Source organism: Nocardioides sp. NPDC057577, assembly GCF_042801335.1.
Taxonomy (GTDB): domain Bacteria; phylum Actinomycetota; class Actinomycetes; order Propionibacteriales; family Nocardioidaceae; genus Nocardioides.
Map to the genome: position 1 here is coordinate 1 of NZ_JBHVGB010000024.1, position 50,049 is coordinate 50,049.

Consider the following 50,049-nt stretch of genomic DNA (forward strand, 5'->3'; position numbering starts at 1 on the left):
TGCCTGGTGCATGCGGGCCCCTCCGCGTGCGTCGTAAAGCGTTTGTAAATCCTCTGAGGGATTCCCGAGGGACCCGTTGACAGCGCCGAGATTCGCGCGGCAGAATCGTTTCACGCTACGCAGTAGTTGTGCAGAGTGAAACAACCGCCGCATGGCGGACCGTCGTATCTGAGCCCGGAATCTGCCCGGTTTGAGCGTGGGAGACATCAACGTGACGCGAATGAGCATCGAAACGACGCCGGTGGATCTGGCGTCCCTGGCGGACAGGCGAGCATCCGGCTACAGCCTGGAGGCGCCTTTCTACACCAGCTCGGAGATCTACGACCAGGATCTCGACGTCATCTTCGGCCAGCACTGGATCTTCGCTGTCGCCGAGGCGGAGATCCCGGATCCCGGTGACTACGTCACCATCGATGTGGGCGCCCACTCGGTCATCGTCGTTCGCGACGACGACGAGAACGTCCGCGCCTTCCGGAACGTCTGCCGGCACCGCGGGTCGCGACTGCTCGAGTCGGCCTGCGGCTCGATCGGCAACATCGTGTGTCCCTACCACCAGTGGACCTACCGGGTCGACGGCAGTCTCATCTTCGCCGAGTCGCAGGCGGACACGTTCGAGTACGACAGGTTCGGGCTCAAGCCGGTCAACGTCCGTGCTGTCGGCGGGCTGGTCTTCCTCTGCCTCTCCGACGAGCCGCCGGCCGACTTCGACGAGGTCAGCGAGTTCCTCGAGCCCTACCTCAAGCCCTACTCGCTCGCCTCGGCGAAGGTCGCCCATCAGACCGACATCGTCGAGGAGGGCAACTGGAAGCTGGTGATGGAGAACAACCGGGAGTGCCACCACTGCGACGCCTCCCATCCGGAGCTGGTGACGGCGTACTTCCCGATCAGCCGCTACGAGGCCAAGGATGTCCCACCTCGGATGCAGGCGACCTTCGAGCGCTACCAGGAGGCCCAGGTCGAGCTCGAGAAGGCCCGCGAGGCCATCGGCTTCCCCCACGAGGAACGCTGCGAGCTCGAGGGCCGGTCGACGGGGTTCCAGCTCTCCCACCTCCCGCTCGACGGCGCGGGCGCGTCGTTCGGACCGGATGGGCAGCAGCTCTGCGCGAAGCTGATGGGCTCCATCGAGGACCCGCGGTTCGGCGACCTGTCGCTGCACATGCAGCCCAACTCGTGGTTCCACTTCCTCGGTGACCACGCCGTCGTCTTCTCGGTGATCCCGCTCGCTGTCGACCGGACGCTGGTGCGGACGACCTGGCTGGTGAACCCGGAGGCCGTCGAGGGCGTCGACTACTCGGTCGAGTCGCTCACCTCCGTCTGGCGTGCCACCAACGACCAGGACCGCGTCCTGGTCGAGGGCACCCAGCGAGGAGTCGCGGACCCGGGCTACGTACCCGGTCCCTACTCGGCCGTCGAGGGTGAGGTCGATGCCTTCATCACCTGGTACGTCCAACGCGTCCGAGCCAACGCCTAGCCAGAGGTGGGAGGAGACATGACGATCTTGGAGACCGACATCCCCGCGGTGTCGGAGCCGAACTCGTTCGGCCTGCAGAACGGCCGCCCGGCCCCGGTCCGCAGCAAGCGGATGCTGGAGCCCTGCTGGGCCGAGAGCGACGTGATGGATCTGGTGTGCAGCCAGGTCCTGGCCGTCACCCATGACGTGAAGACCTTCGTCTTCACGACCCCCGAGCGACGTCCCTTCGACTTCGAGGCCGGACAGTTCATCACCATCCGGGTCGAGATCGACGGCGAGCTGATGACGCGCTGCTACACGATCGCCTCACCGCCGACCAGGCCCGACCGACTGGCGATCACGGTCAAGCGGGTCGCCGACGGCGTCGTGTCGAACTGGCTCCACGACAACCTCGAGCCCGGGGCGTGGATCTCGATGCACGCGCCGGCGGGTGCCTTCGTCCTGCCGGAGGAGGACGCACCGAAGTACCTGTTCCTCTCGGCGGGGAGCGGGATCACCCCGGTGCTCTCGATGACGCGGACGTTGTACGACCTCGGGTCCGAGGCGGACATCCTCTTCGTCCACAGCGCGCGTACGCCGGCAGACATCATCTACCGCGGTGAGCTGGAGGCGATGGCACGCCTGATGCCCAACCTGCGGGTGGTGGAGATCTGTGAGGGTGATGCCCCGACCGAGCGCTGGATGGGGCTGCAGGGACGCATCTCCAAGCCGGTGCTCGAGATCCTGGCCCCTGACCTCGGCGAGCGGGAGACGTTCATCTGCGGTCCCGCGGGCTACATGGCCGCGGCGAAGTCGCTGCTCGAAGAGCTCGACTACGACATGGGGAAGTATCACGAGGAGAGCTTCGACTTCGGCGCTCCCGAGGTGCCCGCCCCGACCGCCGCGCCGCCGATCGAGCAGGACTCCGAGGAGGAGGCCGCGGCCGGGTTCTCGGTCGAGTTCGCACGCAGCGGGCGGATGATCACGTGCGGTCCGGACGAGACCATCCTGGAGGCGGCGATGGCCGCCGGCATGCGGCCGATGGCCGCCTGTGGTCAGGGCATGTGCGGGACCTGCAAGGTGTCGATGCTCGCCGGAGAGGTCGATATGAAGCACAACGGCGGCATCCGGCCCAAGGAGATCGCCAACCAGAAGGTCCTGATCTGCTGCTCCAAGCCTCTGGGTGACATCCAGCTCGACTGCTGAGGAGGCGTACGCAGCACCGGTGGCTGTCAGGTCGCAGGCCTGGCAGCCACCCGGGCGTCAGAGGACCTGGCGGATCTCGCGCTCGAAGCCGCCGATGTGCGCGAGGGTGAGCTCCTCGGCCCGGTCGGCGTCGCCGTCGGCGACGGCGGTGAGGAGCTGGGCCTGCTCGACGACGTGGTGGGCCAGGTCGGGGAGCCGGTCGATCACCATCCACCAGATCCTGATGGCCAGGTTGTCGTACCTGATCAGGATGTCCTCCAGGTGGGCGTTACCGCTCGAGCGGTAGATCAGCCCGTGCGCGGCCTTGTCGACCTGCATCAGCGAGGTTCGGTCTCCGTCGCCGAGCTTGCCCTCGCCGATCTGGGCCGCGAGGGCGCGCATCTGCTCGCGTTGCTCGGCCGTCGCGCGCTCGGCGGCCGCGCGTGAGGCGTACGGCGCGAGCTGGCGGCGGATCTCGGCGATCGCGCTGAGCTCGGTCGCGTCGATCGTCGTGGCGAAGGTGCCGCGGCGAGGGAAGGAGTGGACCAGGTGGTCGGCCTCGAGGCGCTTGATCGCCTCGCGGACGGGCGTGCGGCCCATCCCGATGGCCGCGGCGATCTGGCCGTCGTTGATCGGCGCCCCCGGCCGGATGTCGAGCATCACCAGGCGCTCGCGGATGTACTGGTAGGCCTGCTCGGCGAGTGAGCCGGCGGGGGGACTCACCGTCGTTGCCAGGATCTCGTCAACCGTCATTGAGTCGTGCCCCACTTGTCCGTTCCGGCCTGAGCGCTTTTTACCATCTTAGACTGATACATCAGTCGCCGGGCAATGGCGTGCCGAACACCCGCAGCAGCCGCTCGGCCTTCCAGCCCGACTCGGCGTACTCCTCCTGCGCGGTCGAGTGGACGGTGATCCCGCCTCCCGTGCCGAGCTCCCAGGTGCCGTCGCCGGGAGTGGTGAGGCTTCTGATCACGACACCGAGATCCGCCCGGCCGTCGGGTGCGATCCATCCGAAGGCGCCGGAGTAGACGCCGCGCGGGCTGGTCTCGACGCTTCGGACGATCTCCATGGTCCGGAGCTTCGGTGCGCCGGTCATCGAGCCGGCGGGGAAGAGGGCGCGCAGGGCCTCGAGGCCGCTGACGCCGTCGCGCAACCGGCCGCGCACGGTCGTCACGAGCTGGTGGACCGATGCGTAGGACTCGACCGCCATCAACGACGGGACCGTCACCGACCCGGGCTCGCACACCATCGCCAGATCGTTGCGGAGGAGGTCGACGATCATCAGGTTCTCGGCGCGGAACCTCGGGTTCGACGCCAGCTGCCGGCGCAGCTCCTCGTCCTCGTCGGGGCACGTCGCGCGCGGGGTGGTGCCCTTGATCGGCCGGGTCTCGATCACCCGGTCCCGGTCGATCGTGGCGTACCGCTCGGGTGAGGAGCTGAGCAGTCGGACGTCGTGGTGCTGGATGAAGCCTGCGTACGGGGCGGGGTTGAGCTCGCGCAGGCGCAGGTAGGCGAGGGCCGGGTCGACGTCGTCCCGCACCTGGATCCGGTGGGTCAGGTTCGCCTCGTACGTGTTGCCGGCCCTCAGCTCTCGCTGCACCCGGTCGAAGGCTCGCGTGTAGGCGTCCGGGGTCTCGGCGACGGATCGCGTCGCCCGGTGTCCCACGGGACCCGTGGTCGGCGACCGGTCGAAGCCCGGCGTGCGCCGGGTGCGCATCCAGACCGCGTCGGGCATCGCGGGACCGTCCGTGCGGCTCTTCCGGGCCGGGAGGTCCGGGCGGCACGCGTAGCCGAAGTAGCCGACCCAGATCTCGTCCGGGGGCGTACGGGCGAGCTCGTCGCCGAGGACGGCGAAGATGTCGGCGCCGACCGGGCGGACGTCGTCACCGCGGTGTCGGAGGACCTCGCCGCGGGTGGCGTCGTAGGTGAGGGAGACGTCGTCGTCGCGCAGAGCGCCCATGATCGAGGCCCCCGTGATCGAGCCCCGGGTGGTCCCGGGGCCGGCGTCCAGCCAGAAGCAGCGCGGGTGGGTGCTCGCCATCTCGACGAACCGCTCCTCGGTCCTCATGCCGTCGCCGCGAGGAAGTTCGCGACCAGTGCGGCGCCGTGCTCGCTCAGGATCGACTCGGGATGGAACTGCACGCCCAGGTGTGGCAGCGATCGGTGACGTACGGCCATCACCACCGGCTCGCCGTCGCCGCCTTCGGTCTCGGCGATGACCTGGAGCTCGGGTGGGATGCTCGTCGCGGCGAGCGAGTGATAGCGAACCGCCGAGAACGAGGACGGTACGCCGGAGAACAGCGGGTCGCCGCGATGCCGGACCCGCGCGACGTCGCCGTGTGCGGGCGGGATCCGGTCGACGCGTCCTCCGTAGGTGGTCACGACGCCCTGCATGCCGAGACACACGCCGAGCACCGGGACCGTCCCGGCGCGGAGAACGTCGCCGCCGACGGCGAAGTCGCCGGGGTTCGCCGGGTGCCCGGGGCCGGGGGAGAGCACGACGTGGTCGAACCCGAGCACATGAGCCGCTGTCGTCGTGTCGTGCTGGACCACGGTCGGGAGCGCTCCGGTGACGCCGGCGATCAGGTGCACGAGGTTCCAGGTGTAGGAGTCGTGGTGGTCGACGACGACGATCCGCGGAAGAACGGCGTGGGTCACGGGCCACCTCCTGAAGACACTGTCGACAACTAGTATATCAGTGCTAGTGTCCCGCTATGCCGGAGCGTGCGAACCGAGTGGTGCGGCTGCTGAGTCAGCGCAGATCCAACACGGCCGTGCCGCCGTCGGATGCGGTGCTCGCCGAGCTCGGCCTGCCCGTCCGTGAGGTGGTGCCGCCGGCGACGGCGCACGTGCCTGCGGTTCGCGCGGGGGCGTTCGTCTTCACCTCGGGGCAGCTGCCGATCCGGGAGGGCGAGCTTCTCGCCACCGGCAGTGTCGGCGACACCCTCGGTATCGCCGACGGCCGGGTCTGTGCGCAGTGGTGCGTGCTCAACGCGCTCGCCGCGGTCAAGGGCGAGATCGGCGATCTCGGGCAGGTGAAGCGTGTCGTCAAGGTCGTGGTCTACGTCGCCTCGGGCGCGCTCTTCACCGACCAGGCTCTTGTCGCCAATGGCGCCTCGGAGCTCCTCGGCCGCTTGTTCGGCGACATCGGGCAGCACGCGCGCTCTGCGATCGGGGTCTCGGTGCTGCCGCTGGATGCGCCGGTCGAGCTCGATCTCGTCGTCGAGATCTGACCCTTGCTCGTGTGATGCATCACATATAAGGTGACTGGTATATCAGTGTCTGGCTGTGTAGCGCCCCACCGAAGTGCCGCCGCCCGGAGCCCTCTGTGGCACCGACAGATGCTGCTCATCCCAAGAGCCCTCGATCGGAGTGCGTCATGAGATCACCCACAGGTAGCGGAGACCTTTCACCGGTGGCGTCGCCACGCCACCGGTCCGTCAACCAGAGCCCGACCCATCCGGCCCTCGACTGCCCTCCCGATGAGACAGCCAAGAACAGCGGGGGTCTCGATCGCGTCGTCTTCGGGGTCACCGCGATCATCGCGGTCGGCTTCCTGGTCTGGGGATTCGTCAGCACGGATTCGCTGGCGTCGGTCTCGGGGAAGTCGCTGTCGTGGGTGATGGGCAACCTCGGGTGGCTCTTCGTCACTGCGGCGTCGACCTTCGTCGGCTTCGTGCTGTGGCTCGCCTTCGGCAGGTTCGGCAACATCCCGCTCGGCCGGGACGGTGAGGAGCCCGAGTTCCGCACGGTCTCGTGGATCACCATGATGTTCAGCGCCGGCATGGGGATCGGCCTCATCTTCTACGGTGTCAGCGAGCCGATCAGCCACTACATCTCACCCCCGCCGGGCTCTGTCGGCGACGGCCAGTCCGAGAAGATCCAGACGGCCATGGCCACGACCCTGTTCCACTGGGGGATCCACCCGTGGGCGATCTACGCCCTGGTCGGGCTCGCGATCGCGTACAGCGTCTTCCGCAAGGGCCGCGGTCTGCTGATCAGCTCGGTCTTCGAGCCGCTTCTCGGGCGTCACGCGCACGGCGCGGGCGGGAAGGTCATCGACATGCTCGCGATCTTCGCGACCCTGTTCGGGTCGGCGGCATCGCTGGGGCTGGGGGCGCTCCAGATCCGCAGCGGGCTCGAGATCGTCGGCGGGCTCGGCACGACCGGCAACGGCATCCTGGTGGCCATCATCGCCGTGCTCACCGTCGCCTTCGTCTTCTCGGCCGTCTCGGGGGTGGCCAAGGGGATCCAGTGGCTCTCGAACATCAACATGGTGCTCGCCGTCGGGCTGGCCCTGTTCGTCTTCGTGGCCGGACCGACCGTGTTCATCCTCAGCCTGGTCCCGACGACCGTCGGGTCCTACTTCCAAGAGGTCGCGATGATGTCGGCGCGCACCTCGGCCGAGGGGTCCGAGACCGCTTCCTGGCTGTCGAGCTGGACGGTCTTCTACTGGGCGTGGTGGCTCTCCTGGACCCCGTTCGTCGGCATGTTCATCGCCCGGATCTCGCGCGGGCGGACCATCCGCCAGTTCGTGACCGGGGTGCTGCTCGTGCCGTCGCTGGTGAGCCTGGCCTGGTTCGCCGTCTTCGGCGGCGCGGCCATCGACCTGCAGCTGGACGGGGTGGACATCGCCGGCGCGGGTGGCGTGGAGACCCAGCTGTTCACCACGCTGGAGTCCTTCCCGCTCGCGACGGTGGCGAGCGTGGTGGTCATGATCCTGGTCGCGCTCTTCTTCGTCTCGGGGGCGGACGCGGCCTCGATCGTGATGGCCACGCTCTCCGAGCGCGGCTCCATCGAGCCCAGCAAGCCGACCGTGATCTTCTGGGGTGTCGCCACGGGTGCGGTCGCTGCGGTCATGCTCCTGGTCGGCGGCTCCGACGCGCTGAGCGGGTTGCAGACGATCACCATCGTCGCGGCGGTTCCGTTCGTGCTGGTCATGGTCGCGCTGTGCGTCTCGCTGGTGAAGGACCTACGCGAGGACCCGCTGGTCGTCCGGGCCCAGTACGCTTCCAAGGCTGTCGAGCAGGCCGTCGTCTACGGGGTCTCGGAGCACGGTGACGACTTCGTCATCCGAGTCTCCCGCGATCCGGACGCGCCTGCTGACGAGTCGGCCGACGAGCTGGCTGAGGAAGAGGACGCGGAGCTGCCCAGGTCGGCCAGCTAGCTCGAGTCGCGAAAGGGAACGGGTGTGGTGAAGCGAGACGCGAACGGTGCGTACTCCGTGGAGGAACCGGTGGAGGCGCTCGGCGTCACCGAACCGAAGACCTGGGCGGCCGGTGTGCCGGCGGTGCGGAAGGCGCTCGAGTATTCGCTGACGCAGACGTCGGTGCGGCGTACGGCGCTCACGCTGTTGAACCTCAACCAGGCCGGCGGGATGGACTGTCCGGGGTGTGCCTGGCCGGAGCCGGGCCACCGGCACAAGAACGAGTACTGCGAGAACGGCGCGAAGCACATCGCCGACGAGGCCACCTCGCGCCGGGTGACGCGGGAGTTCTTCGCGCAGCACTCGGTCGCCGAGCTGGACGGGAAGTCGGACTACTGGCTCAACCAGCAGGGCCGGCTGACCGAGCCGATGGTCAAGCGGCCCGGCGCCACCCATTACGAGCCGATCAGCTGGGAGGACGCGTTCGCGACCATCGGCGAGGAGCTCAACGGCCTGGACTCTCCCGACGAGGCGATGTTCTACGTCTCGGGGCGGCTCAACAACGAAGCCGCGTTCCTGCTGCAGCTCTTCGCTCGCGCGTTCGGCACCAACAACCTGCCCGACTGCTCCAACATGTGTCACGAGTCGAGCGGCTCGGCGCTCAACGAGACCCTCGGGATCGGCAAGGGCAGCGTCCAGCTCGACGACATCTACAACGCGGACCTGGTGTTCGTGGTCGGCCAGAACCCGGGCACGAACCACCCGCGGATGCTGTCGGCGCTGGAGGAGACCAAGCAGCGCGGCGGCAGGGTGATCGCGGTCAACACGCTGCCCGAGGCGGGACTGATGCGGTTCAAGAACCCGCAGAAGGCCCGGGGCGTGGTGGGCCGCGGCACCCAGATCGCGGACCAGTTCCTGCAGATCCGCCCCGGCGGCGACCTGGCGCTGTTCCAGATGCTCAACCGTCGTCTGCTCGAGTCCGACCGGGACGCGGGCGGCGGCGTCCTGGACTGGGAGTACATCGCGGAGTACACCACCGGCTTCTACGCCTTCGCCGAGCAGGCCCGCGCGATCACCTGGGAGACGGCGCTCGAGGCGACCGGCCTGACCCGCGAGGAGATCGAGGCGGTCCACGAGCAGGTGCTGACCAGTCGCTCGGTCATCGTCTGCTGGGCGATGGGTCTGACCCAGCACAAGCACGGGGTGCCGACGATCCGCGAGGTGGTCAACTTCCTCATGCTGCGGGGCAACATCGGCAAGCCCGGGGCGGGGGTGTGCCCGGTCCGGGGCCACTCCAACGTGCAGGGCGACCGGACGATGGGCATCTGGGAGAAGATGCCCGACTCCTTCCTCGACGCGCTCGGTGCCGAGTTCGGGTTCGAGCCGCCGCGCAAGCACGGGTACGACTCGGTCGACGGTGTCCGGGCGATGCGGGATGGTCGCGCGAAGGTCTTCGTGGGTGTCGCCGGCAACTTCGTCCGGGCGATCTCCGACAGTGACGTCGCCGAGGCCGCGCTGAAGAGCTGCCGGCTGACGGTGCAGGTCTCCACCAAGCTCAACCGCTCTCACACGGTGGTCGGGGACACCGCGCTGATCCTGCCCACGCTGGGCCGCAGCGACGTCGACGTCCAGGCGAGCGGCGAGCAGTTCGTCACCGTCGAGGACTCGATGAGCTCGGTGCACGCCACCCGCGGCAAGCTGGCGCCCGCTTCACCGGACCTGCTCAGCGAGGTCGCGATCGTCTCCCGGCTCGCGCAGGCCACGATCGGTGAGCGCCACCGCATCCGGTGGGCCGACTTCGAGGCGGACTACGGCCGCGTCCGCGACCGGATCGCCCGGGTGGTGCCGGGGTTCGAGGACTTCAACGAGCGGATCAAGGAGCCGACCGGGTTCGTCCTGCCCAACCCGGTCAACTCCGGCGTCTACCGCACCCCGAGCGGCAAGGCCGTCTTCACGCGCAACGACCTGACCTGGCTGGAGGCCCCGCCGGGTCACCTGATCCTGCAGACGCTGCGCTCCCACGACCAGTGGAACACCATCCCGTACGCCATGGACGACCGTTACCGCGGTATCCATCACGCCCGGCGCATCGTGATGGTCAACCCGGCCGACATCGACGAGCTGGGGCTGGCCGACGGCGACCGCGTCGACATCATCGGGGTCTGGGAGGACGGCGTCGAGCGGCGCGCGCCCGGTTTCACCCTGGTCGCCTACCCGGCGAGCCGTGGGTCGGCGGCCGCGTACTATCCGGAGACCAACGTCCTGGTTCCGCTCGACAGCGTCGCCGAGGGCAGCAACACCCCGACGTCGAAGGGGGTCGTGGTTCGCCTGGCGCTCGCCGGAGCGGAGTCGGACTGACGCGGAGCCTGGCTGTAGATTCGTACCCGTGAAGAGGCCTCGAAGTTCCAACCGCTCCCCCTGGATCACAACGAAGGGTGGGCGGGCCTGATGGACAGTCAGACATTCCTCAGCATGGGGCTGGTGCTGGTCTTCGTGCTGGTCGGCGGGGTCTTCGCCGCGACCGAGCTGGCGCTGGTGTCGCTGCGGGAGAGCCAGCTGGCGGCGATGGCGCGGCAGGGGCCGCGCGGGGCGCGCGTGGCGGAGGTCGCGCGCAACCCCAACCGCTTCCTGGCGGCGGTGCAGATCGGCGTGACCGTCGCGGGGTTCCTCTCCGCGGCCTACGGCGGGTCGACGATCGCTCCCGACGTGGCGCCCTACCTCGAGCGCCTCGGCATGGGTGAGGCGCTCGCCCAGACCACGGCGCTGATCGTGCTGACCCTGTTCATCGCCTACCTCTCCCTGGTGCTGGGCGAGCTGGTGCCCAAGCGTCTGGCGCTGCAGAAGTCCGCCGGCATCTCCTTGGCCGTCGCGCCGGTGCTGGACAGGTTCGCCACCGTGATGCGGCCGGTGATCTGGTTGCTCTCGGTCTCCACCGATGCCGTGGTGAGGCTGCTCGGCGGCGACCCGAAGGCCTCGGCCGAGCAGGTCTCGGAGGAGGAGCTGCGCGAGATGGTCTCCACCAACCAGGACCTCGAGGAGGAGGAGCGGCGGATCCTCCGCGACGTCTTCGCCACCACCGAGACGACGCTCAAGGAGGTGATGCGCCCGCGCGGCGACGTCACCTTCATGCCCGCCTCGACGCCGCTTCCCATGGCCGCCGAGAAGGTGCGCGACCTGCCCTACTCCCGCTACCCGGTGACCGGCGCGGGCTTCGACGACATCCTCGGGTTCCTGCACGTACGCGACCTGCTCGGTGTCGCCCCGAGCGACCCGCGCACGGTTCGCGACGTCGCTCGTCCGGTGCTCGCCCTGCCGGGGAGCAAGCGGGTTATCCCGTCGGTCGCCACGATGCGCGAGGGCGGCACCCACCTGGCGATGGTCGTGGACGAGTACGGCGGCACCGACGGCATCGTGACCCTCGAGGACCTCGTCGAGGAGATGATCGGCGACATCCGCGACGAGTACGACCACGGCGAGGCCCGCATCCGCGACCACGATGACCTGTCCCGGATCGACGGTGCGATGACGATCGAGGACTTCGCGGACACCACCGGTATCGATCTCGAGGACGGCGGCTACGAGACCGTCGCGGGCTATCTCATCTCCCGGCTGGGCCACATCCCGCAGGTCGGGGAGGTGCTGGTCGTTCCGGGAGGCATCTTGGAGGTGGCCGCCCGGAACGGCAACCGGGTCACCGAGATCGCGCTGCGCCCCGAGGTGACACCTCCGGCACCGGAGTGAGGACGGTGCCGTCGGCGAGCCAGCGGTCCAGGTTGTCGAGAGTCAGCTGCTCCATGGCGGCCCGGGTCTCGACGGTGCCGCTGGCCAGGTGGGGGAGGAGGACCACGTTGTCGAGGTCCATCAGCTCGGCGGGCACCGCGGGCTCCTCGGCGTAGACGTCGAGCCCGGCGCCGGCGAGGCCGCCCTCGAGCAGCAGCTCGATCAGCGCCTCCTGGTCCACGACGGAGCCGCGCGCGATGTTGATCAGGTAGCCGTCGGGTCCCAGCGCCTCGAGCACCTTGCGGTCGACGAGGTGCTGCGTACCGCTGCCGCCGGAGGTGGCGAGGACCAGGATGTCGACGTCGGCGGCGAGCTGAGCGGGGGAGGCGGCGTAGGTGTAGGTGGAGCCGGTGACCTCGCTGCGGGAGTGGTAGGAGATCGGGCAGCCGAACGCCTCGAAGCGGGTCGCGATCGCCTGGCCGATGCGGCCCAGGCCCAGGATGCCGACCCGCTTGCCGGACACCTTGCGGGTCAGGGGGTAGGTGACGACCTCGGGCCAGTCGCCGCGGCGTACGAACCGATCGGCGGCGCTGAGGCCGCGCAGGGTGTCGATGGCGAGGCCGAGCGCGGTGTCGGCGACGCAGTCGGTCAGCACGTCGGGGGTGTTCGAGACCAGCACCCCACGCGCGGCTGCGCCCTCGACGTCGGTGGTGTCGTAGCCGACGCCGAAGTTGATGACGGCACCGAGCGCGGGCAGCTGCGCCATCAGCTCCGCCGGTACGCCGGTCCGGCCGGTGGTCACCACGGCACCGATCGAGGGACCGTGCTCGGCGAGGAACGCGGCCCGGGTGTCGTCGGCCGGCAGCACCAGGGAGTCGTAGCGGTCGGTGAGGGTGGCGGCCAGGGAGGGCTTGAGCGGTCCTACCTGGAGGATGCGGCGGGTCACGGTATCTCCTGTCGTTCGGGTGGCCGTCAGATGACGGTCTTGACGAGGGCGGTCAGCTCCGCCAGCTCCGGCTCGGTGAGGTCGGCCAGCGGGGGACGTACGGGACCGGCCGGACGGCCGGCCGCGGTGAGCCCGGCCTTGACGATCGAGACGCCGTAGCCGGCCCCGCGGTCGCGGATCGCGATGTAGGGGACGACGAAGTCACGGAGCCGGGCGAGCACCTCGTCGCGGTCGCGCTTGCGTACGGCCTGGTAGAACTCGACCGCCCACTGCGGCGCGAAGTTGAAGATCGCCGAGGAGTAGGTGCTGACGCCGAGCTCCAGATAGGGGAGGGCGTACGTCTCGGCGGTGGGCAGGCCGCCGACGTAGAGCAGGCGGTCGCCGAGACGGGCGTTGAGCGTGGCCAGCAGGTCGATGTCGCAGACGCCGTCCTTGAAGCCGATGAGGTTCGGGAACTCCTCGGCGAGACGGACGACGGTGTCGGCGTCGTAGCGGGCGTTGGCGCGGTGGTAGACGATCACGCCGAGCGAGGTGGCGGAGCAGACGCGGGCGACGTGCTCGTAGAGGCCACGACCCGGCAGCTCGGTGAGATAGGGAGGCAGCAGCAGGATGCCGTCGGCGCCGTCCGCCTCGGCACGCTGCGCCATCGCGACGGCCTGGGAGGTGCCGTAGCCGGCCGCGCCCATCACCGGGGTGCCGTCACCGGCCTCCTCGACGGTGGCCCGCAGGACCCGGGACACCTCGTCGTGGGTGAGCGAGAAGAACTCGCCGGTGCCGCCGGCGGCGAAGAGGCCGGCGACGTCGAAGCCGTCGAGGTGCTGCAGGTGCGCGCGGTAGCCGTCCTCGTCGAAGGCGTAGTCGGCGGTCGCGTGCGTCACCGGGAACGACAGCAGGCCGGCGCCGAGGGCGTCACGAATCTCGGTGGGGGAGTAGCGGCCCATGGGGTCTCCTCAAGGGGTTCGGCGACGTCGGAGATCCCGAGGCTAGGTAGCGATCGTGATACGCGTCCAACATCGTGACTGCATCGCTCGATGCCCTATGAGCATTGCCTGACGTGCTTGACGTCACACAAAACTCGCTCGTACGGTTCATCCACGAATGACAACGACGTCCACATATGCAGACGTCGCCGATCGACTGGAGGAACAGTCGCATGAACTTTCGTCCCTCGCTGCGGTCCCGTTTCGGTCTCGCAAGCGCCTCGCTCATGGCTGCCTCGCTCACCCTCTCGGCGTGCGGTGTCGCCAACTCCGACAGTGCCGGCGCCGCCGGCGACACGGTCCGGATCGTGCTCCCGCAGGAGCCGCCGACCCTCGAACCGTGTGATGCCAACCTGACCTCGACGGGCGTCGTCGTGCGCTCCAACATCACCGAGCCGCTGGTCGAGCGCGACCCCGCCTCCGGTGAGCTCCAGCCGCTGCTCGCCACCGAATGGGAGCAGACCGAGCCGACCAAGTGGACCTTCACCCTGCGTGAGGGCGTGAAGTTCTCCGACGGCTCCGCCTTCGACGCCGAGGCCGCCGCGCACTCGATCGACCGCGCGGTCAACGGCACCTTCGGCTGCAACGTCGAGGGGTACGTCTTCGGTGACGACGACCTCCAGGTCAAGGCCGTCGACGCCACCCACCTCGAGGTGACCACCGCCGAGACCGACCCGATCCTGCCGCTGCGCCTCTCCTTCATCGAGGTCGTGCCCGCCTCGACCAGCGACACCGCGAAGGTGCGCGAGCCGATCGGCACCGGTCCCTACAAGATCGAGGACTGGCAGAACGGCACCAAGCTGACCCTCGCGGTCAACGACACCTACTGGGGCGAGGCTCCCGCCTTCAAGACCGCGGAGTACCAGTGGCGTGAGGAGGGCAGCGTACGCGCCGCCATGATCACCAACAACGAGGCCGACATCGCCACCGGCCTCGCGCCGGAGGACCTCTCCGGCGACGCCGCGGTCCGCTACCCGAACAACGAGACCACCGCGCTGCGCTCGACCGGGACGTACGCTCCGCTCGACGACATCCGGGTGCGCCAGGCGATCAACTACGCGATCGACCGCGAGTCCATCGTCGACAGCCTCTTCGAGGGGTACGCCGAGGTCGCCTCGCAGCTGGTGCCCGAGGGCGTCGTGGGCCACAACGCCGACCTCGAGCCGTGGCCTCACGACCCGGAGAAGGCGAAGTCGCTCATCGCCGAGGCGAAGGCCGACGGGGTGCCGACGGACACCAAGATCCGGCTGATCTCCCGCAACGGCCTCTTCCCCAAGGTCGGCGAGACCGTCGAGGTCGTCCAGAAGGCGCTCGAGGACATCGGCCTCAACGTCTCGATCGAGATGATGGACACCGCCGCGTCGGTCGAGTACCAGTCCCGACCGTTCCCGAAGAACACCGGGCCGTACATCATCCTCGTCCAGCACGGCAACCAGGCGGGCGACGCCCAGTTCTCCGTCGACCAGTACATGCTCAGCGACGGCGCCCAGTCGACGTTCGGTACGCCGGAGTTCGACGCCCAGATCGGCGCCGCCGACAAGGCCGAGGGCGATGACCGCCAGACCGCGTTCGCCGACATCTTCGCCGACGAGCCGGAGACGGTCTCGCAGTTCGCCTACATCGCGCACATGACCGGGATCATCGGCGAGTCGGAGAACGTCGAGTACGAGCCCAACTCGGCGACCGGCGACGAGATGCGCGTGACCGAGATGAAGCCGGCCAAGTGAGCCCGGCCGCGACTCACCCGGGAGGCCGTCGATGGTGACGTTCCTCCGCAAGCGAGCCCTCACCTCGCTGCTGCCGCTCGTCGTGGTGCTGCTCGGGGTGTTCTTCCTGGCCCGCCTCACCGGTGACCCGGCCAGCCTGTACCTGCCGGAGAACGCCACCGAGGCCCAGAAGGAGACCTTCCGCGCCGTCAACGGCCTCGACCTGCCGGTCTGGCAGCAGCTGGTCGACTACCTCCAGGGCATCCTCCGCCTGGACTTCGGCACCTCGCTGAGCACGGGTGAGTCCGCGGCCGCGATGGCGTTGCGGGCCTTCCCCGCGACGCTCCAGCTGGCGATCACCACGATGCTGATCGCGGTCGTCCTCGCCGTCGTGATCGGCTCGTGGGCTGCGTACCGTCCGAACTCGCTGGCCGACCGGTTCGCGTCGTTCCTCTCGATGACCGCCGCGAGCGTCCCCGACTTCTGGCTCGCCATCATGGGTGTCTGGGTCTTCGCGGTGATGCTCGGGGTGCTGCCGACCTCGGGCGTCGACGCTGGACTGCTGTCCTGGGTCCTGCCGATCGCGGTGCTGCTGCTGCGCCCCGTCGGCGTGCTCACCCAGGTGGTGCGGGGCGCGATGGTGGCGGCCCTGTCGGCGCCGTACGTCCGGCTGGCGCGCAGCAAGGGTGCCGACAGCCGTCGGGTCGTCGCGCACCACGCCCTGCGCAACGCCGCCGCCCCGGCGCTGACCGTGGCCGGCGACCTGGCGGTCGGGCTGGTCAACGGTGCCGTGGTCGTGGAGTCGATCTTCGGCTGGCCCGGCATCGGCAAGCTGATGATCGACTCGATCACCGGCCGCGACTTCGCCATCCTGCAGGCGGCCGTGCTGCTCACCGCGGTGACGATCTTCCTGCTCAACATCGCCATCGACATCTGCTACGCCCTGCTCGACGCCCGTGTGCGCGACAAGGCGATGGTGTGAAGGAGGAGAACTGATGAGCACCAGCTACTGGCGGATGCTGCTGCGCGACAAGGTCGCGACCGTGGCCGCCGTGATCCTCTGCTTCATCCTGCTCGTCGCGGTCTTCGGGCCGGTCCTGCTCGGCAGCGAGGCCAACGCCCAGGACCTGACCCGAGGCAACAAGGCGCCGCTCGAGCTCGACGGCTGGCTCTACGTACTGGGCACGGACTCGCTCGGACGCAGCGTCCTGGCCCGGATCGTCGTCGCGACCCGGACCACCCTCGGCGTCGCCGTCCCCGCGGTGCTGATCTCGCTGGTCGTCGGCTCGGTGATCGGCATGTGGGCCGGCTACCACCGTGGTTGGCGCGAGACCCTCGTGATGCGGATCGCCGATGTGATCCTGAGCTTCCCGTCGCTGCTGATGGCGGTGGTCGTGCTCTACGTCTACTCGCCCAGCCCGCGCAACATCGTGATCGTGCTGGCGATCACCCGCATCCCGATCTACCTGCGCACCGCGCGGGCGGAGTCGGCCGAGCTGCAGAGCCGGGTCTTCGTCGACGCGGCCCGTACGTTCGGGGCGGGGAGCTTCAGCATCATCCGACGCCACGTCTTCCCGATCGTGCTGCCGACGCTGCTGACGGTCGCCACCCTCGACTTCTGCTACGTCATGCTCGCCGAGTCGTCGCTGAGCTTCCTCGGCATCGGCATCCAGGCACCCGACGTCAGCTGGGGCCTGATGGTGGCCCAGGGGCAGAACTACCTGCAGACCGCATGGTGGCTCTCGTTCTTCCCCGGCCTGGCCATCGTGATCGCGACGGTGTCCGCCGCCGTGCTCGCCGCGTGGGTGCGGCTGGCCACCGATCCCGCTCAGCGGTGGCGGCTCACCGTCCCGCGGCTGCAGCGTCGCCGCGCCACCCCGACCGTCACCGAGACTGTTATGGAGGACGCCCAGTGAACAGCGCTCTGACCGAGAAGGCCGTTGCCCTCGACGTCGACGGCATGAGCGTCGACATCCGCACGCCCCACGGTGTCGTCCGAGCCGTCGACAAGGTGACCTTCCAGGCGCGCCGGGGCGAGACCCTCGCGCTGCTCGGGGAGTCGGGCTGCGGCAAGTCGATGACCGCCACCGCGGTCGTCGGCCTGCTGGAGCCGGTCGCCGACGTGACCGAGGGTGCCGTCCGCATCACCGGCGAGGGTGGCACGACCGATCTGCGGACGGCCTCGGCGAGGCGCCGGCGCGACATCGCCGGCAAGGAGCTGGCGATCGTCTTCCAGGACGCCCTCACCGCGCTCAACCCCGTCTACACCGTGGGTACGCAGCTGGCCGAGCCGTTCCGGATCCACCGCGGCCTGTCCAAGAGAGCCGCCCGGAAGGAGGCCATCGAGCTGATGCGCCGGGTCGGCATCCCCGAGCCGGAGGTCCGGGTCGACTCCTATCCGCACCAGTTCTCGGGCGGCATGCGGCAGCGGCTGCTGATCGCGATCGGCGTCGCGCTCTCGCCGGCGGTGCTGCTCGCCGACGAGCCGACCACCGCGCTCGACGTCACGGTCCAGGCCCAGATCATGAGCCTGCTCAAGGACCTGCGCGAGGAGCGCGACATGGCGGTCGTGCTGATCACCCACGACCTCGCCCTGGTCTTCGAGCAGGCCGACCGCGTCGTGGTGATGTACGCCGGCAACGTGGTCGAGCAGGGCCTGGTCGAAGAGGTCTTCGGTGCCCCGAAGCACCCCTACACCGCAGGCCTGCTGGAGTCGGTGCCCGTGCATGCCGAGCGCGGCACGGAGCTCAAGTCGATCGGCGGTTCGCCGCCGGAGCTGGCCGCGATCCCGGCCGGCTGCGTCTACCAGGACCGCTGCCCGATCGCGCGCGACCGCTGCCGCGAGGAGCGGCCCGCGGCCCGCGAGGTCGCCCCCGGCCACCTGTCCGCCTGCCACTTCTCCGACGAGGTGAACCGATGAGCGACGATGCACCCCTTCTCGAGGTCCGCGACCTCACCAAGATCTTCCCGGTACGCCATGCCGGCAAGCGCAAGGAGCTGCGCGCCCTCGACGGCGTCACCCTCGACCTGCACCGGGGCGAGACCCTCGGGCTGGTGGGGGAGTCCGGCTGCGGCAAGTCGACCCTGGCCCGCACGCTGCTCATGCTGGAGACCCCCGACGGCGGGTCCGTACGCTTCGACGGGGTCGACCCGACCACGACCAGGGGTGCCGACCTGCTCGCGTTCCGGCGCCGGGTTCAGATGGTGTTCCAGGACCCGTTCGCCTCGCTCAACGCCAGGATGTCGGCCGGCGACATCGTGAGCGAGCCGTGGCGTACGCACACCGGTCTCCACAAGACCTCGCGTGAGCGAGCGGCCCGGGTTCGGGAGCTGCTGGACCTCGTCGGGCTGCGGCCGGGCGACGCCGGGAAGTATCCGCAGGAGTTCTCCGGTGGCCAGCGGCAGCGGCTCGGGATCGCCCGTGCGCTCGCGCTCGAGCCCGACGTGATCGTCTGCGACGAGCCGGTCTCCGCGCTCGACCTGTCGGTGCAGGCACAGGTGCTCAACCTGCTCAACGACCTGCAGCAGGAGCTCGGGGTGGCGTACCTGTTCATCTCGCACGACCTCTCGGTGGTGCGGCACGTGGCCGACCGGGTCGTGGTGATGTACCTCGGCCGGATCGTCGAGCAGGGCGAGACCGAGTCGACGTTCGAGCGTCCCCAGCATCCCTACACCGGGGCGCTGCTGTCGGCGGCGCCCTCGCTCGACCACGAGCGCCGGCGCGAGCAGATCATCCTGTCCGGCGAGATCCCCTCACCGCTCAACCCGCCGTCCGGCTGCCGGTTCCGGACCCGCTGCTGGAAGGCGACCGACGAGTGCGCCACCGCGCTCCCGCCGCTCGCCATCGACCCGGTCGACGGCGCTCACACGGCCGAGTGCTTCCATCCGCTGGGGGCGGAGGAGCAGGAGCTGGCCGCGGCCCAGGCGGGCTGATGGGGCTCTCGCTCGGGTCCTTCGCGCTGGTCGCCGTCGCCGTCGCCCTGGCCTCGGCGCTCCAGGCCTCCATCGGCTTCGGTATGGGCATGCTCGCCGCCCCGGTCGTCGCCCTGGTCGATCCCGGGCTGCTGCCCGGCACGCTGGTGATGCTCGCCTTCGTGGTCACGGTCATGGTCGTCGTCACCGAACGGCAGCACATCGACCTCGGCGGCACCGGCTGGGCACTGTTCGGCCGGGTGCCGGGGACGATCGCAGGAGCGCTGCTCGTCGCGGTGCTGCCCGAGCGGGGTCTCGCGCTGATGCTTGCCGGCGTCGTGCTGCTCGGTGTCGCGCTCAACTCGCTGGGCTGGCAGCCGCGGCCGGTGCGGCGCAACCTCGTCACCGCGGGTGCGGCCTCGGGGCTGCTCGGCACCGCCACCTCGATCGGCGGGCCGCCGATGGCGCTGGTCTGGCAGCAGAAGCACGGCGCCGGGCTGCGCAGCTCGATGAGTACGTTCTTCCTGGTCGGCTCGGCGCTGTCGTTCCTCGCGCTGGCCGCCACCGGGTCGGTCGACCAGCGCACCCTGCTGGTCACCGCGGCGCTGGTGCCCGCCCCGTTCCTCGGCTGGGGGCTGTCGCTGCTGCTCAACAAGGTGATGTCGCCGGTGCGGTTGCGGCGTACGGCGATCGGGGTCTCGATCTTCGGTGCCGTCGTGCTGGTGGTCGACCAGCTCCTGGCCTAGTTTCGGCTCACCGGGTTGCGCAGCGGCCGGCCCTCGGCCAGGGCGTCGACGTTGTCGGTGATGTCCTGCGCACGCTGGCCGAACACCTCGACGGTGTGACCCGACTGGTGCGGGGTCAGCACGACGTTGGCCAGCTTCGTGAAGTCGAGGTGCGAGGGTGGGGGAGCGTCCGGGTCGCGCGGGTTGCGCCACCAGACGTCGATCCCGGCGCCGGCGATCGTGCCGGCGGTGAGCGCGTCGTGCAGTGCCTGCTCGTCGACCACCGGACCTCGGGCGACGTTGACCAGCACGGCGCTGGACCGCATCATGGCCAGGGCGGTGGCGTCGATGAGCCCGCGGGTCTCCTCGCTCATCGGGACGGTCACGACGACCACGTCGGAGGCGGCCAGCAGCTCGTGCAGGGCGGAGTCGGGGCCGACCCAGTCCAGCTCGACGCCCTCGGGCACGGGCGCGTCGGGGTTGCGGCGTACGGCTCGGACCTTCATGCCCAGTGCGGAGCCGAGGCGGGCGACGCTGGAGCCGATCTCGCCGAAGCCGACGATGCCGAGAGTACGGCCCGCGAGCACGCCGCCGAAGGGGTAGTCGCCCGACACGAGCACGTTGCTCCACACGCCGCTGCGCATGTCGGCCTCGGAGCGAAGGACGCCGCGCAGCAGCATCATCGACACCATCATCACGTGCTCGGCGATGGAGCGGCCGTGATGGTAGGTGTTGGCCAGCCGTACGTCATCGGACAGCGCCTCGAGCGGGATCTTGTCGACGCCGGCACCGGTGACGTGGACCAGCCTGAGCCGGGGCATCGAGGCCAGCAGCTCCGGTGTCGCCGGTGTCGCCGAGGAGCAGACCAGCACGTCGGTGGTCGGGGCGACTTCGGCGATCCGGGGGTCGTCGCCCCACGCGAACGTCCACGCGTGGGGCGAGTCGCCGTTCCGGGTCAGGACGTCGGTGAACCTGGCCATGATCGGCTCGGTCACGAGCACGTTCAGCGGCGGGGGCAGGGGAGTGGAGGGCACCCCCGCATTCTGTCAGCGTCTACATCCGTGGACAAGGTCTCCATATGAAGTCAGGACCAGGTGAGGGAGTTGCGGATCGGCCCCACCACGCGGACGATCCGCTCCGCCGCCTGGCGCAGTGCGGCGATCACCTCGGCCTCGCGCTCGGGGGTGAGCCGGGCGATCGGGATGGAGGCGCTGATCGCGTCCGAGACCGCCTCGTCGTAGTCCAGCGCGACCGCGATGCAGCGCAGCCCGAGGGTGTTCTCCTCGTTGTCGACCGCGTAGCCGCGCAGGCGGGTGGCCTCGAGCTCGGCGGTGAGCGCGCCGCGGTCGGTGAACGTGTGCGGCGTGAGCGGCGTGAGGTCGGCCGGCAGGTGGTCGTCGACCTCCTCCTCGGGCTGCGCGGCCAGGACCGCCTTGCCCAGGGAGGTGGAGTAGGCCGGGAGCCTGCGGCCGACACGGCTGTATGGGCGCAGGTACTGCGAGGACTCGCGGGTGGCGAGGTAGACCACGTCGGTGCCGTCGAGCCGGCCGAAGTGGAAGGTCTCGTCGAGCTGCTCGCGGAGCTCGACGAGGAACGGGGTCACCTGGGGGAGGTAGGGGTCGGTGTCGAGGTAGCTGGTGCCGGCCAGCAGAGCCCGGATGCCGATGCCGTAGAGCGTGCCGGTCTCATCGCTGCGTACCCAGCCGTGCTTGGCGAGCGTGCGGAGCAGTGCGTGCAGGCTGCTGCGCGGCACCCCGAGCGCCTCGCTCAGCTCGCGCAGCCGCACCGGGCGGTTCTGGCGCGCGGCGAGGAACTCCAGGATCTCCACCGTGCGGGCGGCGGACTTCACCTCGCGTACGCCTCCGGTGGTTGCTTCGGGCGCGGCAGCGTCGTTCATGTCCGCAGGGTAGTCCGCGGGTCAGATGCCCGTCCACGTATGAAGATCGTCTTCCGGCTCGGGGCCAGTGCGCAGCCGCTTCTGCCACGTGTCGTGGTCCCAGGTGGCGGGTGCGGTGCTGCGTACGAACTGCTCGACGGTCATCACGAACCGGCCGGGGTCGGACCGGAACGGGAAGTGGCCGGCGCCGTGGAACACGTCGAGGGATGCGTACGGCATCGCCAGCCGCGCCTGCCCGGCGTGCCGGAAGGGGACGACGCCATCGCGGTCGCCCCAGATCATGAGCGTCGGGATGTTCTCGACCAGGTAGCTGCGGTCGAGCATCGTGACGACCTGGCCGTGCCAGTCGACGACGGCGCGCAGCGTCCGGGCGAAGGCCTGTCGGGAGCGGGCGTCGGGCAGGGCGTCGACGATCCGGATCAGATCCGTGGCGTCGACGCCGAGGTCGTGGTCCAGGCGGCGTAGCAGAGCGAGAGAGGCAGACAGCCCGGTCCGCGAGATCGGCAGCCGCAGCAGCTGGAGCAGCTCCGGCGCCAGCGGCAGGGTCGCGAGCCGCAGCCAGGTCGAGACACCCCGCCCGGAGCCGCCGTTGGAGACCAGCACGACCCGCTCGACCAGATGTGGGTACTGGTAGGCGAGCTGCATCGCGACGCCGCCGCCGAGCGAATGGCCGACGAGGGTGACCCGCTCCACGTCCAGCACGGCCAGCAGGTCGCGCATGCCGTTGGCGAACCCGCCGATCGAGTAGTCGGCGCGTGGCTTGTCGGAATCGCCGTGACCGAGCAGGTCGGGGGCGATGACCAGGTGGTTCTCGGCGAACAGGGGCAGCACGTCGTCCCACGTGCGCGAGCTGTCGCCGATGCCGTGGATGAACATGATCGCGGAGCCTTCGCCGCCGGTGCGAAAGGCGCGCTTGTATCCGTGGATCACCCGTGACTGCTGCGCTATCGCCCGCGCCATGACTGCACGCTAGCCGCCATCGGTTTCGGGCATGTTGCGGCTGTGCCGCGACGGCGCGCCGGACAGGGCCGCCCGGTGAACCGGGCGGCCCCTGTGGTTGGGCGGAGTGGGGGATCAGGGATCGATCACGATCGTGCAGGTGACGGTGCGTGAGGGCGAGTTGAGCTCGATGCCCTCGTGGGTCACCGTGTCGTCCCATCCAGAGGCGGTGCCGGTGTCCGGCGTGGTGCCGGTGTTCTCGCAGGTCATCGACGTCAGGCTGGTCTCGCCCGAGCCGCCGTCACGGAAGTTGACCTGGATGTCGGCCAACGGCGGGTTGGTGAAGGTCGCGACGGCTGCGCCGGTCGGCTGGTTGTCGTCGCAGTCGGTCCCCGTGACGACCGTGACCGTCTGTGCGCCACCCGGTGCGTCGCCGTAGCCCGGCGGGGGTGACGTCTCGGTCACGTCGTAGTCGCCCAGCGAGAGTCCGGAGACGCAGACCTCGCCGACGTCGGCATCCTCGTCGCCGGCGCCGTTGTCGGTCACACTGGCGCCGTCGTAGGCGAAGACCGCTCCGGCGTTGGTGACCGCCCCACCCTTGGTGCTGTTCTTCAGGATCTTCAGGGCCCCGAGCTGGAGCTGGTTGGTGTAGGTGCAGTCGAGTACGTCGGTGTCGCTGTCGATCGCGAAGGTCACCGTCGCGCCGTTGATGCTCGGTGTGACTCCGGTGCTGGCATTGCAGTTCACGCTGACGAATGCCCAGTCCGGTGGGATCACGTTCTCGACGACCGTGTAGCCGGTGCCGAAGAGCACGGTCTTGCCGTAGTCCTTGACCCCGTCATCCTTGAGCGTGAACGTGTTCGCCGAGGCGGGATCGGTGCCGAACGCCTTCGTGTAGCCGAAGTCGGTCGCGTTGGGGTCCTCGTCCGGGATCGTCTGCTTGCGGATGATCACCTGGCCGCAGTTCTGCAGGTTGATCCCGACAGGTGCCACGAAGTCCTTCAGCTGTGAGGTGAAGGAGTCCGAGGAGCGGCTCTTCAGCATCGCGCTGCCGAACGACGCACACTTGTTGGGCTGGAACAGGAGCCGCAGGTCGATCTGCGCCTCCCCGAAGGTCCGCGCCTGCTTCGAGCCCGAGGCGATCAGCCCATCGGAGTCCGCGGCCGGGATGGTCGAGGAGTTGATGGTGCCGGCCGCACACGGAGCGCCGCCGCAGGTGGCGGAGGGGGCGTCCAGGTCGGTGGTCGGACCCCAGGCGCTGCCGGTCCACCGGCGAGCGGTGATGTCGGCCCGGGAGCCGCCTTGGTCGATGGCGTACTCGATGAGCAGGTCACCGGCGGTGCGGACGACGTTGGGGCCGGATGCGCACTTGGTGCTGGACTGGTTGAACTCGAAGTCCATCAGTGTCGTTCCGCTCGGATCGCTGACCCGGCTCCAGGCGAGGTTCAGGAACCCGGGATGCGTCCCGGTGCCGGCCTCGCGGTAGACGTGGAAGCTCAGCAGGTCGCTCTTGTTCGGCGGGATCGAGTCGGTGACCTCGCCAGGACAGGAGGTGTCCTCCTTGACGCCGCCGGCGTAGGAGTTGTCGCCGGTGCCGTTGACCTTGTCGGTGGCGCGGACCTCGTTGACGTTCGCCCAGTCGAGCGAGGGGGCCGGGTCGTCGACCTTGAGGTTGGCGTCGACGTCGATCTCGAAGTTGCTGCCGGCGAGGCTGGCCTCGGGGTGGGACGCCGAGGCTCCGGTGGAGACGAGTGTCGTGAGTACGAGGACGGTGGCGCATAACGCCGCCAGCCTCTTGAAGTGCCTCGATTTACTGACGCGAGGCATGCGTGGGCTCGAAATCGAGCGCATGGCGTGTCCCCTTTCAGAGACCTCGCGGTCGCTGTCTACGTGGTGGGGCGGGGCCCGCTTCCCAGATGCGGGGCTCCGTCGGCGCGTGTGGCTGCGGCCTGGACGGATGTTTGTTTCAGCGGAGGAGGGCGTCGGTCCCGGGGATGCTCGACGCGCGGTCCTCGTTATCTGATCGTTATCCCACCCGGGGTATCGGCGCATGCCGAAGATCGGGTATCTCCTCGGCCGATGCCACCGTGGATCAGTGCTCGCGGGGCGACGTGGCTCCGTTCGGTTCGCGGAACATCATCGAGGCGGCTCCTCGGACGAGTGCTGAGACCTCGTCGGGGGAGCCGGCCTCGATAGCGCCGCTCGCCGCGAGCATCGCGAAGCCGTGCACGAGGGCCCAGGCGCCGAGCTCGGTCACCTCGGGAGGGACCTGATCGGCATAGGTCGTGGCGACGCGCGCGGAGCTGCTCAGGCCGGACCAGGTCCGCTCGCGCGGCTCGGCGACGGAGGGGTCCTCGGCGTCGTACAGCTCGGGTCGGAACATGACCTCGAAGTGGGCGCGGTGCTGCAGCCCGAAGCGCACGTACGCGACGCCCAGCTCGGCCATCGACCCCGCCGGGACGGCCTCGAGATCGTCGGCGAGCATCGTGAAGCCCTCGGCCGCGAGGGCGGTGAAGACACCTTCCTTGCTGCCGAAGTGGTGCGCCGGCCCTGCGTGCGAGACGCCGGCCCGGCGGGCGAGGTCGCGGAGGCTGAGGGCCGAGGGTCCGGACTCGGAGATCGCCTCGACGGCGGCGTCGAGGACGGCGCGACGCAGGGCGCCGTGGTGGTAGCGGTCCGCAGGCATGGGACGAGTCTAGGGACGAAATCTAGTCATTGACAAGATCCAGGTCGTCGCGCCAGTCTTGTCACTGTCAAGTTTCTGGACGAAAGGAGGAACGCATGGCTCCGCTGCTGATCCTGTCGATCGTCACCATCGTCGTCCGCGTCGCCGGGCTGGGTGGTGAGAGGTCATGGGCGCGCGCCCTGCGATACGGGCTCGCCGCGATGTTCACGGCCACGGGCGTCGCCCACTTCGTGGGGATGCGGGACGAGCTGATCGCCATGGTGCCGCCGGCACTGCCCGAGCCCGGGCTGCTGGTGACGGTCACCGGTGTGCTCGAGCTCCTGGGTGCCGCCGGGCTGGTGTGGCGGCGTACGACCCGGGCGGCCGCGATCGCGCTCGGGCTGATGCTGGTCGCGATGTTCCCCGCGAACGTGTACGCGGCGACCCACGGCCTCACCACCGAGTGGCTCGACCACCTGGTGCCGCGCACGATCCTGCAGATCGTCTTCCTCGCCGCGACCGCGGTCGTCGCCCGTGGTCACCGGTGGCGCGGCCCGGCCGGCTGAGGCCCGGTCTCAGGCCATCGATCCGTGCGCCTCGGTCATCGCCTCGTCGACGCCATAGGTCGCGAGCCGCTTGCGCAGCACCCGGAGGGTGTAGGCGTCGAACGGCGCGTGGAACCGGCCGGAGCAGGCGCGGGTGACCAGGACGTAGCGGCCGAGGACGAAGGGCGCGGTCGCGGCGACGAGGGCACGGTCCAGCCGACCGAGATCGACCCCCATCGTGCCGCTGCCGCGGCCGAAGGCCTGGGTGAAGAAGGTCTTGCTCCAGGCGAGCTCGACGCGGTCGGCGACCCGGTCGTAGGGCGTCCGTCCCGGGCGGAGATAGGCCGCGAGCGTGGAGCGCACCAGCTCCCCGCAGGTGGCGTCGTCGAAGTCGTGCCGCAGCGTCGCCGCCCGGGCGTGGAAGACCCGGACGATGCCCTCGGGGTCGGCGGGCAGGAGGTCCTCGGGCAGCCCCATGAGGAAGCAGCGGTAGCGGACAAACTCGTGGATCGCCCGCTCGTGGGCGGTCCACTCCGTGCGGCCCTGGCGCACCGCGGCCGTGGCCAGGATGTAGATCGGGATCATGCCGGCGGGCATCTGGTCGACCTGCGGGACGGGGACGCCGTAGACCTGCTGGTCCCACTTCGCCGACCGCTTGAGCGCGTTGTAGCGGACGACGGAGTGCATCAGGCGTACGTGTGCGGTGGTCTCGAAGCCGACGCCGAAGCGGTCGAGGGCGCCCGGCAGGGTGGTCACGGCGAAGAAGCTGCTCGTCTCGATGACGCGCCGCGCCGCCCGCTTGTCGGAGAGCGCGCCGGTCAGGGCCATCGGCAGGGCGGCATAGGTGTTGATGAAGGTGGCGAGGAACGCGCCACGGATGATGAACGGCGCGAACAGCGCCGCGCTGACCCGGGAGTGCCGCGCGCCCTCCTCGACCAGGTCCATGTCGAGCCAGTCCGGCACGACCTCCATGGACGCGATGAACCTCCGCAGCTCCTCGGGCGCGTCCGGGACGGCTCCGACGCCCTCGCGGCAGGCGGTGGACAGCATCCGGATCAGGCCCTTCATGCCGTGGTCGTCGACCAGGGCGGCGTACGGGTCGGCGACGACGTCGCCGAGCATCGTCGCGGAGTGCATCAGCTCGACGACCTTCTCGTCGGCGAGCAGGCCGGCGCGGTCGTCGACGCCCCGGGGCAGCGAGGACCGTACGTCCAGGTCGGTGGTGAAGCGGTGGGGCGTCGCGGACAGGTCGACGTCGCCGTACATGTGCGGCTGGAGGATGGCCTGGGAGCGGACCCGCTCGGCCAGCTCGGGGTAGTGGCTCGTCGTCATCATCCTCAACTTTCAGTCTGTTAGTTCCTATCTGACAGGTTGAAAGTTAGGCTGTCAAGCAATGAGTTCCACAGCCACCCGCAAGCGCATGACCGGCCAGGACCGCCGCGAGCAGATCCTCGACGTCCTGCTCACGATCGTCGACGCCGAGGGGTTCCATGCCGCCACGCCCAACCGGGTCGCGGAGGAGGCCGGCGTGACTCGGCCCGTGCTCTACCAGCAGTTCGGCGACATGGCCGGGCTCTACGTCGCCCTCGTCGACCGCGAGTTCGCCCGTGCCGGGAAGCAGTTCGCCGCCGGGGTCGCCGCGCTGGACCTGTCGGACCCGTCGACCGTCTTCGTGGGGACCTTCCGGGTGGCGCTCGACTCGATCGCGGAGTCGCGGGCCACCTGGCGGCTGTTCCTGTTCCCGCCGCAGGGGGCGCCGCCGGCGCTGCACGCCCGGCTCGAGGAGTCCGAGGCCGTCGTACGCGCCTTCCTCCGGCAGGGGCTGGAGTCGGTCTTCCCGAGCACCCCCGACCCGGAGCTGGTGGCCCGTCTGCTGCACGCGTCAGGACGGGAGCTGCTCAGGATGCGGCTCGAGGATCCGGCCGAGGCGACCGAGGAACGCCTGATCGCCCTCGTCGAGCACCAGGTGGGGCTCCGCCTCGCGGCGCTCGACTGAAGGCGATCAGGCGTCAGGGGTCAGCGCGCGGCGGGAACCGCCGCGGGCTCGTCGGCCGCCGCCTCGGCGGTCTTGCGGCCGAGCAGAGCGCGGGAGCAGAACAGCGAGATCACGGTGGTCACGACGCCGAAGGCGACCGGCACCACGATGCTGCCGGAGGTGTCGAGGAGCCACTGCAGGATCATCGGCGTGGTCCCGCACAGGGCGCCGGAGAGGCCGTAGGTGACCGAGATGCCGGTGTAGCGGACCCGCGCCGGGAAGGCCTGGGCCAGCATGCCGGCCATGATCGCGTAGAACATCACGTCGGGGATGGTGGCCAGCACCGCGCCGATCATCGCCAGCGTCCAGTTGCCGGTGCTCATCAGCACGAACATCAACGCGAGCGCCGGGATCTCGAGGCCGAGCAGGACGGTGACCAGGGTGCGCGGGTTCCAGCGGGTGGCGAGCACCGCACCGAACGGCTGCACGAAGAACTGCACGAGGCTGGCGATCAGGATGATGGTCAGGAAGGAGTCCTTCCCGAAGCCGAGGTGGGTGGTGGCCCAGGAGAGCGCGAAGGTGTCGCGAGCGTAGACGACCACGAAGACGCACAGGATGCCGAAGACGCCGAGGGTCAGCTCGCGGGAGTTGCTCCGGAACAGCTCGATCACCGGCACCCGGACGACCTCGTTGCGCTCCTGGAGGTCCTTCATCGCCGGGGACTCCTCGAGGCTGAGCCTGATCACGAGCCCGACCACGACCAGCGCGGCCGACGCCAGGAACGGCAGTCGCCAGGCCCATTCGAGAAGGGCGTCGTCGGGGAGCAGGCCGGTGACGGCGAGGAAGCTGAGGGTGGCCAGGATCCGGCCGGCGGGGGAGCCCTGCTGAGCGAAGGCGCCGAACAGGAAGCCGCGGTCGGGACGGGTGTGCTCGGTCGCGATCAGCACGGCGCCGCCCCACTCACCGCCGACGGCGAGGCCCTGCAGCAGCCGGAGGATGATCAGCAGCACCGGCGCCGCGGCGCCGATGGCCGCGTGCGTCGGCAGCAGCCCGACGCCGACCGTGGTGACGCCCATGAGCAGCAGGGTCAGGATCAAGGAGCGCTTGCGGCCGATCCGGTCACCGAGGTGGCCGAAGACCACACCGCCGAGCGGCCGGGTCAGGAACCCGACGGCGAACGTCGCGAAGGAGAGCAGGGTCGCAACCGCGGGCTCGGCGTTGCTGAAGAACAGTGGCCCGAAGACCAGAGCGGACGCGGTGCCGTAGATGTAGAAGTCGTACCACTCGATGGTGGTGCCGACGAACGCGGCGATGCCCGCCTTGCGGGCCATCCGTTCGTCGGGGACGCGCGTTGACTGGGTCATGGGGACTGCTCCTCCGGGAATTGTGTGTCGTCACGCACCGGGCTGTGTGACCGCGTTCACACTAAGAACGATCGCCATTGCACGTCCAACACCAAATGTAGATGGCATTGATATCGCCTGTGGGCCTAATCGGGCTCCGGGCATGCCGAAGCCGCCGATCGTCCGCAGGGACGACCGGCGGCACTCGTGAGGCGTCAGGGAAGGACCAGGGTGATGCTCTCCGCGACGCAGACCGGTCGCTCGGCCCCTTCCGCCTCGACGGTCCAGGCGACCAGCACCTGGGTCCCGGCCGGGACCGCCCGGACCTCCTTGATCCGCGGCGTGGCCCGGATCTTCGTGCCGACCTGGACCGGTGCGGGGAAACGCACCTTCTCCAGGCCGTAGTTGAGCCGGGCCGAGCCGGCCGCGATCGTGTAGAGCTGGGTGGAGAAGCCGGGCAGCATCGACAGGGTGAGGTAGCCGTGTGCGATCGTGCCGCCGAAGGACGAGGCGGTGGCTCGCTCGACGTCGACGTGGATCCACTGCTGGTCACCGGTGAGCTCCGCGAAGCGGTCCACGCGTTCCTGGGTGATCTGCACCCAGTCCGTGGCGCCGAGCTCCTCGCCGACAGCAGCCTCGATCGCCTCGATCGCCTCGATCGAGGTGAACGTACGCATCAGGCGATCCGCTCGAAGACGGCGGCGAGGCCCTGGCCGCCGCCGATGCACATGGTCTCGAGGCCGTAGCGCGCCTCGCGGCGGTGCAGCTCGCGGGCGAGCGTGCCGAGCATCCGTACGCCGGTGGCGCCGACGGGGTGGCCCAGCGAGATGCCGGAGCCGTGGACGTTGGTGCGCTCGAGGTCCTCGTCGGTGAACTTCCACTCGCGCATCACCGCCAGCGCCTGGGCGGCGAAGGCCTCGTTGAGCTCGATGACGTCGATGTCGGCCATCGTCAGGCCGGCTTTCGCGAGGGCGGCCTCCGTGGCGGGGACCGGGCCGATGCCCATCACGTCAGGACGTACGCCGGCAGCGGCCCAGGACACGAGCCTGACCAGCGGCCGCAGGCCGAGCTGCTCGGCCACCTCGGCGGTGGTGACCAGGCACATCGCGGCGGCGTCGTTCTGGCCGCTGGCGTTGCCGGCGGTGACGGTCGCCTCGGGGTCGGAGGAGCCGAGGATCGGCCGCAGCCTCCCGAGCGACTCCATCGTGGTGTCGGCGCGGGGGTGCTCGTCGGTGTCGACGACGACATCGCCCTTCCTCGACGGCACGGTGACCGGCACGATCTCGTCGGCGAAGGCGCCGCTCTGCTGGGCGGCGACGGCGCGCTGGTGGGAGCTGACGGCGAGCCGGTCCTGCTCCTCACGGCCGATGGAGTATTCGCGCCGCAGGTTCTCGGCGGTCTCGAGCATGCCGCCGGGCACCGGGTGGAACCGGCCGCCGGGGGTCTGGCGGCCACGGGTGAGGCCGTCGTGGATCTGCACGCCGCTGCGCGCGCCGCCCCAGCGCATGTCGAGAGAGTAGAAGGCGACGTTGCTCATCGAATCCGCGCCGCCGGCGACCACGATCTCGCTGGCGCCGGAGGCCACCTGCATCACCGCGTTGGCGACGGCCTGCAGCCCGGAGCCGCAGCGACGGTCGACCTGCTGGCCGCCGACGGTGACCGGGAGCCCGGCGTCGAGCCCGACCACGCGGCCGATCGCCGGTGCCTCGGCGTTGGGGTAGCAGTGGCCGAGGATGACGTCGTCGATCCGCTCCGGGTCGATGCCGGTGCGGGCGAGCAGGCCCTGCAGCGCGGTGACGCCGAGGTCGACCGGGCTCAGGTCCTTGAAGACGCCGCCGTAACGGCCGATCGGGGTGCGGACGGGCTCGCAGATGACCACGTCGCGGGAGGTGTCGTTCATGGGTGGATGCCTTTCAGGGGGTTGCGGTCGCCAGCTCGGCCGTGAGGCCGGCCAGCGCGGTGCCGTCGGGGCGCCGCAGCGCCACCTCGGCGGTGTCTGGGGTGGGCGCGTCGATCCGCACGTGTGCGGGGTCGCCGCAGAACAGCGGCGCGGTGTTGCGATGCCGTAGGCGGCGTACGGCCTGGTCGGGGTGGGCCAGCCGGATCGCCTCGGCGAGCACCAGGGTCGAGAGCGGGCCGTGCACGACCAGCCCGGGATAGCCCTCGACCCGGGTGGCGTAGGGCCAGTCGTAGTGGATCCGGTGCGGGTTGGCGCTCGCCGCGCTGAACCGCATCAGCAGCGTCGGGTCGGTGACGAAGCGCCAGCCGTCGGCCTCGGGGACCAGCGGAGCGCCGGCGGGGTCGACGACTGCCGGCTCGGGATCCGGGAACGACGATGGCGCCGGTGCGGCGTCGCGGTAGATCAGGTCCTGCCGTTCCTCCACGAGCAGGTCGTCGCGCTCTTTGTCGACCAGGCGGATGAGCACCTTGACGACCGCCAGCCGGCCGCTGCGGCCGTCCTTCTCCTCGACGGAGACGACCTCGGACTCGCGGACGACCTCGGCACCGACCCGGAGGTCGCCGTGGAAGGTCACCTCGCCGCCGGCGAACATCCGCCGGGGCAGGTCGATCGGCGGCAGGAAGTCGCCGCGGCGCGGGTGGCCGTCGACGCCGATGACCGAGGACACCGGCCAGCGCGGGAGCGCGACCCAGTGCCACAGCGGCGGGAGTAGGTCCCCGGCGGCCGGCACCGGAGTGCCGCTGTCGAGGAGCGCACCGAGGGCGGCGACCGGACCCGCGTCGAGGGTCTCGGTCGACGTCACCCGCCGCGGCCGCCAGGTCACATGAACCTTCCGCCGGTCACCTCGGCGACCGTTCCGGTCATGTAGGAGGAGAGCGAGGAGGCGTAGAAGAGGGCGACGTTGGCGATCTCGGCCGGTTCACCGGCGCGGCCCATCGGGATCTCGGCCATCTTCTCGTCCCAGATCCGCTGCGGCATCGCCTCGGTCATCGCGGAGCGGATCAGGCCGGGCTGGATCGCGTTGACCCGGACGCCGTGGTGGGCCATCTCCTTGGCCGCGGCCTTGGTCAGCCCGACGATGCCGGCCTTCGCGGCGGAGTAGTTGGTCTGCCCGACCATGCCGACCTTGCCGGAGATCGAGGAGATGTTCACGATCGCGCCGGACTTCTGCTCGCGCATCCGGGCGGCGGCGAGCCGGGTGCCGTGCCAGCAGCCCTTCAGGTGCACCGCGATGACCTGGTCGAACTGGTCCTCGGTCATCTTCCGCATGGTCGCGTCGCGGGTGATGCCCGCGTTGTTGACGACGATGTCGAGCGAGCCGTACGTCGCGACCGCGGTCTCCAGAGCGCGCTCCACGTCCTCGGCGCTGACCACGTCGCAGGCCACGCCGGTGGCCACGTCCGGACCCAGCTCCTTGGCCGCGGCCTCGGCGGCGGCGCCGTCGAGATCGGCGAGCACCACCCGCGCCCCCTCCGCCACGAAGCGCTCGGCGACGGCGAGACCGATGCCCTGGGCGCCGCCGGTGATCACCGCGGTGCGGTTGTCGAGAAGTGCCATGTCAGTTCTTTCCCTTCTGGTCGCGCGCCACCAGCTGGGCGGCGATCACGTTGCGCTGGATCTCGTTGGTGCCCTCGCCGACGATCATCAGCGGGGCGTCGCGGAAGTAGCGCTCCACGTCGTACTCCTTGGAGTAGCCGTAGCCGCCGTGTACCCGCACCGCGTCGAGGGCGACCTGCATGGCCGCCTCGGAGGCGAAGAGCTTGGCCATCCCGGCCTCCATGTCGGCGCGGTCGCCGGCGTCGAGGCGCTCCGCGGCGTCGAGGGTCATCAGGCGGGCCGCGCGCATCTTGGTGCCCATCTCGGCGAGCAGGTTGCCGACCGACTGGTGCTTCCAGATCGGCTTGCCGAAGCTCTCCCGGGTCTGGGCGTAGGAGAGCGCGTCGTCGAGCGCGGCCTGGCCGACGCCGACGGCGCGGGCCGCGACCTGGATCCGGCCGACCTCGAGGCCTCGCATCATGTGGCCCCAGCCTCGGTCGGGGACGCCGCCCAGGACCGCGGTCGCCGGGACGCGCATCTTGTCGAAGCTGAGCTCGCAGGCCTCGACGCCGCGGTAGCCGAGCTTGGGGATCTTGCCCGAGACGGTGAGCCCGTCGCCGGGCTCGACCAGCACCACGCTCATGCCCTGGTGCGCGGGCTTCGCCGAGCGGTCGGTGATGCAGAGCAGCCCGATGAGGCCGGCGTGCTGGGCGTTGGAGATCCAGGTCTTCGAGCCGGTGATGACCAGGTCGTCGCCGTCGGCGTCGGCGAACGTACGCATCCCCTGCAGGTCGCTGCCGCCGGACGGCTCGGTCAGGGCCATCGTGGCGCGCAGGCTGCCGTCGGCCATCCGGGGCAGGTAGGCCTCCTGCTGCTCCGTGGTGCCGAAGTGGCGGACCAGGTAGCTGATCACCGAGTGGCCGCCGATCGCGCCGGCCAGGCTCATCCAGCCACGGGCGAGCTCCTCGGTCACCCGCGCGAAGCAGGCCGTGCTCACGTCGACGCCGCCGTGCTCGGCGGGCACCAGGAGACCGAAGAAGCCGAGCTTCTTCATCTCCTCGATGAGCTCCGCGGGATAGATGTCGTCCGCCTCGAACTCGCGCACCCGGGGGCGTACGCGCTCGTCGACGAAGTCGGCGACGAGCCGGACCATGTCCTGCTCGTCGGGGGTCAGGCTGCTCATGACTCTGCTCCTGGGGTGGGTCGGGTGAGGGAGACGATGCGGCGGGCGCGGGCGACGACGGGGGCGTCGGCCATCCGGCCGTCGACGAGGGCGACGCCGTCCTCGGTCGCGGCGGCCAGGACGCGCTCGGCCCAGGCGACCTCGTCGGGGGTGGGTGCCAGGGCCGCGGCGGCCGGGGCCACCTGGCCGGGGTGGATGCAGAGCTTGCCGGCGAACCCGAGGGCGGCCACCGCGGTGACGTCGGCGGTCAGCCGCTCGTGGTCGCGTACGTCGCCGGTGACGCCGTCGATCGGGCCGGCCAGGCCGCCGATCGCGGAGGCGAGGACCAGGTTGCCGCGCGCCGGCGCGAGGGCGGGTGCGTGGTCGGGATCGACGCCGAGCTCGGCGGCCAGGTCGTAGCTGCCGAAGGCGAGGCGTACGACGCCGGGGGAGCGGGCCAGGTCGATCGCCCGGGCCACCCCGAGCGCGGTCTCGACCAGGGCGACGACGGCGGAGCCGGCGGAAAGACTCGCCACGAGGGCCGCCACGGTCTCGGTGCTGTCGGCCTTCGGCAGCACCACGGTCGTCGGAGTGCCGAGGGCTGCCAACGCGGCGATGTCGGCGTCGTGCCAGGCGGAGCCGGCGGCGTTGACCCGCACGGCCACGGTGACCTCGGCCCGGGGGAGCCAGTCGACGACGTGGCCGCGGGCCGCGTCCTTGGCCGCCGGGGCGACCGCGTCCTCGAGATCGAGGACGACCACGTCGGGGCCGGCGGCAGCAGCCTTGGCGAACCGCTCCGGCCGGTCGCCGGGCACGAACAGCCACGTGCGTGCGGTCTCTGCCGCGCTCATCGGGCCACCACCTCGCGGGTGCCGATGACACCGCGACCGATCAGGTCCTCCAGCCTGTCGGTGGGCAGCCCGAGGACGCCGGCGAGCACGTCGCCGGTGTCCTGTCCGACGGCGGGCGCCGGACGGGGCGCGCTCCGGTGGCCGTCGACGGTGACCGGGGCGCCCGGGGCGAGCAGGTCGCCGACGCCGGGCTGGGTGATCGTCGAGAACAGCGGGTGCTCGCGCAGCAGCCGGGCGTCGTCGGCGGCGAGGTCGCGGAAGCTGCGGTAGGGCGACCACAGGATCCGGGTCTGTGCGAGAGCCTTCGTGACGTACGCCGTGTCGTGCTGCTCGAACCAGGCGGCGACCAGGCCGCCGAGCACGGTGCGGTGCCGGAACCGCGTGCCCTCGTCGGAGAAGTCGGCGTCGAGCGCGCGGGCGAGCGCGGCCACCGCGTCGCCGAGGCCGGTGATGCCCAGCAGGTCCGACCACTGTCGCGGGGTGAGGGCCACCAGCATGAAGCGGTCGCCGTCCGCGGTCGTGAAGTCGCGGCCGAAGGTGCCGTAGACGTGGTTGCCGATCGAGCCGCGCTCGCCGGCCGGCCGCAGCTGCGCCTCGGCGAGGTAGCCGAGGTTGCCGGCGACCGCGAGGGCGACGTCCTCCAGCGCGACCCGCACCTCGGCGCCCTCGCCGGTGACCGTACGCCGGCGCTCGGCGGCCAGCAGGCCGGTCGCGAGGTGGAGCCCGGCTGCGAGGTCCCAGGCCGGGACCACGCCGTTCACCGGTGCCGCATGCTCCTCCGGGCCGGTCACGAGCGGGAATCCGGTGCCGGCCTGGACGGTGTAGTCGACGGCGGTCCCGCCGTCGTGGCGGCCGGTGAGGAGCACGTGGATGACGTCGTCGCGGCGGGCGCGCAGCGCGGCGTACCCGAGCTCGGTCCAGCGCTCGGTGTTGGTGACCACAATGCCGCCCGACGGGCCGCCCGAGACGACCAGGTCGGCGACCAGCTGCCGCCCCTCCGGGTGGGTGCAGTCGACGGCGATCGCCTTCTTGCCCGGGTTGAGCCCGTTCCAGTAGAGGCTGGCGCCGTCGTCGCTGAGCGGCCACCGAGTGCGGTCCGGTGCGCCCTCGAGCGGCTCGACGCGGATCACCTCGGCGCCGAGCTGAGCCAGCGTGGTGCCGCACAGCGGCGTGGCGACGAAGCTCGACACCTCGATGACGCGTAGGCCGGCGAGCGGGGGGTCAGCGGTGGTCATGGAGCACCCTTTCTGTGGCGGGCTCGGAGGACGGGGCCGTGGGACCGGCCATCGCCCAGGTCAGGGCGACGGCCGCGACCGGCACGCCGTAGACGAGCGAGAGATTTCCGGTCGGGTAGGCGATCGCGACCCAGGAGTAGCCGATCGCGAGGCCGGTGAAGCGGAGCATGTTGTGGAGCCCGAGCGCGACCCCGTCGGCGGCCGCCGGCGAGGTCATCAGGCCGAGCGCCGAGGTCGCCTGGACGACACCGATCGCCGAGCCGGTCAGCACGAGCGCGGCCACGGTGAGCCCCACGACCGTGCCGGACCCGGAGGCGGTCGCGGCCAGCGGCAGCGCGAGCAGGCCGAGCGCGAGCAGCACCAGCCCGCCGCGCAGGGTGCGCCGGGCGGTGAACCGTTCGGTGATCCGGGAGGAGAGCGGTGCGGCGAGCGTCATCGCCAGGGCCAGCGCGAGCATGGTGATGCCGATGTGTCCCGGTCCCAGGCCGAGGTCACGGCCCAGGTGGAGCGGAGTGGCGACGATCGCCACGCCGAGGCTGCCCATCACCGTCCCGGCGGCCATCGTGCTCGCGACGAACCTCCGCTCGGTGAGGAGGCCGGGTGGTACGAAGGGGCCGGCGCTGGTGCGCCCGAGCTGCGCGTGGACGACCAGGGCGAGCACGCCCACGGCCGCCATCCCTGCCGCCACCGCGACCTCGCCGTGCTGTCCCAGCCAGCTGACCGCGCCGACGAGCGCGCCGACCCCGACCAGGAGCGTCGCCATGCCGCTGACGTGGAGCGGGGCGTACGAGGCGGGTACGTCGGGCACCACCGTCAGGCAGAGCACCAGCAGCACGGCGCTGAGCGAGGCATGGGTGAGGAACACCCACCGCCAGCCGAGCGTGTCGGCGACCAGGCCGCCCAGCGGTGGCCCGAGCGCCTGGCCGACGCCGATCGCGGCCGCCCAGGCGGCCATCACCCGCGCCCGGTCACCGGCCCAGTGCCGGCCGAGCACCTGCTGGATCGCGGGCGGCACCGCCGAGCAGGCGACTCCCTGCAGGGCACGCATCACGACCAGGAACCCGAGCCCCTGGCTGAATGCGGCGCCCGCCTGTGCGGCCACCATCAGCAGCAGCGACCCGGCCAGCACGCGCCGGGAGCCGAACCGCTGGCACATCCAGCCCGAGATCGGGGCGAAGACGACCATCGCCAGGGTGAAGGCGCTGACCGCGAAGACGATCCCGCGCGACGAGGCCCCGATCGCGTGGGCGATCACGTTGATCGGCGCGCTGATGATCGTGCTCGACAGGGTGCCGAGCGTGGAGCACGCCAGCAGGGCGACGTACGCCGACCGGCGCGGCTCGAGCGGGACGGAGGACGTGCTCATCGGAGGTAGAGCCGCACCGTGTCGATCTCGTCGCGGAGCAGCCTGACCTCCTCGACGGTGGGCCGGTCGGTCTCGCGTACGTCATCGGCGACCGGGATGTCCCACCCGGTCGCGGCGCGGACCTCGTCGACGGTGAGGCCGGGGTGGACCTCGCTGATCTCGAGCTCGCCGAGCTTGTCGGGGCGGCGCAGCACGGCCATCGGGGTGATCACGGTCGAGACCCCGTGGCCCGGAGGCACCATCCGCGGGTCCTCCTGATGTGCCCGCACCGGGCTGGGCGAGGTGCAGAAGTCGAGCTGCGCCGGCAGGGCGCCGGGGTCGTGGCGACGCAGCACGACGACGCACTCGCCGGCGTTCGGCATGATCTCCGCGGCGCCGCCGGCACCGGGGAGCCGGACGGTGGGCTTGTCCCACTCGCCGATGAAGCTGGTGTTGAGGCTGCCCCAGCGGTCGACCTGGGCCGCGCCGAGGAAGCCGACGTCGACGTGGCCGCGCTGGAGCACGTAGCCGAACAGCGCGGGCATGCTCAGCACCGCCGCGGCTCCGGAGACCAGCACCGAGTCGGCGATGCCCTCCGCCAGTCCCTCCGGCTGCGCGCCGCAGATCCCCGACTCGTAGACCAGCTCGACGTCGGGGTTCACAGTGCGCCGGGCCAGGTCGACGGCGAGCGTCGGCAGCCCGACACCGGCGAAGACGCGGTGCTTGCCGACGAGCTGCCGGGCGGCGACTGCCGCGAGGAACTCGGTGCTGGACGGAGCCACGTCCGAGAAGGTCATGACGCCTCCTGGGCGACCCGGCGGCCGAAGTCGACGGGCTGCGAGAGGCGGGGAGCGACACCGAGCCCGGCCCAGCGCTCTGCGCCGAGCTTGTCGAGATACGCCTCCCGGTCGGGGACGCCGTGCACCCACTCCTCGAGCCAGCCGAGCACCGCCTCCCGGTCGCGGCTGATCGGCGTCCACTCCCGGTAGAAGGCGTTGTCACGGTCGTAGTGGCCCTGCGTGTAGGACGGATGGGCGCCGCCGGGGCACTCCACCACCGCGGTGACCGCGTGCGAGGGCAGCACGGTGCGGTTCGGGTCGGAGCGGACCACGTCCTCCTCGACGATCTCCTCGACGGTCACGATCACGGTCTCGGCCGCGTACGCCGCCTCCTGCTGGGCCCCGACGATGCCCCACATCTGGACGTTGCCGGAGCGGTCGGCGCGCTGGGCGTGGAGGATCGTCACGTCCGGGCGCAGCGGTGGCACGACGTAGATGTCGGGTCCGCCGTAGGGATCGGCGACCTTGCGGATCAGCGGGTTGAGCTTCGGCAGATCGCTGCCCGCGTACGAGCGGAGCGGGAAGAACGGCAGCCCGGAGGCGCCGGCCTGGTAGCGGCAGACCATGCCGTAGTGGCTGTACTCCTCGACCTCGAGCGGCTTCGGGTCGGCGTTCTCCACCCGCCGCCGGACCTCGTGCAGGGAGCCCGCCGAGCCGCTGGCGAAGAACGAGGCCACGAGCTTCGAGACGCAGCCGGCGGCGATCATCTGGTCGGCCAGCAGGTCGGGGGTCATCCGGCAGAACGTCAGGTCGCGACGGCCTTGCCGGATGATCTCGTGGCCTGCGGCGAACGGGATCAGGTGACCGAAGCCCTCCAGCGCGACCGTCATGCCGTCGCGTACGTGGGCGGCCACCGCCGAGGTGAGATCGGTGACCTTGTCGGGCGCGGCCATGGGTGCTCCTCGGGGCGGGCAGGGGGTGGTCAGTGGTCCCAGCCTGCCGCCAGCCGCATGCCGAACTCCAATACTTCTTCCGCCGCTCACTGTTGACGGATACGTATGAATAGTTCGAGACAGATATCGAAAGTGATGACAAACGACGGCACAATGAGCCGGGTGGACCATGCCTCTCCTGCTGCCGACACCCGTGCCGCCGTGACCCTCGACGAGCTGCTCGACCTCCTCGACCTGAGCTGCGTCGACGAACCGACCGGCCGGGTCGGTCATTGGATCGGGCAGCCGCAGCAGCATCCCGCCGGCAGGCTCTTCGGTGGCCTCCTCCTGGCTCAGGCGCTGGTCGCCGCAGGCCGTGGGATCGGGGCCGACCAGCGGATCATCAGCCTGCAGGCCGACTTCATCGGTGGAGTGCCGACTGACCGGCCGCTGCACTGGGAGGTCACGGTCGTCTCGGACGCACCATCGCTGGCGACCCGGCGCAGCCGGCTGCTCGACGACGCGGGGGAGGAGCTCTTCGGCGCGGTCACGCGGTGGGCGACGGTCCGCGCCGATCTGCCCTCCTACAGCTCCATCCGGCCAGCGCCCGCGCCCGACCCCGAGACGCTGCCGGACCACTCCGACAGGTTCGGCTCCGACGAGCGGATCCCGCCCTGGTGGCGACTCCGGCGACCGATCCACTTCCGGCACGCGGTGGCCCCGCCGTACGTCACCGTCGCCGAGCCCGCCGAGCCCGCCGACCGGCAGACGACCTTCTTCCGAGCAACCGGCCCGCTGCCTGACGACGCGGTCCTCCGGGCGGCGCTGGTCGCCTACGTGAGCGACATGAGCATCCTCGAGGCGTCGTTCCTGGCCCTCGGGTCAGCACGGCACGAGCCAGGCGCCCGGATCCTCAGCCTGACCCATGCGCTGACGTTCCATGCCGCCTCCGACCTGACCGAGTGGCACCAGTTCGACTGCCGGGTGGAGTCGATCGCCCACGGGCGTGCCCACGGCGTCGGTGCGCTGTTCGACGCGGCCGGTCGCCATGTGGCCACCGCGTCGCAGGTCGGTCTGGTGAAGGTCTCGACCGACCGCTGACCAGGGCTCAGGCGGGCAGGTCGTTCGGCAGGTCCGGCGTCGGCAGCGCCTCCTCCGAGGCGCGCAGCACCGCGCGCAGCGCCGGGCTCCGGTCGTCCTGACGCCAGGCGATCTGCTGGAACGTGGGGCGGTCGCACTCGGTGATCCGGACCACCTCGATGCCGGTCTGCACGACGTTGGCGAGCGCGGTGTCGAGCGTGAACGTGACGCCGACCCCCGCCGCGACCAGCGCGACCGCGGTCCAGCTGTCCGGCGCGGTCTGCACGATGTTCGGTACGAAGCCGGCCTGGGAGGCGGTCTCGATGAAGGCGTCACGCACGCTGGAGCCCGGGTCGGCGGGCAGCGCGACGAACGGCTCGTCGCGGCACTCCGCCATGCTGACCTGCTCGCGGCCGGCCAGCCGGTGGCCTGCCGGAACGGCGAGCACGTAGTGCTCGACGGCGATCACGCGGTGCGCGAGCCCCTGGGGCTCGATCCGCCACCGGGCGATCGCCAGGTCGAGCTCGCCGTCCTGCAGCGAGCGCAGCGCCTCGTAGTTGTAGGTGGTGCTCTGCAGGATGAGCTCGATCCCGGGATGCTGCTCGCGCACGATCCGGCCGAGCTGTCCGACCAGCACGTGGGAGGAGGGGCCGGCGAACCCGATCCGGACCCGCCCGGTCTCGCCCCGGCCCGCCGAACGCACCGCCCGGCGCGCGGTGCGCATGCCCTCGAGCACCTCTTGGGCAGGTCGCACCAGGGCCTCGCCGGCCGACGTCAGCCGGACGCTCCGGGTGGTGCGGTCGAACAGCTGGGCGCCGAGATCGCGCTCGAGCTGCTTGATGGTGCGGCTCAGCGGCGGCTGGGCGATGTGCAGCCGCTCGGCCGCCCGGCCGAAGTGGAGCTCCTCGGCGACGGCCAGGAACGCTTCGAGGTGGTGCAGGTCCATAGGGGCAACTCTTGCATCATTGGGAACAATCGGCCAAGCATTAGGTATTGGACGAGCATAAGAAGTCGCGGGATGCTTTCTTCCATGACCACCGACCTGCTGCCGCTGGACGGCATCACCGTGGTCGCCCTCGAGCAGGCCGTCGCGGCCCCGCTCGCCACCCGCCACCTCGCGGACCTCGGTGCCCGCGTGATCAAGCTGGAGCGGGTGGGCGAGGGTGACTTCGCCCGCAACTACGACCACGCGGTGCACGGCCTCGCCTCGCACTTCGTCTGGCTCAACCGCGGAAAGGAGTCGGTGGCGCTCGACCTCAAGTCGCCCGACGGCGCCGAGCTCGCCCGCCGGCTGGTCGCACGAGCCGACGTGTTCCTGCAGAACGCCGCGCCCGGCGCCGCCGAGCGGCTCGGGCTCGGCGCGGCGGAGCTCGCCGAACGGCACCCTCGGCTCGTCGTCGCCGGCATCTCGGGCTACGGCACCGGCGGCCCGCTGCGGGACCGGAAGGCGTACGACATGCTGATCCAGGCCGAGTCCGGGCTGATCTCGGTCACCGGCACCCCGGAGACCGCGACCAAGACCGGCGTCCCCAGCTCCGACATCGCCGCCGGGCTCTACACGAGCCAGGCGATCGTCGCGGCCCTGTTCCGCCGCGAGCGCACCGGGAAGGGCGGCATCGTCGACGTGTCGATGTTCGACGCGACCGTCGAGTGGCTCGGCCACCCGATGTACATGCAGATGTACGGCGGCCGGCAGATCCCCCGGATGGGGCTCAGCCACGCCTCGATCGCACCGTACGACGCCTACCCGACCGCCGACGGGGAGATCCTGATCGGCGTCCAGAACGACCGCGGCTGGCGGGCGCTGGTGACCGACGTCTTCGAGCGGCCCGATCTCGTCGAGCATCCCCGGCTGGCGACCAACCCGCTGCGGGTGGAGCACCGCGAGGAGTGCGACGCGGTCGTCGCCGAGCACACCCGCGGCTTCACCACGGCCGACCTCGACGCCCGGCTCGCCGCCGCCGGTGTGCCCGCCGCCCAGATCAACGACATGTCCGGCCTGGTCGACCACCCGCAGCTCACCGGTCGTGACCGGTGGCGCGAGGTCGACACCCCCTCGGGGCCGGTCCGTGGCGTCCTGCCGCCGATGACGTTCCGTGACGTCGAGCTGCCGATGGGCGCGATCCCCGAGCTCGGTGCCCACACCGATGCCGTCCTCACCGAGCTCGGCCTCGACGCCGGCAGCATCGACCGGCTGGCCGCTGGCGGCGTGGTCGGCCGGCCCAGTGACGTACCCGTCCCCGCGCCCTGACCCGGCCCTGACCCGGCCCGAACCCCTCGCACGAAGGAGCAGCACCCATGGAGCCCGACGAGTTCACCTCGATCCTCGACGCCGTCCGCGCGTTCGTCCGCAAGGAGGTCGTCACGGCCGAGGACGAGATCGAGGAGACCGACCAGATCCCCGACCGGATCCGGCAGCAGGCCGCGGCCATGGGGCTGTTCGGCTACGCCATCCCCGAGGAGTACGGCGGTCTCGGCTTCACCATGTCCGAGGAGGTCCGGCTGGCGATGGAGCTCGGCTGGACTACTCCGTCCTTCCGCTCGATGTTCGGCACCAACAACGGGATCGCCGGCCAGGTGCTGGTCAACTGCGGCACCGAGCGGCAGAAGCAGCAGTACCTGCCCGGGCTGGCCAGCGGCGAGCTGGTCGCCTCCTTCGCGCTCACCGAGCCCGAGGCCGGCTCCGACCCGAGCGGCCTGCGCACCCGCGCGGTGCGCGAGGGCGACGAGTACGTCATCAGTGGGCAGAAGCGCTTCATCACCAACGCGATCTGGGCCGACCTGCTCATGGTCTTCGCCCGCACCGGCGATCACAGCGAGGGTGCGAAGAACATCTCCGTGTTCGTGGTGCCGACCGACACCCCCGGCGTCACCATCGGCCCGCGCGACCACAAGATGGGCCAGCGCGGCGCGGTGACCTCCGAGATCTTCTTCGACGGCGCCCGGGTGCCCGCCGCGAACCTGGTCGGCGAGGTCGAGGGCGAAGGCTTCTCCGCGGCGATGCGGTCGCTGGCCAAGGGCCGGCTGCACATCGCCGCGCTGACCGTCGGCCTGGCGGACCGATTGATCGAGGAGAGCTTGCGTCACGCCACGACCAACGGCCAGGGCGGCCAGAAGCTGGCGGAGTTCCAGCTGATCCAGGCGATGCTCGCCGAGAGCCGGACCGAGGCGTACGCCGGTCGCGCGATGGTCCTCGAGGCCGCCCGCAGCTGGGACGACGGCAGCGACCGGCGCACGGCACCGTCGCTGTGCAAGCTGTTCTGCACCGAGGCGGTCGACCGGATCGCCGACCGGGCGGTCCAGATCCACGGCGGCCTCGGCTACATGCGCGAGGTGCCGGTCGAGCGGTTCTACCGCGACGCGCGGCTGTTCCGGCTCTACGAGGGCACCAGCGAGATCCAGAAGCTGATCATCGCCAAGCAGATGGTCAAGGAGTTCCAGGGATGAGCTCGGAGCGCGGCAAGGCGGTCCGGGTCGAGGACCGTGGCCACGTCCGGATCCTCACCCTCGACCGACCCGAGCGCCGCAACGCGCTCGACCTCGCCGACCGGCTGGACCTGCTCACCGCGCTCCGGGACGCCGAGGTGGAGGCGCGTGCCGTCGTCCTGACCGGTGCGGGCTCGGTGTTCTCCGCGGGCGGCGACATCCGGTCGATGTCGCAGGACCGCGACGTCGCCCGGCAGCGGCTGGAGGTCGTCAACGCCGTCGTCCGCCAGCTGGTCACCGGCGACCTGCCGCTCGTCGCGGCGGTCGAGGGCGGCGCCTACGGCCTCGGCCTCGCCCTGGCCGCAGCCTGCGACCTGGTGGTCGCCGGCCGCTCGGCGACCTTCTCGACGTCCTTCGGGAAGATCGGGCTCGGCCCCGACACCGGTCTCGCCTACACGCTCCCGCGGCGCGTCGGGCAGGGGAGGGCGCGCGAGCTGCTCCTGACCGTACGCACCTTCGACGCGGTCGAGGCCGAGCGGATCGGAGCGGTCGAGGCCGTCGTCGAGGACGGCACGGCCCTCGACCACGCCGTCGAGCTGGCCTCGCGGCTGGCCGAGCTCTCCGCGCCGATGGTGACCGGCACCCGGCGCCTCCTCGACCAGACCGATCAGAGCCTCGACGGCGTACTCGCGGCCGAGGCCGACCTCCAGGTCGAGCTGCTCGCGGGCTCGCAGTTCGCCGAGGGCCGGGCGGCCTTCCTCGAGCGCCGCCGCCCCGACTTCATCGGCGCCTGAGCACCTGAGCGCCGGGCGCCGGGCCGGCGAGCAACAGCTCCGCGGCCCTCGCCGCTCCGTCGACCCTTGCCTCGGTGGCCATCGAGGTCGCCTGCGCGCGGACCTCGGGCTCGAGCGCGGCACCGAGCGCCGCGGTGAGCGACTCGACCGTAGGCGCGGCGCCGTCGTGGCCGACACCGAGGCCGAGCGCGGCCACCTGCCCGGCCCAGTAGACCTGGTCACCGGCCTGGGGGACGACCACCTGCGGGGCGCCGGCCCGATAGGCCGTGGTCGTCGTGCCCGCGCCGCCGTGGTGGACGACGGCGGCGACCCGGCCGAAGAGCCGCTGGTGGCTGACCTCGCCGACGACGAAGCAGTCGGCGCGACCGTCGATGACGTCCAGGCCCGCCCATCCGCGCCCGATGACCACCCGCCGGCCGTGGGCGCGGATGGCCTCGATCGCGACCCGTACGCTCTCCTCGCCGACCGTGCGCATGCTGCCGAATCCGACGTAGACCGGCTCCGCTCCGCCGTCGAGGAAGCCCAGCAGATCGGCCGGGAGCGGACGCTCGTCCTCGAGCATCCAGGCGCCGGTCTGAGCGACGTCGAGACGGGACTTCCCGTTCCACGGGCCGAGGGTCGGATCGGCCGCCAGGAGCGGGTGAGTGGTGAACATGAGCTCGCCGACATCGGTGACCGGCGAGAGCCCGATCGAAGCCCGGTGGGCGTCGAGAGGCTCCTTGAACAGCTCGGTGAAGCCGCGCCCGTCCAGGCCGTCGACGACGTCGGGGCAGAAGAGGACGTAGTGGTAGGGGATGCCCAGCCTCTCGGCGACCGAGGGTGCGACGAACTGCGACATCGCGGTGGCCACGACCACGTCGCAGCCCTCCGCAGCCCCGGCCACGGTGTCGTACTGCGCGGTGATGAAGTCGGTCACCCGCTGGTGGCGCTCCTCGGGCGTCGGCGGCCGCTCCCACGACCGCCAGGGCTTGAGGAACGGTACGTGCGGCACCCCCTCCCGCTCCAGCAGCTCGACGAACTCCTCGTCCGGCGGCGCGCACATCCGCACCTCCGCGCCCCTCCGCAGCAGCTGCACCGCGAGCGCCACCATCGGCTCGACGTCTCCCCGCGATCCGTACGTCGACAACAGCAGGCGCATCATGGCTCCGTTCCGTGGCTCCGGGCCATGCCCGAGGATCAGGGCAGCATAACGGGCTTGAGCACCCTCCCGGCGCGTTGCTCGGCGACCGCGACGTCCCACTCCGCGAGCGGGAAGGTGGTGACCAGGCGGTCGAGCGGGAGGGTGCCGGCGGCGTGGCGGCGGAGCAGCTCGGGGACGAGCTCGCGGGGCACCGCGTCACCCTCCACGCAGCCGCGGAGGGTGAGGCCGCGCAGCATCAGGCGGCGTACGTCGATCTCGGCTCGCGCCCGGCCCAGGCCGACCACGGCCAGGGTGCCGAGCGGGTCCAGCAGGTCGAGGACGCGGTCGACGACCTCGGGGCGTCCCGAGGTGTCGAGGGCATGGCTGATCCCCGGATCGGCCAGCTCGTCGAAGGACTCATAGGCCTTGGCGCCGAACGACCCGACCAGCTCGCGCCGAGAGGCCAACGGTTCCACGACGATCACCTCGACCCCTTCGGAACGTGCCGCGAGCACGGCCGCTGCGCCCACGCCACCGGCACCGACGACCAGCAGCCGAGAGCCCGGCCCGGGGCGGAGCACGTTGAGCACCGCGCCCGCACCGGTCAGGAAGCCGCAGCCGAGCGGCGCCGCGACCTCGGGCGCCACGTCCCCGACGGGTACGCAGGCACTGGCCGCCACGAGCGCGTGGCTCGCGAACGACGACTGTCCGAAGAACGAGGCGAAGACCGGCTGGCCGTCCACGGTGACCGTGGCGCTGCCGTCGGGGCGGTGCCCGGCGTTGTTGAGCCGCTGTGCCTGCTCGCAATAGGCCGGGGCGCCGCCGAGGCAGCGCTCGCAGGAACCGCAGGAGCGGAACGAGAGCACCACCCGCTCGCCGACGGCGAGGTCGGAGACCGCGGCACCGACCTGCTCGACGATGCCGCAGCCCTCGTGTCCGAGCACGGCCGGAGTGGTGCCGAGTGCGGCCCGGGTGGCGAGGTCGGTGTGGCACAGGCCAACCGCCTCGATCCGGACGAGCACCTCGTCCTCGCGGGGTGCGTCCAGCTGCGCTGTGACCAGCTCGGCGGGGGTGTCGGTGCCGCGGGTGAGCAGCACCCGAGCCGCAGTGCCTGTCCCGCTCATGCGCGCTCCAGCCCGAAGTAGAAGTGCCGCCCGGCCGGGTCGAGCACGACGGAAGGCTTGCCGTTCATGATCCCCATCAGGGTGTCGCCGTCGACCCGTTTGAAGTGGTCGAGGACCGGCATCCCGTCGTAGACCATGGTGGCGGTGACCTCGCCACGGAACTCGACGTTCCACAGGCTCGCCTCGCCGCGGCCGGACTTCACGTCGGAGTAGAGCGAGCCGTCCTCGGCCCGGCAGATGAGCGGCTTGGCGTCGTCGAGGGCGTCGAACCGCTTGCCGTGCCAGCTGCTCGTGGCCAGCGTCTTCTCGATCGGGTGCCCGGTCGAGAACGCGAAGCCGCGCCAGGAGCCCAGGATCGCCGATGCCGCGACGGTGTCGAGGCCCGCCCAGACCTTGTCGAGCTCGGCCGGGTCGACGGGGCCGTCGACCGCGCGGAGCTCGTTGAAACGTACGGCTGTCTGCAGGGTCACCATCACCGGACTCCGATCTTGCGCATGAGCGTGAGCTGCTTGTTGGTCGACTCGACGAAGGACTCGGTCTTGCCGGGTGCGGCGCCGAGCGGGATCAGCCGCTGGATCGCGACCGTCTGCGACTCGGTGAACTTCCGGATGCCCTCGGCTCCGTGGCGGCGGCCGAGACCGCTCTCGCCCATGCCGCCCATCCCGGCCTCGATGCTGCCGGCCGCGGCTGCGGCACCGTCGTTGATGTTGACCGACCCGGCGCGGATCTGCGGCGCCATCCGGGCCGCCTCGTGGGTGTCGCGCGACCAGATCGAGGCCGACAGTCCGTAGCAGCCCTCGTTGGCGAGCGCGATCGCCTCCTCGTCCGTACGGAACGGGTAGAGCTCGACGACCGGCCCGAAGGTCTCCTCGGCGTAGACGCGCATCTCCGGGGTGACCCCCTCCAGGACGGTCGGCTCGAAGCAGAGCGGTCCCAGGTCGGGCCGGGCCCGTCCGCCGGTGAGCACGGTCGCGCCGTGGGCCACGGCATCTTCCACGTGTGCGGTGACCGCGTCGAGCTGACGCTGCGAGATCAGCGGTCCGAGCTCGACGGAGAAGTCGAGAGCCTGCCCGATCCGCTGCTCCGCGGTCGCCGCGACGAAGCCGTCGCGGAAGGACTCATAGACCGACTCGTGCACGTAGATCCGCTCGATGCTGATGCACATCTGCCCCGTGTTGGCGTACGCAGCCGCGACCGCCCCGGCCACGGCCTTGTCGACGTCGGCATCCGCGCGCACGATGAGCGGGTTCTTGCCGCCCAGCTCGAGCGAGGCCCCGACCAGCCGGCGCCCGGCCTGCTCGGCGACGATCCGCCCGGTCGCGGTGGATCCGGTGAAGCAGACGAAGTCGGCCTCGTCGACCAGCGCCGTGCCGACCGGCACACCCTCGCCGACGACGATCTGCCAGACGTCGGCGGGTAGACCCGCCTCGGCCAGCAGGGCGTGGGTCCACAGCATGGTGAGCGAGGTCTGCGGGTCGGCCTTGGAGACGACGGCGTTGCCGGCCAGCAGCGCCGGGAGCACGTCGCCGACGCCGAGGTAGAGCGGGTAGTTCCACGGCGAGATGATCCCGACGACCCCCTTGGGGACGCGCACCTCGGTCACCTTCGTCAGCAGCGGGACCATGCCGCGTACCCGGTTGTCGGCGAGGTGGCGGCGCGCGCGACGGGCGTAGTGACGCGCGATCGTGGCGACCTGGGCGATCTCCTGCCAGGCATGGAAGCGGGACTTGCCGGTCTCCCACTGGATCAGGTCCAGGACCTGGTCCTGACGCTCGACGAGGAGGTCGTGGAAGGCGAGCACGACCTGGCACCGCCGCGCAAGCGGCAGCGCGGCCCAGGAGCGCTGCGCGACCCGTCCGCGGGAGACGGCCTCGGTGACGTCGAGGACCGACGAGCTCGGCACCGGGGCGGTCGGCAGCAGGTCATAGGGCGCCAGGGCGACCACGTCGGGCGTCGGCTCGCCGGCACCGCTGCAGACCCGGGCGCGTAGGTCGTCGAGGACGGGTTCGGTCAGCCACCCGGGCCGGAACACCGACCCGGTGACAGGTGCGGCGTGGTCTTCTCTGGTCGTCATGGCAGCCCATTTCTAATCTTGATTCACAAATTTGCCCGGCCATCGCGATGAGGGGGCGAGAGCCATTGCGTGACGTCCGTCACTGGCCGTATGTTAATCAGGAATCACATTCGCGTCGACCCCTAAAGGCCGAGCGAATCCCTCCAAAGGTGGAAGGTAAGTCAATGGGAGATCTCAGTCGTAGAGGGTTCATCTCGCTGGGTGCGGCGCTCGGTTTCGTGGGTGTGGCCGAAGGCGTCGCACCGTCTTGGAGCTGGGCGTCGACAGGGTCGATCGCCGGCGCGGCCCCGTACGCCGACCCGCAGTGGGTCTGGGACGACCGGATCGACGCGATCATGAAGTCGGTGCTCGACAACGGTCAGGTGTCCGCGGTCAACACCGCGATCCGCCCGTGGGTCGACAACAACGACCCGTTGCCGACCGGCCTGCCCGCGGACCTCACCGCCTACCTGCAGGACGTCAACCAGCTGCCCGAGTGGGCCGACATGGACAAGCTGACGCTGGCCGCGGACTTCAACCGCCGCAAGGACACCTACCTGTTCGCGCTCTACAGCGTCGGCAGCGGGATCATGAGCACCGTCATCCCGCGGGAGGCCAAGTCGGTCTACTGGTCCAAGGGTGGCGCCGACATGCAGGACCGCGCTGCCAAGACCTTCACGTTCGGCTACGACATGGCGCAGTTGCACGCCTTCGAGCCTCAGGGTCAGTTCATCGTCACGGCCAACAAGACCCGGATGGTGCATGCGGCGGTGCGCCACCTGCTGCCGCAGCTCCCGCAGTGGCGCGAGGGCGCCACCGAGCACAACCAGATCCCGATCAGCAACGGCGACATCCTGGTCACCTTCCACAGCCTCGGCACCTTCGTGCACAAGAAGTTCAAGGAGTGGCGCATCCCGATGACCGCGGCCGAGGAGGAGGCGTTCCTGCACTCCTGGCAGGTCGCCATCTCCCTGCTCGGCGTCCAGGACCGGTTCATCCCGCAGACCTGGGCGGATGCGCACGCCCAGGCCGCGCAGGTGCTCACCCCGATCCTCGCGCCCACCGCCGAGGGCAACAGCCTCGCCGAGACGCTTCTCGGCCTGACCGCCCAGGTCGACCTTGGCGTCACCCGTGGGTTCCTCAACGAGTTCGTCCGCTACACGCTCGGCGACGAGATCTCCAACTGGCTCGGCCTGCGTCGCGACTACGTCTCGGCCGCCTTGATCAAGACCGCTTGGCCCGCCTACATCGCGTTCCGCGAGGGCACGATCAACGTCCTGCCGGGCTCCTACTACATGTTCGACCAGTTCGTCAGGGCGCTCGCGATGGCGTTCCTCAACGGCGGTGAGTCGGGCCAGACCACCCCGATCGAGATCCCTGACATCAACCGACCGTCCTGAGGTCTCAGAGACCGAGGGCGTGCATCAGGAGGGCGGTGACCCTCTCCTCGTTGCCGTCCTGCCAGTGGAGCAGCCGGCCGGACTCGGCGACCACGCCGAGTCCGGCATGGACCTCGAC

General features: G+C 70.7%; 46 protein-coding genes. 19 read left to right on the forward strand and 27 right to left on the reverse strand.

Annotation, left to right across the window (positions count from 1 at the left end):
• Positions 1-220 precede the first annotated feature (220 nt).
• Together ACFU7D_RS07530 and ACFU7D_RS07535 are read left to right on the forward strand one after the other, a co-directional pair.
• On the forward strand, positions 221-1,471 hold the full coding sequence (locus ACFU7D_RS07530) for an SRPBCC family protein (protein ID WP_378865247.1): 1,251 nt from the start codon (positions 221-223) through the stop codon (positions 1,469-1,471).
• Between the two features lie 18 nt (positions 1,472-1,489).
• On the forward strand, positions 1,490-2,656 hold the full coding sequence (locus ACFU7D_RS07535) for an FAD-binding oxidoreductase (RefSeq protein WP_378865250.1): 1,167 nt from the start codon (positions 1,490-1,492) through the stop codon (positions 2,654-2,656).
• 57 nt (positions 2,657-2,713) lie between these two features.
• On the opposite strand, the gene ACFU7D_RS07540 is transcribed toward ACFU7D_RS07535, so the two are convergent.
• The 3 genes from ACFU7D_RS07540 to ACFU7D_RS07550 all read right to left on the reverse strand — a co-directional run bounded on the left by ACFU7D_RS07540 (position 2,714) and on the right by ACFU7D_RS07550 (position 5,293).
• Positions 2,714-3,388: a GntR family transcriptional regulator gene (locus ACFU7D_RS07540; RefSeq protein WP_378865253.1), complete on the reverse strand. Its 675-nt coding sequence runs from the start codon at positions 3,386-3,388 to the stop codon at positions 2,714-2,716.
• 61 nt (positions 3,389-3,449) lie between these two features.
• On the reverse strand, positions 3,450-4,703 hold the full coding sequence (locus tag ACFU7D_RS07545; RefSeq protein ID WP_378865255.1) for an anthranilate synthase component I family protein: 1,254 nt from the start codon (positions 4,701-4,703) through the stop codon (positions 3,450-3,452).
• Positions 4,700-5,293 carry an anthranilate synthase component II gene (locus tag ACFU7D_RS07550; protein ID WP_378865258.1) on the reverse strand — a complete coding sequence of 198 codons (594 nt, stop codon included), beginning with the start codon at positions 5,291-5,293 and terminating at the stop codon, positions 4,700-4,702. Before ACFU7D_RS07550 ends, ACFU7D_RS07545 begins: the two co-directional genes overlap by 4 nt.
• Positions 5,294-5,349: 56 nt before the next feature.
• Between ACFU7D_RS07550 and ACFU7D_RS07555 the strand changes: the two genes are divergently transcribed.
• The 4 genes from ACFU7D_RS07555 (at position 5,350) to ACFU7D_RS07570 (ending at position 11,522) form a co-directional block, all read left to right on the forward strand.
• The gene (locus ACFU7D_RS07555; protein WP_378865261.1) at positions 5,350-5,868 is read left to right on the forward strand and encodes a RidA family protein; all 519 of its coding nucleotides are present in this window, start codon (positions 5,350-5,352) and stop codon (positions 5,866-5,868) included.
• A 182-nt stretch (positions 5,869-6,050) separates the two neighbouring features.
• Positions 6,051-7,802 carry a BCCT family transporter gene (locus ACFU7D_RS07560; RefSeq protein ID WP_378865264.1) on the forward strand — a complete coding sequence of 584 codons (1,752 nt, stop codon included), beginning with the start codon at positions 6,051-6,053 and terminating at the stop codon, positions 7,800-7,802.
• Positions 7,803-7,829: 27 nt separating this feature from the next.
• Complete coding sequence (locus ACFU7D_RS07565; RefSeq protein ID WP_378865267.1) at positions 7,830-10,139, forward strand: FdhF/YdeP family oxidoreductase; 2,310 nt, start codon at positions 7,830-7,832, stop codon at positions 10,137-10,139.
• Between the two features lie 90 nt (positions 10,140-10,229).
• Positions 10,230-11,522, forward strand: coding sequence for a hemolysin family protein (locus ACFU7D_RS07570; protein WP_378865270.1), 1,293 nt, complete (start codon positions 10,230-10,232; stop codon positions 11,520-11,522).
• Here ACFU7D_RS07570 and ACFU7D_RS07575 read toward each other — a convergent pair.
• The gene (locus ACFU7D_RS07575) at positions 11,473-12,447 is read right to left on the reverse strand and encodes a 2-hydroxyacid dehydrogenase (protein WP_378865273.1); all 975 of its coding nucleotides are present in this window, start codon (positions 12,445-12,447) and stop codon (positions 11,473-11,475) included. The genes ACFU7D_RS07570 and ACFU7D_RS07575 overlap by 50 nt on opposite strands.
• Positions 12,448-12,473: 26 nt before the next feature.
• Entirely contained in the window at positions 12,474-13,388 is a 915-nt protein-coding gene (gene kdgD / locus ACFU7D_RS07580) for a 5-dehydro-4-deoxyglucarate dehydratase (RefSeq protein ID WP_378865276.1), read from the reverse strand.
• A 212-nt stretch (positions 13,389-13,600) separates the two neighbouring features.
• On the opposite strand from kdgD, the gene ACFU7D_RS07585 reads away from it, so the two are divergent.
• The 6 genes from ACFU7D_RS07585 to ACFU7D_RS07610 are packed head-to-tail and all read left to right on the forward strand — an operon-like array spanning position 13,601 to position 19,791.
• The gene (locus tag ACFU7D_RS07585) at positions 13,601-15,154 is read left to right on the forward strand and encodes an ABC transporter substrate-binding protein (protein ID WP_378865279.1); all 1,554 of its coding nucleotides are present in this window, start codon (positions 13,601-13,603) and stop codon (positions 15,152-15,154) included.
• 31 nt (positions 15,155-15,185) lie between these two features.
• Positions 15,186-16,115, forward strand: coding sequence for an ABC transporter permease (locus ACFU7D_RS07590; protein ID WP_378725705.1), 930 nt, complete (start codon positions 15,186-15,188; stop codon positions 16,113-16,115).
• Between the two features lie 13 nt (positions 16,116-16,128).
• Positions 16,129-17,049 (forward strand): ABC transporter permease, encoded by a 921-nt coding sequence (locus ACFU7D_RS07595; protein WP_378865282.1) that lies wholly within the window; start codon positions 16,129-16,131, stop codon positions 17,047-17,049.
• 44 nt (positions 17,050-17,093) lie between these two features.
• Entirely contained in the window at positions 17,094-18,053 is a 960-nt protein-coding gene (locus ACFU7D_RS07600; protein ID WP_378865360.1) for an ABC transporter ATP-binding protein, read from the forward strand.
• Positions 18,050-19,066, forward strand: a complete 1,017-nt coding sequence (locus ACFU7D_RS07605; protein WP_378865285.1) for an ABC transporter ATP-binding protein — start codon at positions 18,050-18,052, stop codon at positions 19,064-19,066. Before ACFU7D_RS07600 ends, ACFU7D_RS07605 begins: the two co-directional genes overlap by 4 nt.
• Entirely contained in the window at positions 19,066-19,791 is a 726-nt protein-coding gene (locus tag ACFU7D_RS07610) for a sulfite exporter TauE/SafE family protein (RefSeq protein WP_378865288.1), read from the forward strand. The genes ACFU7D_RS07605 and ACFU7D_RS07610 overlap by 1 nt, the downstream gene beginning before the upstream one ends.
• Here ACFU7D_RS07610 and ACFU7D_RS07615 read toward each other — a convergent pair.
• The 5 genes from ACFU7D_RS07615 to ACFU7D_RS07635 all read right to left on the reverse strand — a co-directional run bounded on the left by ACFU7D_RS07615 (position 19,788) and on the right by ACFU7D_RS07635 (position 25,292).
• Complete coding sequence (locus tag ACFU7D_RS07615) at positions 19,788-20,804, reverse strand: 2-hydroxyacid dehydrogenase (protein ID WP_378865291.1); 1,017 nt, start codon at positions 20,802-20,804, stop codon at positions 19,788-19,790. The two genes, ACFU7D_RS07610 and ACFU7D_RS07615, sit on opposite strands and share 4 nt — an antisense overlap.
• 50 nt (positions 20,805-20,854) lie before the next feature.
• Positions 20,855-21,667, reverse strand: a complete 813-nt coding sequence (locus ACFU7D_RS07620) for an IclR family transcriptional regulator (RefSeq protein ID WP_378865293.1) — start codon at positions 21,665-21,667, stop codon at positions 20,855-20,857.
• A gap of 21 nt (positions 21,668-21,688) precedes the next feature.
• Positions 21,689-22,627, reverse strand: coding sequence for an alpha/beta fold hydrolase (locus ACFU7D_RS07625; RefSeq protein WP_378865296.1), 939 nt, complete (start codon positions 22,625-22,627; stop codon positions 21,689-21,691).
• Between the two features lie 114 nt (positions 22,628-22,741).
• Positions 22,742-24,433: a collagen binding domain-containing protein gene (locus ACFU7D_RS07630; RefSeq protein WP_378865299.1), complete on the reverse strand. Its 1,692-nt coding sequence runs from the start codon at positions 24,431-24,433 to the stop codon at positions 22,742-22,744.
• Positions 24,434-24,698: 265 nt separating this feature from the next.
• Positions 24,699-25,292: a TetR/AcrR family transcriptional regulator gene (locus ACFU7D_RS07635; RefSeq protein ID WP_378865302.1), complete on the reverse strand. Its 594-nt coding sequence runs from the start codon at positions 25,290-25,292 to the stop codon at positions 24,699-24,701.
• 95 nt (positions 25,293-25,387) lie between these two features.
• Here ACFU7D_RS07635 and ACFU7D_RS07640 point away from each other — a divergent pair, with 95 nt between their 5' ends.
• Positions 25,388-25,837, forward strand: a complete 450-nt coding sequence (locus ACFU7D_RS07640; protein ID WP_378865305.1) for a DoxX family membrane protein — start codon at positions 25,388-25,390, stop codon at positions 25,835-25,837.
• A 9-nt stretch (positions 25,838-25,846) separates the two neighbouring features.
• Here the strand turns inward: ACFU7D_RS07640 and ACFU7D_RS07645 are convergent, their stop codons facing one another.
• Positions 25,847-27,148 carry a hypothetical protein gene (locus tag ACFU7D_RS07645; RefSeq protein ID WP_378865308.1) on the reverse strand — a complete coding sequence of 434 codons (1,302 nt, stop codon included), beginning with the start codon at positions 27,146-27,148 and terminating at the stop codon, positions 25,847-25,849.
• A 61-nt stretch (positions 27,149-27,209) separates the two neighbouring features.
• Between ACFU7D_RS07645 and ACFU7D_RS07650 the strand changes: the two genes are divergently transcribed.
• Positions 27,210-27,812, forward strand: a complete 603-nt coding sequence (locus ACFU7D_RS07650) for a TetR/AcrR family transcriptional regulator (RefSeq protein WP_378865311.1) — start codon at positions 27,210-27,212, stop codon at positions 27,810-27,812.
• Between the two features lie 20 nt (positions 27,813-27,832).
• On the opposite strand, the gene ACFU7D_RS07655 is transcribed toward ACFU7D_RS07650, so the two are convergent.
• From ACFU7D_RS07655 to ACFU7D_RS07705, 11 genes are all read right to left on the reverse strand, one after another.
• The gene (locus tag ACFU7D_RS07655; RefSeq protein WP_378725682.1) at positions 27,833-29,155 is read right to left on the reverse strand and encodes an MFS transporter; all 1,323 of its coding nucleotides are present in this window, start codon (positions 29,153-29,155) and stop codon (positions 27,833-27,835) included.
• Between the two features lie 194 nt (positions 29,156-29,349).
• Positions 29,350-29,811 (reverse strand): MaoC family dehydratase, encoded by a 462-nt coding sequence (locus ACFU7D_RS07660; RefSeq protein WP_378865314.1) that lies wholly within the window; start codon positions 29,809-29,811, stop codon positions 29,350-29,352.
• The gene (locus ACFU7D_RS07665) at positions 29,811-31,034 is read right to left on the reverse strand and encodes an acetyl-CoA C-acetyltransferase (protein ID WP_378865317.1); all 1,224 of its coding nucleotides are present in this window, start codon (positions 31,032-31,034) and stop codon (positions 29,811-29,813) included. Before ACFU7D_RS07665 ends, ACFU7D_RS07660 begins: the two co-directional genes overlap by 1 nt.
• Positions 31,035-31,047: 13 nt before the next feature.
• Positions 31,048-31,896, reverse strand: a complete 849-nt coding sequence (locus ACFU7D_RS07670; RefSeq protein ID WP_378865320.1) for a MaoC family dehydratase N-terminal domain-containing protein — start codon at positions 31,894-31,896, stop codon at positions 31,048-31,050.
• Between the two features lie 17 nt (positions 31,897-31,913).
• Positions 31,914-32,651, reverse strand: a complete 738-nt coding sequence (fabG, locus tag ACFU7D_RS07675; protein ID WP_378865322.1) for a 3-oxoacyl-ACP reductase FabG — start codon at positions 32,649-32,651, stop codon at positions 31,914-31,916.
• 1 nt (position 32,652) lies between these two features.
• The gene (locus ACFU7D_RS07680; RefSeq protein ID WP_378865325.1) at positions 32,653-33,813 is read right to left on the reverse strand and encodes an acyl-CoA dehydrogenase family protein; all 1,161 of its coding nucleotides are present in this window, start codon (positions 33,811-33,813) and stop codon (positions 32,653-32,655) included.
• Positions 33,810-34,643 carry an HpcH/HpaI aldolase/citrate lyase family protein gene (locus ACFU7D_RS07685; protein ID WP_378865327.1) on the reverse strand — a complete coding sequence of 278 codons (834 nt, stop codon included), beginning with the start codon at positions 34,641-34,643 and terminating at the stop codon, positions 33,810-33,812. Before ACFU7D_RS07685 ends, ACFU7D_RS07680 begins: the two co-directional genes overlap by 4 nt.
• Positions 34,640-35,878, reverse strand: coding sequence for a CoA transferase (locus tag ACFU7D_RS07690; protein ID WP_378865330.1), 1,239 nt, complete (start codon positions 35,876-35,878; stop codon positions 34,640-34,642). Before ACFU7D_RS07690 ends, ACFU7D_RS07685 begins: the two co-directional genes overlap by 4 nt.
• Positions 35,865-37,244: an MFS transporter gene (locus ACFU7D_RS07695; protein WP_378865333.1), complete on the reverse strand. Its 1,380-nt coding sequence runs from the start codon at positions 37,242-37,244 to the stop codon at positions 35,865-35,867. The genes ACFU7D_RS07690 and ACFU7D_RS07695 overlap by 14 nt, the downstream gene beginning before the upstream one ends.
• Positions 37,241-38,020 carry a CoA-transferase subunit beta gene (locus tag ACFU7D_RS07700; RefSeq protein ID WP_378865337.1) on the reverse strand — a complete coding sequence of 260 codons (780 nt, stop codon included), beginning with the start codon at positions 38,018-38,020 and terminating at the stop codon, positions 37,241-37,243. The genes ACFU7D_RS07695 and ACFU7D_RS07700 overlap by 4 nt, the downstream gene beginning before the upstream one ends.
• Positions 38,017-38,955 carry a CoA transferase subunit A gene (locus ACFU7D_RS07705; protein WP_378865340.1) on the reverse strand — a complete coding sequence of 313 codons (939 nt, stop codon included), beginning with the start codon at positions 38,953-38,955 and terminating at the stop codon, positions 38,017-38,019. The genes ACFU7D_RS07700 and ACFU7D_RS07705 overlap by 4 nt, the downstream gene beginning before the upstream one ends.
• A 162-nt stretch (positions 38,956-39,117) precedes the next feature.
• On the opposite strand from ACFU7D_RS07705, the gene ACFU7D_RS07710 reads away from it, so the two are divergent.
• Complete coding sequence (locus tag ACFU7D_RS07710; protein ID WP_378865343.1) at positions 39,118-40,035, forward strand: acyl-CoA thioesterase; 918 nt, start codon at positions 39,118-39,120, stop codon at positions 40,033-40,035.
• A gap of 7 nt (positions 40,036-40,042) precedes the next feature.
• Here ACFU7D_RS07710 and ACFU7D_RS07715 read toward each other — a convergent pair whose 3' ends face one another.
• Complete coding sequence (locus ACFU7D_RS07715; protein ID WP_378725657.1) at positions 40,043-40,960, reverse strand: LysR family transcriptional regulator; 918 nt, start codon at positions 40,958-40,960, stop codon at positions 40,043-40,045.
• An 84-nt stretch (positions 40,961-41,044) separates the two neighbouring features.
• On the opposite strand from ACFU7D_RS07715, the gene ACFU7D_RS07720 reads away from it, so the two are divergent.
• From ACFU7D_RS07720 to ACFU7D_RS07730, 3 genes are read left to right on the forward strand one after another with little or no spacing between them, the layout of a single operon-like run.
• On the forward strand, positions 41,045-42,265 hold the full coding sequence (locus tag ACFU7D_RS07720) for a CaiB/BaiF CoA transferase family protein (RefSeq protein ID WP_378865346.1): 1,221 nt from the start codon (positions 41,045-41,047) through the stop codon (positions 42,263-42,265).
• Positions 42,266-42,312: 47 nt separating this feature from the next.
• Positions 42,313-43,461, forward strand: coding sequence for an acyl-CoA dehydrogenase family protein (locus tag ACFU7D_RS07725; RefSeq protein WP_378725653.1), 1,149 nt, complete (start codon positions 42,313-42,315; stop codon positions 43,459-43,461).
• Positions 43,458-44,234 (forward strand): enoyl-CoA hydratase/isomerase family protein, encoded by a 777-nt coding sequence (locus tag ACFU7D_RS07730; protein WP_378865350.1) that lies wholly within the window; start codon positions 43,458-43,460, stop codon positions 44,232-44,234. The genes ACFU7D_RS07725 and ACFU7D_RS07730 overlap by 4 nt, the downstream gene beginning before the upstream one ends.
• On the opposite strand, the gene ACFU7D_RS07735 is transcribed toward ACFU7D_RS07730, so the two are convergent.
• Genes ACFU7D_RS07735 through ACFU7D_RS07750 form a run of 4 tightly spaced genes read right to left on the reverse strand, consistent with a single transcriptional unit; the run spans position 44,221 to position 48,552 of the window.
• On the reverse strand, positions 44,221-45,372 hold the full coding sequence (locus ACFU7D_RS07735; RefSeq protein WP_378865352.1) for a glycosyltransferase: 1,152 nt from the start codon (positions 45,370-45,372) through the stop codon (positions 44,221-44,223). The two genes, ACFU7D_RS07730 and ACFU7D_RS07735, sit on opposite strands and share 14 nt — an antisense overlap.
• Positions 45,373-45,410: 38 nt before the next feature.
• Entirely contained in the window at positions 45,411-46,478 is a 1,068-nt protein-coding gene (locus ACFU7D_RS07740) for an alcohol dehydrogenase catalytic domain-containing protein (protein WP_378865354.1), read from the reverse strand.
• Positions 46,475-46,948 (reverse strand): DUF4334 domain-containing protein, encoded by a 474-nt coding sequence (locus tag ACFU7D_RS07745; RefSeq protein ID WP_378865356.1) that lies wholly within the window; start codon positions 46,946-46,948, stop codon positions 46,475-46,477. The genes ACFU7D_RS07740 and ACFU7D_RS07745 overlap by 4 nt, the downstream gene beginning before the upstream one ends.
• A 2-nt stretch (positions 46,949-46,950) precedes the next feature.
• Positions 46,951-48,552, reverse strand: coding sequence for a succinic semialdehyde dehydrogenase (locus tag ACFU7D_RS07750; protein WP_378865358.1), 1,602 nt, complete (start codon positions 48,550-48,552; stop codon positions 46,951-46,953).
• A 164-nt stretch (positions 48,553-48,716) separates the two neighbouring features.
• Between ACFU7D_RS07750 and ACFU7D_RS07755 the strand changes: the two genes are divergently transcribed.
• Positions 48,717-49,931, forward strand: coding sequence for an oxygenase MpaB family protein (locus tag ACFU7D_RS07755; protein ID WP_378725614.1), 1,215 nt, complete (start codon positions 48,717-48,719; stop codon positions 49,929-49,931).
• Positions 49,932-50,049: the final 118 nt, after the last annotated feature.

Bases quoted from the DNA above. Each gene is read 5' to 3' on its own strand.
- ACFU7D_RS07530 (WP_378865247.1), top strand. From the start codon at position 221: ATGAGCATCGAAACGACGCCGGTGGATCTGGCGTCCCTGGCGGACAGG.
- ACFU7D_RS07535 (WP_378865250.1), top strand. From the start codon at position 1,490: ATGACGATCTTGGAGACCGACATCCCCGCGGTGTCGGAGCCGAACTCG.
- ACFU7D_RS07540 (WP_378865253.1), bottom strand. From the start codon at position 3,388: ATGACGGTTGACGAGATCCTGGCAACGACGGTGAGTCCCCCCGCCGGC.
- ACFU7D_RS07545 (WP_378865255.1), bottom strand. From the start codon at position 4,703: ATGAGGACCGAGGAGCGGTTCGTCGAGATGGCGAGCACCCACCCGCGC.
- ACFU7D_RS07555 (WP_378865261.1), top strand. From the start codon at position 5,350: ATGCCGGAGCGTGCGAACCGAGTGGTGCGGCTGCTGAGTCAGCGCAGA.
- ACFU7D_RS07570 (WP_378865270.1), top strand. From the start codon at position 10,230: ATGGACAGTCAGACATTCCTCAGCATGGGGCTGGTGCTGGTCTTCGTG.
- kdgD (WP_378865276.1), bottom strand. From the start codon at position 13,388: ATGGGCCGCTACTCCCCCACCGAGATTCGTGACGCCCTCGGCGCCGGC.
- ACFU7D_RS07585 (WP_378865279.1), top strand. From the start codon at position 13,601: ATGAACTTTCGTCCCTCGCTGCGGTCCCGTTTCGGTCTCGCAAGCGCC.
- ACFU7D_RS07590 (WP_378725705.1), top strand. From the start codon at position 15,186: ATGGTGACGTTCCTCCGCAAGCGAGCCCTCACCTCGCTGCTGCCGCTC.
- ACFU7D_RS07595 (WP_378865282.1), top strand. From the start codon at position 16,129: ATGAGCACCAGCTACTGGCGGATGCTGCTGCGCGACAAGGTCGCGACC.
- ACFU7D_RS07600 (WP_378865360.1), top strand. From the start codon at position 17,094: ATGAGCGTCGACATCCGCACGCCCCACGGTGTCGTCCGAGCCGTCGAC.
- ACFU7D_RS07605 (WP_378865285.1), top strand. From the start codon at position 18,050: ATGAGCGACGATGCACCCCTTCTCGAGGTCCGCGACCTCACCAAGATC.
- ACFU7D_RS07610 (WP_378865288.1), top strand. From the start codon at position 19,066: ATGGGGCTCTCGCTCGGGTCCTTCGCGCTGGTCGCCGTCGCCGTCGCC.
- ACFU7D_RS07620 (WP_378865293.1), bottom strand. From the start codon at position 21,667: ATGAACGACGCTGCCGCGCCCGAAGCAACCACCGGAGGCGTACGCGAG.
- ACFU7D_RS07625 (WP_378865296.1), bottom strand. From the start codon at position 22,627: ATGGCGCGGGCGATAGCGCAGCAGTCACGGGTGATCCACGGATACAAG.
- ACFU7D_RS07630 (WP_378865299.1), bottom strand. From the start codon at position 24,433: ATGCCTCGCGTCAGTAAATCGAGGCACTTCAAGAGGCTGGCGGCGTTA.
- ACFU7D_RS07635 (WP_378865302.1), bottom strand. From the start codon at position 25,292: ATGCCTGCGGACCGCTACCACCACGGCGCCCTGCGTCGCGCCGTCCTC.
- ACFU7D_RS07640 (WP_378865305.1), top strand. From the start codon at position 25,388: ATGGCTCCGCTGCTGATCCTGTCGATCGTCACCATCGTCGTCCGCGTC.
- ACFU7D_RS07645 (WP_378865308.1), bottom strand. From the start codon at position 27,148: ATGACGACGAGCCACTACCCCGAGCTGGCCGAGCGGGTCCGCTCCCAG.
- ACFU7D_RS07650 (WP_378865311.1), top strand. From the start codon at position 27,210: ATGAGTTCCACAGCCACCCGCAAGCGCATGACCGGCCAGGACCGCCGC.
- ACFU7D_RS07655 (WP_378725682.1), bottom strand. From the start codon at position 29,155: ATGACCCAGTCAACGCGCGTCCCCGACGAACGGATGGCCCGCAAGGCG.
- ACFU7D_RS07660 (WP_378865314.1), bottom strand. From the start codon at position 29,811: ATGCGTACGTTCACCTCGATCGAGGCGATCGAGGCGATCGAGGCTGCT.
- ACFU7D_RS07665 (WP_378865317.1), bottom strand. From the start codon at position 31,034: ATGAACGACACCTCCCGCGACGTGGTCATCTGCGAGCCCGTCCGCACC.
- fabG (WP_378865322.1), bottom strand. From the start codon at position 32,651: ATGGCACTTCTCGACAACCGCACCGCGGTGATCACCGGCGGCGCCCAG.
- ACFU7D_RS07680 (WP_378865325.1), bottom strand. From the start codon at position 33,813: ATGAGCAGCCTGACCCCCGACGAGCAGGACATGGTCCGGCTCGTCGCC.
- ACFU7D_RS07685 (WP_378865327.1), bottom strand. From the start codon at position 34,643: ATGAGCGCGGCAGAGACCGCACGCACGTGGCTGTTCGTGCCCGGCGAC.
- ACFU7D_RS07690 (WP_378865330.1), bottom strand. From the start codon at position 35,878: ATGACCACCGCTGACCCCCCGCTCGCCGGCCTACGCGTCATCGAGGTG.
- ACFU7D_RS07695 (WP_378865333.1), bottom strand. From the start codon at position 37,244: ATGAGCACGTCCTCCGTCCCGCTCGAGCCGCGCCGGTCGGCGTACGTC.
- ACFU7D_RS07700 (WP_378865337.1), bottom strand. From the start codon at position 38,020: ATGACCTTCTCGGACGTGGCTCCGTCCAGCACCGAGTTCCTCGCGGCA.
- ACFU7D_RS07705 (WP_378865340.1), bottom strand. From the start codon at position 38,955: ATGGCCGCGCCCGACAAGGTCACCGATCTCACCTCGGCGGTGGCCGCC.
- ACFU7D_RS07715 (WP_378725657.1), bottom strand. From the start codon at position 40,960: ATGGACCTGCACCACCTCGAAGCGTTCCTGGCCGTCGCCGAGGAGCTC.
- ACFU7D_RS07720 (WP_378865346.1), top strand. From the start codon at position 41,045: ATGACCACCGACCTGCTGCCGCTGGACGGCATCACCGTGGTCGCCCTC.
- ACFU7D_RS07725 (WP_378725653.1), top strand. From the start codon at position 42,313: ATGGAGCCCGACGAGTTCACCTCGATCCTCGACGCCGTCCGCGCGTTC.
- ACFU7D_RS07730 (WP_378865350.1), top strand. From the start codon at position 43,458: ATGAGCTCGGAGCGCGGCAAGGCGGTCCGGGTCGAGGACCGTGGCCAC.
- ACFU7D_RS07735 (WP_378865352.1), bottom strand. From the start codon at position 45,372: ATGCGCCTGCTGTTGTCGACGTACGGATCGCGGGGAGACGTCGAGCCG.
- ACFU7D_RS07740 (WP_378865354.1), bottom strand. From the start codon at position 46,478: ATGAGCGGGACAGGCACTGCGGCTCGGGTGCTGCTCACCCGCGGCACC.
- ACFU7D_RS07750 (WP_378865358.1), bottom strand. From the start codon at position 48,552: ATGACGACCAGAGAAGACCACGCCGCACCTGTCACCGGGTCGGTGTTC.
- ACFU7D_RS07755 (WP_378725614.1), top strand. From the start codon at position 48,717: ATGGGAGATCTCAGTCGTAGAGGGTTCATCTCGCTGGGTGCGGCGCTC.